At 43.9% G+C, this 43,152-nt stretch carries 44 protein-coding genes and 2 pseudogenes (1 of these 46 running past the window's edge); 22 read left to right on the top strand and 24 right to left on the bottom strand.

Annotated elements, in window-relative coordinates; translation table 11 throughout:
• Positions 1–391: 391 nt before the first annotated feature.
• The 4 genes from F941_RS07020 to ftsY form a co-directional block, all read right to left on the bottom strand.
• Positions 392–1,009 (bottom strand): DUF2057 family protein, encoded by a 618-nt coding sequence (locus tag F941_RS07020; protein ID WP_005009366.1) that lies wholly within the window; start codon positions 1,007–1,009, stop codon positions 392–394.
• Between the two features lie 181 nt (positions 1,010–1,190).
• A complete protein-coding gene (locus F941_RS07015; RefSeq protein ID WP_005009365.1) occupies positions 1,191–1,784 on the bottom strand; it encodes a nitroreductase family protein in 594 nt (197 codons plus the stop codon).
• 201 nt (positions 1,785–1,985) lie between these two features.
• The gene (locus tag F941_RS07010) at positions 1,986–2,669 is read right to left on the bottom strand and encodes a nitroreductase family protein (RefSeq protein ID WP_005009364.1); all 684 of its coding nucleotides are present in this window, start codon (positions 2,667–2,669) and stop codon (positions 1,986–1,988) included.
• 197 nt (positions 2,670–2,866) lie between these two features.
• Positions 2,867–3,973 (bottom strand): signal recognition particle-docking protein FtsY, encoded by a 1,107-nt coding sequence (gene ftsY, locus F941_RS07005; RefSeq protein WP_005009363.1) that lies wholly within the window; start codon positions 3,971–3,973, stop codon positions 2,867–2,869.
• Positions 3,974–4,221: 248 nt separating this feature from the next.
• Here ftsY and F941_RS07000 point away from each other — a divergent pair, with 248 nt between their 5' ends.
• Both F941_RS07000 and F941_RS06995 read left to right on the top strand, forming a co-directional pair.
• On the top strand, positions 4,222–5,532 hold the full coding sequence (locus F941_RS07000; RefSeq protein WP_228128342.1) for a M16 family metallopeptidase: 1,311 nt from the start codon (positions 4,222–4,224) through the stop codon (positions 5,530–5,532).
• An 11-nt stretch (positions 5,533–5,543) separates the two neighbouring features.
• Complete coding sequence (locus F941_RS06995; protein ID WP_005009361.1) at positions 5,544–7,142, top strand: M16 family metallopeptidase; 1,599 nt, start codon at positions 5,544–5,546, stop codon at positions 7,140–7,142.
• A 373-nt stretch (positions 7,143–7,515) separates the two neighbouring features.
• Here the strand turns inward: F941_RS06995 and F941_RS06990 are convergent, their stop codons facing one another.
• A complete protein-coding gene (locus tag F941_RS06990) occupies positions 7,516–7,878 on the bottom strand; it encodes a hypothetical protein (RefSeq protein WP_005009357.1) in 363 nt (120 codons plus the stop codon).
• A gap of 243 nt (positions 7,879–8,121) precedes the next feature.
• Between F941_RS06990 and F941_RS06985 the strand changes: the two genes are divergently transcribed.
• The 3 genes from F941_RS06985 to F941_RS06975 all read left to right on the top strand — a co-directional run bounded on the left by F941_RS06985 (position 8,122) and on the right by F941_RS06975 (position 9,413).
• Entirely contained in the window at positions 8,122–8,355 is a 234-nt protein-coding gene (locus tag F941_RS06985) for an SEL1-like repeat protein (protein ID WP_005009355.1), read from the top strand.
• Between the two features lie 140 nt (positions 8,356–8,495).
• A complete protein-coding gene (locus tag F941_RS06980; RefSeq protein ID WP_005009354.1) occupies positions 8,496–8,873 on the top strand; it encodes a DUF2750 domain-containing protein in 378 nt (125 codons plus the stop codon).
• Positions 8,874–8,981: 108 nt separating this feature from the next.
• Positions 8,982–9,413 carry a CBS domain-containing protein gene (locus F941_RS06975; RefSeq protein WP_005009353.1) on the top strand — a complete coding sequence of 144 codons (432 nt, stop codon included), beginning with the start codon at positions 8,982–8,984 and terminating at the stop codon, positions 9,411–9,413.
• 259 nt (positions 9,414–9,672) lie between these two features.
• Here F941_RS06975 and trpB read toward each other — a convergent pair whose 3' ends face one another.
• The 6 genes and pseudogenes from trpB to F941_RS06945 all read right to left on the bottom strand — a co-directional run bounded on the left by trpB (position 9,673) and on the right by F941_RS06945 (position 14,606).
• Complete coding sequence (gene trpB, locus F941_RS06970) at positions 9,673–10,881, bottom strand: tryptophan synthase subunit beta (protein WP_005009352.1); 1,209 nt, start codon at positions 10,879–10,881, stop codon at positions 9,673–9,675.
• Between the two features lie 123 nt (positions 10,882–11,004).
• Positions 11,005–11,598, bottom strand: a pseudogene (locus tag F941_RS06965) (VWA domain-containing protein); the annotation flags it as partial.
• Positions 11,599–11,600: 2 nt separating this feature from the next.
• Positions 11,601–12,209 (bottom strand): annotated as a pseudogene (locus F941_RS06960) (ribonuclease D); the annotation flags it as partial.
• 178 nt (positions 12,210–12,387) lie between these two features.
• Positions 12,388–12,984 (bottom strand): recombination mediator RecR, encoded by a 597-nt coding sequence (gene recR, locus F941_RS06955; protein ID WP_005009342.1) that lies wholly within the window; start codon positions 12,982–12,984, stop codon positions 12,388–12,390.
• Between the two features lie 13 nt (positions 12,985–12,997).
• On the bottom strand, positions 12,998–13,327 hold the full coding sequence (locus F941_RS06950; protein ID WP_005009340.1) for a YbaB/EbfC family nucleoid-associated protein: 330 nt from the start codon (positions 13,325–13,327) through the stop codon (positions 12,998–13,000).
• 91 nt (positions 13,328–13,418) lie between these two features.
• The gene (locus tag F941_RS06945; protein WP_005009337.1) at positions 13,419–14,606 is read right to left on the bottom strand and encodes an O-succinylhomoserine sulfhydrylase; all 1,188 of its coding nucleotides are present in this window, start codon (positions 14,604–14,606) and stop codon (positions 13,419–13,421) included.
• 141 nt (positions 14,607–14,747) lie between these two features.
• On the opposite strand from F941_RS06945, the gene F941_RS06940 reads away from it, so the two are divergent.
• From F941_RS06940 to F941_RS06895, 10 genes are all read left to right on the top strand, one after another.
• A complete protein-coding gene (locus tag F941_RS06940; RefSeq protein WP_005009335.1) occupies positions 14,748–15,851 on the top strand; it encodes an alpha/beta fold hydrolase in 1,104 nt (367 codons plus the stop codon).
• 9 nt (positions 15,852–15,860) lie between these two features.
• Positions 15,861–16,733, top strand: a complete 873-nt coding sequence (locus F941_RS06935) for an NAD(P)-dependent oxidoreductase (protein WP_005009333.1) — start codon at positions 15,861–15,863, stop codon at positions 16,731–16,733.
• Between the two features lie 85 nt (positions 16,734–16,818).
• A complete protein-coding gene (locus F941_RS06930; protein ID WP_005009332.1) occupies positions 16,819–17,088 on the top strand; it encodes a YARHG domain-containing protein in 270 nt (89 codons plus the stop codon).
• Positions 17,089–17,129: 41 nt separating this feature from the next.
• Positions 17,130–17,552, top strand: a complete 423-nt coding sequence (locus F941_RS06925; protein ID WP_005009329.1) for an HIT family protein — start codon at positions 17,130–17,132, stop codon at positions 17,550–17,552.
• A 341-nt stretch (positions 17,553–17,893) separates the two neighbouring features.
• The gene (locus F941_RS06920) at positions 17,894–18,973 is read left to right on the top strand and encodes a porin (RefSeq protein WP_005009326.1); all 1,080 of its coding nucleotides are present in this window, start codon (positions 17,894–17,896) and stop codon (positions 18,971–18,973) included.
• Between the two features lie 401 nt (positions 18,974–19,374).
• Positions 19,375–19,566 (top strand): cytochrome oxidase putative small subunit CydP, encoded by a 192-nt coding sequence (gene cydP, locus F941_RS06915; RefSeq protein ID WP_005009325.1) that lies wholly within the window; start codon positions 19,375–19,377, stop codon positions 19,564–19,566.
• A complete protein-coding gene (locus F941_RS06910) occupies positions 19,566–21,152 on the top strand; it encodes a cytochrome ubiquinol oxidase subunit I (RefSeq protein WP_005009319.1) in 1,587 nt (528 codons plus the stop codon). Before cydP ends, F941_RS06910 begins: the two co-directional genes overlap by 1 nt.
• Entirely contained in the window at positions 21,149–22,294 is a 1,146-nt protein-coding gene (cydB, locus tag F941_RS06905) for a cytochrome d ubiquinol oxidase subunit II (RefSeq protein WP_005009315.1), read from the top strand. Before F941_RS06910 ends, cydB begins: the two co-directional genes overlap by 4 nt.
• 30 nt (positions 22,295–22,324) lie before the next feature.
• Complete coding sequence (gene cydX, locus F941_RS16195; protein ID WP_002120988.1) at positions 22,325–22,426, top strand: cytochrome bd-I oxidase subunit CydX; 102 nt, start codon at positions 22,325–22,327, stop codon at positions 22,424–22,426.
• A gap of 3 nt (positions 22,427–22,429) precedes the next feature.
• Complete coding sequence (locus tag F941_RS06895) at positions 22,430–22,726, top strand: cyd operon YbgE family protein (RefSeq protein ID WP_005009311.1); 297 nt, start codon at positions 22,430–22,432, stop codon at positions 22,724–22,726.
• A gap of 340 nt (positions 22,727–23,066) precedes the next feature.
• Here the strand turns inward: F941_RS06895 and F941_RS16880 are convergent, their stop codons facing one another.
• The 7 genes from F941_RS16880 to F941_RS06860 all read right to left on the bottom strand — a co-directional run bounded on the left by F941_RS16880 (position 23,067) and on the right by F941_RS06860 (position 29,594).
• Positions 23,067–23,171, bottom strand: a complete 105-nt coding sequence (locus F941_RS16880) for a hypothetical protein (RefSeq protein ID WP_005009310.1) — start codon at positions 23,169–23,171, stop codon at positions 23,067–23,069.
• 220 nt (positions 23,172–23,391) lie between these two features.
• Complete coding sequence (gene rodA / locus F941_RS06885; RefSeq protein WP_005009308.1) at positions 23,392–24,528, bottom strand: rod shape-determining protein RodA; 1,137 nt, start codon at positions 24,526–24,528, stop codon at positions 23,392–23,394.
• A gap of 86 nt (positions 24,529–24,614) precedes the next feature.
• Entirely contained in the window at positions 24,615–25,343 is a 729-nt protein-coding gene (gene ispD / locus F941_RS06880) for a 2-C-methyl-D-erythritol 4-phosphate cytidylyltransferase (protein ID WP_005009306.1), read from the bottom strand.
• Entirely contained in the window at positions 25,309–25,695 is a 387-nt protein-coding gene (locus F941_RS06875) for a septum formation initiator family protein (protein WP_005009304.1), read from the bottom strand. The genes ispD and F941_RS06875 overlap by 35 nt, the downstream gene beginning before the upstream one ends.
• A gap of 15 nt (positions 25,696–25,710) precedes the next feature.
• Positions 25,711–27,000, bottom strand: a complete 1,290-nt coding sequence (gene eno / locus F941_RS06870; protein ID WP_005009302.1) for a phosphopyruvate hydratase — start codon at positions 26,998–27,000, stop codon at positions 25,711–25,713.
• Positions 27,001–27,064: 64 nt separating this feature from the next.
• On the bottom strand, positions 27,065–27,922 hold the full coding sequence (gene kdsA, locus F941_RS06865; protein ID WP_005009300.1) for a 3-deoxy-8-phosphooctulonate synthase: 858 nt from the start codon (positions 27,920–27,922) through the stop codon (positions 27,065–27,067).
• A gap of 31 nt (positions 27,923–27,953) precedes the next feature.
• Positions 27,954–29,594, bottom strand: coding sequence for a CTP synthase (locus F941_RS06860; RefSeq protein ID WP_005009298.1), 1,641 nt, complete (start codon positions 29,592–29,594; stop codon positions 27,954–27,956).
• Between the two features lie 226 nt (positions 29,595–29,820).
• Here F941_RS06860 and F941_RS06855 point away from each other — a divergent pair, with 226 nt between their 5' ends.
• Positions 29,821–30,252 (top strand): hypothetical protein, encoded by a 432-nt coding sequence (locus tag F941_RS06855; protein WP_005009296.1) that lies wholly within the window; start codon positions 29,821–29,823, stop codon positions 30,250–30,252.
• A gap of 82 nt (positions 30,253–30,334) precedes the next feature.
• On the opposite strand, the gene F941_RS06850 is transcribed toward F941_RS06855, so the two are convergent.
• Complete coding sequence (locus F941_RS06850; RefSeq protein WP_005009293.1) at positions 30,335–31,225, bottom strand: LysR family transcriptional regulator; 891 nt, start codon at positions 31,223–31,225, stop codon at positions 30,335–30,337.
• A 114-nt stretch (positions 31,226–31,339) separates the two neighbouring features.
• Here F941_RS06850 and dkgB point away from each other — a divergent pair, with 114 nt between their 5' ends.
• Both dkgB and F941_RS06840 read left to right on the top strand, forming a co-directional pair.
• A complete protein-coding gene (dkgB, locus tag F941_RS06845; RefSeq protein WP_005009291.1) occupies positions 31,340–32,143 on the top strand; it encodes a 2,5-didehydrogluconate reductase DkgB in 804 nt (267 codons plus the stop codon).
• A gap of 7 nt (positions 32,144–32,150) precedes the next feature.
• Positions 32,151–33,335, top strand: coding sequence for an MFS transporter (locus F941_RS06840; protein ID WP_005009290.1), 1,185 nt, complete (start codon positions 32,151–32,153; stop codon positions 33,333–33,335).
• An 84-nt stretch (positions 33,336–33,419) separates the two neighbouring features.
• On the opposite strand, the gene F941_RS06835 is transcribed toward F941_RS06840, so the two are convergent.
• The 3 genes from F941_RS06835 to F941_RS06825 form a co-directional block, all read right to left on the bottom strand.
• Positions 33,420–34,523 (bottom strand): YheT family hydrolase, encoded by a 1,104-nt coding sequence (locus F941_RS06835; RefSeq protein ID WP_005009289.1) that lies wholly within the window; start codon positions 34,521–34,523, stop codon positions 33,420–33,422.
• Between the two features lie 74 nt (positions 34,524–34,597).
• Positions 34,598–35,005 (bottom strand): nuclear transport factor 2 family protein, encoded by a 408-nt coding sequence (locus F941_RS06830; RefSeq protein WP_005009282.1) that lies wholly within the window; start codon positions 35,003–35,005, stop codon positions 34,598–34,600.
• Between the two features lie 98 nt (positions 35,006–35,103).
• Positions 35,104–37,128 carry an NADPH-dependent 2,4-dienoyl-CoA reductase gene (locus F941_RS06825; protein ID WP_005009275.1) on the bottom strand — a complete coding sequence of 675 codons (2,025 nt, stop codon included), beginning with the start codon at positions 37,126–37,128 and terminating at the stop codon, positions 35,104–35,106.
• 170 nt (positions 37,129–37,298) lie between these two features.
• Between F941_RS06825 and F941_RS06820 the strand changes: the two genes are divergently transcribed.
• Positions 37,299–37,853 (top strand): PadR family transcriptional regulator, encoded by a 555-nt coding sequence (locus F941_RS06820; protein WP_005009273.1) that lies wholly within the window; start codon positions 37,299–37,301, stop codon positions 37,851–37,853.
• 25 nt (positions 37,854–37,878) lie between these two features.
• The gene (locus F941_RS06815; protein ID WP_005009270.1) at positions 37,879–38,799 is read left to right on the top strand and encodes an alpha/beta fold hydrolase; all 921 of its coding nucleotides are present in this window, start codon (positions 37,879–37,881) and stop codon (positions 38,797–38,799) included.
• A 44-nt stretch (positions 38,800–38,843) separates the two neighbouring features.
• On the opposite strand, the gene F941_RS06810 is transcribed toward F941_RS06815, so the two are convergent.
• Positions 38,844–39,758, bottom strand: coding sequence for a LysR family transcriptional regulator (locus F941_RS06810; protein WP_005009269.1), 915 nt, complete (start codon positions 39,756–39,758; stop codon positions 38,844–38,846).
• 238 nt (positions 39,759–39,996) lie between these two features.
• Between F941_RS06810 and F941_RS06805 the strand changes: the two genes are divergently transcribed.
• Complete coding sequence (locus F941_RS06805; protein ID WP_005009267.1) at positions 39,997–40,902, top strand: LysR substrate-binding domain-containing protein; 906 nt, start codon at positions 39,997–39,999, stop codon at positions 40,900–40,902.
• Positions 40,903–41,204: 302 nt separating this feature from the next.
• Here the strand turns inward: F941_RS06805 and map are convergent, their stop codons facing one another.
• Complete coding sequence (map, locus tag F941_RS06800) at positions 41,205–41,999, bottom strand: type I methionyl aminopeptidase (RefSeq protein ID WP_005009263.1); 795 nt, start codon at positions 41,997–41,999, stop codon at positions 41,205–41,207.
• 351 nt (positions 42,000–42,350) lie between these two features.
• On the opposite strand from map, the gene brnQ reads away from it, so the two are divergent.
• A protein-coding gene (brnQ, locus tag F941_RS06795; RefSeq protein WP_005009262.1) for a branched-chain amino acid transport system II carrier protein crosses the window boundary here: on the top strand, positions 42,351–43,152 show its 5' portion. Its footprint extends 485 nt past the window's final position; 802 of the gene's 1,287 nt are visible here — the first part of the coding sequence; the start codon lies at positions 42,351–42,353; its stop codon lies off the right edge, out of view.

The raw sequence follows: 43,152 nt of genomic DNA, 5'->3' as shown, positions 1-43,152 counted from the left end.
TACCATCAATCAATGAAAATAATTTCGATCAATCAACCAGTAAAAATCCACACAAGTTGTTCTTCATAATCTCTTAATGATCTTCTTAATACTTCATCAGTATTAAGAATAACACTTGAAAACAGCAACCTTACATCGCGCTTTCCGTGTTGATGGTGGCTATTCTATACATAAAAAAAACTAGCGCAACCCTTTTCCTCATTAATTTTAGAAAAGAACGCTCTAATGTTTATTTTTTATCCTAAAAGAGTATTTTTAGCTTAAAAACATCTATTTTTCTAGTCTTTTTACACTTTCTCACACTTAATTATTACGAACTTTATCTCCCACATGAAAAAAGCCAGCAATAGCTGGCTCATTAAAAGTTTACATTTCCACGTTGACGGTTATGTTAGTTTGACTGTTCTGCGAGCCAAGCCATAAATTTCTGACGTTCAGCCTTAGAAGACTGCTGCCATAAGTGAATCAATGGCTGGCCTTGATTTCCTGAAGCTGATACTGGCTGCACAGCTGCAATTTGATTGACTGCAGCTTTGTCATTGGTCAAATCAACAGATTTATTATTAAAGAGCCCGTCACTGAACCAATTTCTTTGCTCTGATTTGATACCTGCTTGCTGTACAAGCAGCTTATTTTCCTTGTTATAAAGCCCAAAAATAGGCTGATCCTTATATTTTTGCGCTTCATCAAAATCTTGTGGCGCCTGCACCAATGCTAATCGATAGGTTTCGCCATCCACTAAAGCAGGTGTTTTTAATGCAACAATGCCCGATTTAAGAATATCGTGCGAGTTATCAGCATGCTGGAAATACCCAGAATAACGCACATTGATGGTATTTTCTCCAGCTTTAATTTTGTATTGGCTTTTTGCTTGTAATAGGCCGCTGCTGACTTCCTGATTATTGACGGCGACAATTTTAATTTCCTCTGGAACTTTTACTGTAACTGCAGAAAATGCAGTGCTGCTGATCATCAATGCTGAAATTATTGCAGAAACTCTTAAAGGCATAGTAAGCCACTCGTTCATTGCTAAGTTGCATGCATACTGCTATGCATGCATGACATTTTGATGACAGCGGCGGTTTAGAATATTTTTTACCTTTATTCATCATTTTGAATGCCATTCTGACAAAAAAAGAGCGCCCAAGCGCTCTTTTTTAAATCTTTACCGCAATATTAATGCATTCTAATCAGTTAAAACTTTTAAAACGCTCACTGTTTTCCATAAACGTTTTTTCACCCGCTGGCGCTTCAATTGAACCAAATACCAATTGAGCACGCAGCTTCCAGTTTGCTGGAATATCAAAAGCGGCCGCAACCTCATCATCAATAATAGGATTGTAGTGCTGCAAAGATGCGCCAATGTTTTGCTCCGCCAATGCAGTCCAAACTGCAAATTGAGCTATCCCTGTAGAGTGTTCAGACCACACAGGAAAATTATCAGCATACAAAGCAAACTGTTCCTGCAATGCTTTTACCGTATCTTGATCTTCATAAAAAAGAGCGGTTCCAAAACCAGCTTCAAAGCTGTTGATTTTTGCATCGGTATTTGCAAATGCCTCTGCTGGAACAACTTTGCGCAAAGCTTCACGAACCATATTCCAAAATTTTGTGTGCGACGCGCCATATAAAGTGACAACCCGCGATGTTTGCGAGTTGAATGCAGAAGGGCTGTGACGCACAGCATCTTGAATGATTTGTTCTATTGCGCTTTGTTCCTTCGATACATTTTTACCAATTGCATAAATGGTACGGCGCTGTTTTATTTGATCTAGAAATGACATATTTAAATCTCGCTCTTGTTTTCAACTGCTTTCATCTGATGAACTCATCATATGCCAAACTATAGACAATCACATGACTAAAACTATGACATAGTGTCTTATATATAGAACAGCTGGCATAAAAATTACAGCATAATGCCAGAGAAACAAAATACCAAAACGAATGCCCTATCAATTCATTTCAAAAAATTTCATTTATGCTTAAGCATAAACACGGAATTTATCATAATCATCCTGTTCTTCTTTTTCTGCCGCCTTCTCTTCAATTGACCCAAAGACCAGCTGAGCGCGCATCAACCAATGCGGCGCAATACTGTAATGATCAGCAATAGCGCTATCAATTAAGGGATTATAGTGCTGCAACGATGCGCCCATCCCCGAATCCGCCAATGACGTCCACACCGCAAACTGCGCCATGCCAGAGGTTTGCTCTGACCATACTGGAAAATCAGCAGCATTGAATGGCATTTTTTTCTGAAGCTGCTGAATAACTTCCTGATCCTCATAAAACAGCACCGTGCCAAATGCATGCGCGCACTGATCAATTTTCATTTCAACACTTTCAAAAATAGCATTCGGCACATTGCGTTTCTGCGCTTCTTTTGCAATATCCCAAAACTGCTGATGAGACTCCCCAAACAGCACAACAATCCGAGTACTCTGTGCGTTAAAGGCGGATGGGCAGCTTCGTACAGATTCCTGAATAAGTTCTGCAATATATGCTTGGCTGAAATGAACTTTTTTTCCCAGTTTGTAAATACTGCGTCTTTTCTTCAGCTGATCGACAAAAGTGATTTCGGTTGAATCATCCGGCTTTCTTTTAAATTTAAAATCTTTGGTCAAATCCGCAGTCAGCACATGACCTATTTTATTGAATAATTCCATCATGATCCCCCAATATTCAAAATTAATAAACAACTCATTATTTGCTTTATTCTAATAAAATTATCCGTCAGTTAATTCGCTCAACCTCCCCTTATGATGTTTTTTAAATCAACCAGTTATAATTAAAAATAAAAAACTCCGCACTTGGCGGAGTTTATGTGACTTATCACACACTACAGCATTTTAAAGCAATTGCTCTATTTATCCGTTTCGAATAAAGCAGCAACAAAGGATTTGGCCGAGAATGGACGCAAATCGTCAATTTTTTCACCAACACCAATAAAGCGGATCGGCACGTGTGTCCGGCTGGCAATATTGAACAAGACCCCGCCTTTGGCTGTACCGTCTAATTTGGTAATGGTAATCCCGGTTAAACCCACTGCCTCATCGAACATTTCAACCTGATTAATTGCATTTTGACCTGTACCTGCATCTACCACCAGCATGACTTCATGGGGCGCAGTTGCATCAATTTTTTGCATGACGCGTTTTACTTTGGTCAGCTCTTGCATCAGGTGGCTTTTATTGTGTAAACGGCCGGCAGTATCAGCAATTAATACATCAATGCCTTTTGCACGCGCGCTTTCAAAAGCATCAAAAATCACAGAAGCGCTGTCGGCCCCGTGACCTTGCGCAACCACAGCAATATTATTGCGCTCACCCCAAATTTGCAGCTGCTCTGTAGCCGCTGCACGGAATGTATCACCTGCAGCCAGCATGACTTTCTTGCCTTCGCCCTGCAAACGCTTAGCCAATTTGCCAATTGTGGTGGTTTTGCCTACACCGTTTACACCGACAACCAAAATAACATATGGCGTTTTGTTTGGATCGATATGCAAAGGCTTTACACGCGGCGCAAGCAAAGCAACCAACTCTTCCTGAAGCGCTTTATACAGAGAATGTGAATAAATCAAATCACCGCGCGCTGTCCGTTCAGTTAAATTTGCAATAATTGTTTTGGTGGCTTCTACACCAATATCGGCAACCAGAAGCTGCTCTTCAACCTCTTCCAGCAATTCATCATCAATTTCTTTACCGCCGATCAGGATGTTCACCATGCCGTCTGTAAAGTTTTTGCGGGTTTTCGTCAAACCGTCCTTCATGCGGCCAAAGAAACCGCCTTTTGATGGCGCTTCTTCCTGCTGCGGCGCTTCTGATGCTACAGGCTCAGAAACAGCTGCTTGCTCTTTTGGAGTTTCAATAATAGGCACATTGACCGCAGGTAAACTCGGTAATGTGACATCATCATCTCCGATATCAGCATCAATCAAAAAATTATTCTGCCCATTAGATTGCTGTTGCATGCCGAATCCTTGAAAAGCATTGCGTTAAAAAAGCTGATTCTAGCATAAGTTCTTTATTTTTGAGCCTTTCACCGCCGCCCTATCCTCAACACACCAAAAAACAACAACCTGAACTTGCGTTCAAACTGCAGATTCTAAAGAATAGAATAAAATCATGAGCTTTTATTTGGGATTCCATGTCCAAAAATATAATGCGCTGCACACAGTTCAATTTTCAGATTTTATCTGCCGGATTGCTCAGCTTATGCATGCTGAGCGCTAATTTACATGCAGACACCCGCGGCCAGTTAGCTCGAACCACGTTTGAAACTACCTTAAACAATGGATTAAAAGTCATTATTCGAGAAGACCACCGCTCGCCTATGGTGATGACGCAAATTTGGTATAAAGTGGGCAGCAGTGATGAGTCAGGCAATCTTCTGGGCATTTCTCACGCACTTGAGCATATGATGTTCAAAGGCACAAGCAAAGTGCCCAATGATGAATTCACCCGCCTCAGCCGAATTTACGGCGGCAGCATCAATGCAGCCACATTCACCAATTACACCAATTATTACCAGCTCTACCCTAAAACCTATTTTCCGATGGCGCTGGAGCTTGAAGCAGACCGCATGAGCAATCTGCTGCTGCGCCAGCAAGACTTCGAGCCTGAAATAAAAGTCGTCATGGAGGAGCGCCGGCTGCGCACCGATGACAGCCCTCGCGCTTTAGCTTTTGAACGTTTCAAATGGATTGCCTATCCCACCAGCCATTACCGGCAGCCCGTGATTGGGCACATGAAAAACCTCCAAAACCTTCAGCTGGATGATCTAAAAACATGGTACAGAAAATGGTATACGCCGAATAATGCCATATTGGTGATTGTCGGTGACGTTGAATCAGAAGCTGCCCTTCACCAAGTGCAAAAATATTTTGGAGATATTCCTGCCAAGAAAGCGCCGCCCCGCAATGATGTGCTGGAGTTTGAACGGGTGGGCTACCGGCACATGGAAATTGAATCCACTGTGCAAGTGCCGAATTTATATATGGCATGGAATGTCCGCTCATTGGCAACCGCCAAAGACCCTCAAGATGCCTATGCCTTAAACATTATCCGCAGCATTTTAGACAGCGGCATTTCTTCACGCTTTCAGGACCGCTTAGTGCGGGACAAAAAGCTGCTGACCGCTGTCAGCGCGTCTTATGACCCTTACAACCGCGGTGACAGCTTGTTCTCTATCTCAGCTTTGCCGGCAGACGGTGTTTCTCTTCAAGAGGCGCAAAAAGCCATTCAGACGGAAATTGATCTGCTTAAAAATGAACTGGTGGATCCCGCAGAAGTTTCCCGCATCTCCACCCGATTTATTTCCAGCTTAATATACAGTCAGGATGATATTGCAGGTCAAGCCAAGATGATTGGCAATTTAGAGGTTAACGGCTTGAGTTACCGCTTAATGGACGAGCTGCCTAAACATTATGAAAACGTTAGCCCTCAAGATATTCAGCGTGTCGCAAATGCATACTTTATCAAAGATAATTTAAGCACTTTGTATTTGACCCCTGAAAATAAATCAAAATAATGGACAGCCTCATGTTGCATAAAACCGTCATCATTTTTATCGCCATGCTTGCCTGTTCATCTTCAATTTCTGCTGAACAGACAGACAGCTATTTAAATACCGAACCAGATGTTCATGATAATCCAAGCCAGCTGCAGTCGATTCCCATACTGCAAAGCCTGCGCAATTTAAAACAGCTAGAAACACATGCGCCCTATGTTCACGACTTAAAAAACCGCTATAAGGTGCGCACCTTATTTGTCGAATCTCAAGATTTGCCAATGGTTGATATTCAATTGACCTTCAATGCCGGTTCCGCGCGGGATTTGGAAATCGGCAAAGGCCTATATGGTCTCTCTAATATGGCTGCGGGACTAATGGATGAAGGAACTGAAAAATTTACAGCCAGCCAAATCGCCAGTGTTTTTGAACAAAGCGGCGCACAATTCAGCATCCAGTCCTATCGAGACATGTTTATTGTCAAGTTAAGAGTGCTTTCAGATCCGCAGAAGCTTGAACCCGCTTTAGCCATGATGATGGAAATCCTCAGCAATGCCGTTTTCAAAAAAAACAGCATTAATATGACACTGAGCAACTTGCAAACAGGACAAAAACAGCTGCAGGAAAGCCCGGGCCGCTTAATGGGCATTCGATTCTATCGTGAAATTTATGGGCAGCATCCTTATGCGGAACCGGTGACGGGCACCAATGGCAGCCTCAAAAAAATAACAACAGAAAACCTTAAGCAGTTCCGAGATAAATTCATTGTGGCGCAAAATATGAATATTGCCATTACTGGCAAACTGACTGCGAAAGAAGCGCTAAAACTGTCAGAAAGAATAGCGGGCAATATTCAGCAAGGGGAACACGCGCAGGCTTTACCCGATCCGGAAGAAAAAAACACACTGAATATTGTGCATATGCCATACGACTCTGCGCAGGCGCATGTCATGTTTGGACAAATAGGGACAACTAGAAATGACCCTGACCGTTTAGCACTGGAAATAGGCAATAAGCTGTTTGGCGGCGGCGGATTTAACGCGGTGCTTATGCAGGAACTGCGGGTGAAGCGCGGCTATACCTATAGCGCTTACAGCGCATTCAGTTTCAGCCAGTCGCCAGGCATATTCAGCTTCAGCTATTCAACGCGCCAAGATCAGCTGATCGACAGTATCCGCGTTGCTCACAAAGCATTAACTGATTTTGTGCGGCAGCCCATAGACATCAATCAGCTGAATGAAGTGAAAGCCGGCATGCTGCGGGCCTATCCAAACAGCTACAGCAGCAATGCATCCATTAATGCGCAGCTTGGCCTTTTAGGGTTTTACCAGCACTCGGCAGATTACTTAGACCAATATCCTAAACTGCTTGAGAAAATCACGGCGGAAGATGTACAAAACGCGGTCCGCCGGCATTTACACCCTGATCAGCTCACCATCATTGTGGTAAGCAAAACGCTGGACAAAGCTGAATTAAATGGCATTTTACAAAGCAACTTGCAGCCAAATGCAAATACTCCGGTTAATACCACACCTGCCATAGCGCCTTTGCCTTCTAAGGCTGTTCCTCTGCCAGTGCCGGAAGCTGATGAGCCCTTGCAGTCTCAGCTTGATAAGCATGCATCAGCTTAAGATACTGCCCCATAGTCACTTCATGCTGCTGGCTCAAGGCCACGGCTAAATCTTGTGAATCCGGACAGCTTTGCTGTTCAGAGATTATAAGGATATTGTGCATTTTTTGTGTGGAAATAGGCCGATTCAAGGCAAGCAACCCCAAAACCAGGATGAGCGCGATAATAAAACTGACAAATATGTTGTAGACCTGTTCTAGCCCAATTTTTGATTTGAATTGAAGAATTTTTTTTAGGTCAATAGACATACACTACCTCGAATTCAAAGTAGTGTATGACCGCTATTCAATAAGTTCAAGTCAGCCTGTTTATTTCTCATCCAAACCGCCCATTCAATACGGCAGTATTTAAGGCAGGATGCTCTAGCCCGACAATTAACTGCTCAGGATGCGCTGAATAACCGCGAAGTACAAAATCAGCGCAATGATGGCCATGACAATAACGACTGCAAAAATACTAACCCCGCCTTCTGCATATGCCGGATGCAATTCATCATCATCCGCAATCCGCAGCAGCTCGCCATTGTACATCTCGTAAAAATCTTCACGCTGCGCAACATCCAGTTCACGGGTAAAATCATAAACCCGCTTGCGCTGCGCCAAACCAAAATCCCCCAAATGAATTTCCTGATGAAAAATAGCTTCATCCAGTCTTTGCCGATGCAAATGCGCTAAAGCTACAATCTGTTCTGCCGTAGGAGGCATATCAAAATTCAAACCATCCAAAGTTCTAGTCATCATACTTCTCCTTATTGTTAACATCTTCTTATCTAACTATATTAATAAAAATTAAAACTGTTCATTGTTTAATCATGTAAACTAGCAGACATAGAAAATAATTTACATGTTTTGTTGACAATTCAACTTAATTGTAATATTACTTTAATAATACTTAACTATAGTAGTTATTGATAGGTCGAAATAGGCACCTATCTGAAGTAGGCAGATGTAAGCATAATTAGAATAAGGAGTAACTTTAATATGATGCAACAAATCTCTCAACATGACTTAGAGCATGTGTATGCAAATGCAGTAAATACTATTCAATCTCAAATGAACTTTGTAGATGCAGTTGAAGAACTGGAAAGCGCAGCGCGTGCTGGGCATGGTAAAGCGGCATTGTTTCTTGCGGAACTTTATTATCAAGGTTTCCGTGTTGAACGCGATTCACTCAAAGCGCAATACTGGCAGAAGATGGCCACATTGCAAGCGTAAACAAACGTCACCTAGGTGGCGTTTTTTAATGCCTGAAGATTGTTAAGCAAACATATTTGCTTACGATTTTCAGCAAAGCTTACACAGTAATTTCATCTGCTTTTTCTACAATAGATCAAACCGCATCAAACAAAGCACCCATGACAAAAATCAATCAATTGCAGCCTATCTCCAAAGATCTTTTTTTTAAAATCACCATTTTAAAAACCATGATGTATTGCGGTGTTTTATGGGGCTTGTACCATGAAGGCTGGGCCATGAGCAAAGATGGGGATGATTTTATTTTTCCATTTTGGCTAAATGGCCTGCAAGCGCATAAATATGCAAAAAAGCACTGGCCAAACTATCAGCCGAAGAAAATCACATCGGCAGATTTTGAACAGTCATTAATGCCGACACTCACACGGTTAAAAGTGACGCCGGCGCTTTATAACGCATACAATCACAAGAAGCTAAAACTGTCGACACAGCTCATGCGCCATTTCTTTTTCTCAGGAAAAACAGCGCACTTTGCATAATATTCACATTATTTATTGAATTGTCAAAATAATGAACGCTGAAGTATTTGCTTTTTTTTGTATTCGCGTTAAGTTAAAGCAAATAATAACTTTAAGGGATACACGATAATGACCACAGTTGCACAAGTTTTACAAGATAAGCCACAGCACGCCATTCATACCATTGCTCCAGATGAAACGGTTTTAAAAGCGATTTCGCTCATGGCGGATAAAGGGATTGGCGCATTGGTCGTGACCCATGAAGATAAAGTAGTCGGCATTCTTTCAGAACGCGACTATACACGTAAAATAGCACTGATGGAGCGCACCTCATTCAATACTACTGTCAATGAAATTATGACTGCAAAGGTGCTTACAATTACCCGCACAGCAACTGTAGAAGATTGTTTAGAATTAATGACTGACAAGCATTTGCGCCATTTGCCTGTAGTTGAAAATGAACGCTTAATTGGCCTGATTTCCATTGGCGATTTAGTTAAGGCAGCCATGGAAGATCAGAAGAAACTGATTGATCAGCTGCAGCAATATATTTCAGGCTAGACAGTTAAACGGCGATACTATAAATCGTTGATTTTCATTAGACATAAAAATCAGCCAAAACACATTGTCATTACAATAAAATGACAATGTGATACCATCATTCAAACCTAAGCTTCCAGCTGACTCCTTCATATCCAGAGATTTGGCTTAAAACGGTTAATTCCCTTCACTTGTTTAAACCACATTTGGATGACGGCAAAAAATATCCCTATAAAAATAGGGATATTTTTTTGAAATAAATTGTATGATCAGGTCAAACTCAATTTAACCCAAGCTTTGCCGCTACATAATCTGCATCTTTATCACCGCGGCCAGATATATTGACTACGATTTTAATATCTTTGCCAAGTTTAGGCGCTTCACGCAGCGCCCAAGCCACTGCATGCGAACTTTCCAGCGCCGGTACAATGCCTTCTACACGCGACAGCGTCATAAACGCATCCAAACATTCTTGATCCGTTGCCGTGGTATATTCCACCCGCCCTAAATCTTTCAGCAGGCTGTGCTGCGGGCCTACGCCTGGATAATCCAGCCCAGAAGCAATAGAATGCACTGGCAAAGGCTCACCTTGATCATTCTCCAGCACATAACACGCCATACCGTGAATTTGGCTAGGCTTGCCTAATGTCAATGTAGCAGAGTGCATATCTGTATCTAAACCATGCCCTGCAGGCTCAACCCCAACAAGCTTGACATCCGGATCATTTAAAAAGGCCGTAAATGCCCCCAGCGCATTAGAGCCGCCGCCAACACAAGCCACCACATAATCTGGATTTGCGCCAAAACGCGCACTGGTCTGCACTTTAATTTCTTCACCGATAATCGCCTGAAAATCCCGCACCATCATTGGAAATGGATGAGGCCCAACCACAGAGCCAATGGCATAAATATAATTTTTCGGATCTTTTAAGTATTCTTCAAAGGCGCTGTCTACTGCATCTTTCAGCGTTGCTGTACCGCGCGTCACCGAAATTAAGCGGGCACCTAAAATTTTCATTTTCACTACATTCGGATGTTCTTTTTCGATATCCACTTGCCCCATGTGAATTTCACACGGAATCCCCACCAGTGCACAGGCGGTTGCCAAAGCTACGCCATGCTGCCCTGCGCCTGTTTCCGCAATGACTTTGGTTTTGCCCATATATTTAGCTAACAGCGCCTCGCCCAAGCAATGGTTAATTTTATGTGCGCCCGTGTGGTTTAAATCTTCACGCTTTAAATAGATTTCTGCGCCGCCTAGTTGATCGGTTAAACGCTTAGCAAAAAATAATGGGCTTGGGCGGCCGACATAGTTGGCAAACAGGTCTTTAAGTTCATCTTGGAATTCTTCTGTATGGCGGATCTGCTCATAGGCTGCATTAATGTCATCCATCGCCTGTTTTAAGTCTGGCGGAATAAACTGGCCGCCATAAACGCCAAAAAAACCTTCCCGATTTGGCAATGCGATGCCATTAATTTGATGTTCCATATTAGTTCCCCTTGTTTATAAGCGCTTAAGCAAAAGACTGCCCTGATACTAACGAATTTTAATCAAATACAACAAGCCAAATTTCAGCTTCTCAGACAGCAGCCTTTCAGTATATACAAGTGGTTAGCGCGCTAAATACTTGGTCATATCCTCAATACCCTTCAGCGTCATTGGGAACATATGATCTTCAAAAATCTGTTTAATTAAGCCAATGGTCTGCGTGTAATGCCAATAACTTTCTTCTTCCGGATTCAGCCACGCGGTTTTATCAAAATGCTGACGCAGGCGCTGCAGCCATACGTTTCCGGCTTCATCATTCATATATTCGACAGAGCCGCCTACGGATGTGACTTCATACGGCGCCATGCTGGCATCACCCACCACAATCACCCGGTAATCGCGGCCATAGGTATTGAATAAATCCCATGTATTCATACGCGTATTGGAACGGCGCACGTTATCTTTCCACACATAATCATATAGGCAGTTATGGAAGTAAAAATATTCCAGTGTTTTAAATTCTGTCTTAGCCGCACTGAACAGTTTTTCGCACTGGGCAATGTGTGAATCCATTGAGCCGCCCACATCAAACAGCATCAATACTTTAATACGGTTGCGGCGCTCGGGCACCAGCTGCACATCTAAAATGCCCTGCTTGGCGGTTTCACGGATGGTGCTGTCTATATCCAGCTCGTCTGCTGCGCCTTGACGGGCGAACTATTGCCGACATCATGATAAAGCATCGCCATTGGCGTTTCCTGACCAATTTCATGCGTTAAATTCCGGCAGTCTTCCAGCGCGCAATCCAGCAAATGCTTTCCGGACAATTCAGCTTTTACCTTATCTGACAGCTGCATAATGTATTCAACATCATTCGCTGCATACATCAGCTGCTCAGGGCTTAATGGACGCGCCAGCCAGTCTGAACGGGTTTGATCTTTTTCAATATCCACATTCAGCATCGTTTTCAGCGCATTTTGATAACTGACTTGCAAACCATGCCCCAAGAAAGACATGCCCACCTGCGTATCAAAGACATTTTTCAGCGTTTTTTGCTGCGCATAATGGTAGATTAAATCAATATCTTCACTGCAGGCATGGAAAATATTTTGCTGCGCATTAAACAGCTTGTTCCAAAACTCGGATAAGTCTAAAGCTGCGCCGTCAAGCAAATACACTTTTCCACTAATATTTATTTGAAAAACGCCTAATTTGGGCCACAAAGTATCCACCTTGATAAATTCGGTGTCCAGTCCATAAATGGAGCTTTGATCCATAAGGTTGAGTACATTTTGCAGATCTTGCTGCTGATGGATAAATTGATACATAAATGCTTGAGGCTATTGCTAGAGGCTCTTTTCGGCTATATTAACCGATATCTTATAATTATCGATAAAAAATAAAATATATTCACTATATCTTTTCGATTATAGTTGTTTTTCAAAATCAAAATACCATTTAGTCATATAAAAAAGCTATTAATAAATGATATTTTGAGATTCAATCTTACTTCATGCGCATGCGGTTGTGCACTGCTTGGCTTAAAGTATGGCTGTCAACATATTCCAGCTCTCCGCCTTGCGGGACACCTTGCGCAATCCGAGTCATCTGCACGGGCAAATGCTTGGCTGCTTCTACAATATAATGCGCTGTCGCTTGCCCTTCTACGGTTGCATTGGTGGCAAGGATGACTTCTTTGACCTTGCCGTCAGCTAAGCGCTGCAGCAGATACGGAATGCCAATTTCATCGGGGCCAATGCCATCCAGCGGAGACAAGTGCCCGCCAAGTACATGATATTTTCCGCGGAAACTGCCGCTTTGCTCTATGGCCATCACATCTGCTGGAGACTCAACCAAGCAAAGGATTTGCTCATCACGCTCATGTGACAGGCAAATATTGCAGACCTCATTTTCGGTCAGTGAATGGCAAATTGAGCATTCATGAATGTAGCTGGTGGCTTCGTTCAGCGCATACGCTAAACCAATTGCCCCCTCTTTATTCTTCATGATTAAGTGCAGCGCCATGCGCTGAGCCGATTTTGGCCCAACGCTTGGCAAAATGCGCAATGCTTGAACCAGCTGATCAAAACGATCACTAAACATGCACTGCTGTTCCTTAGAATAAGCCGGCAAGGCCTGGCGGCAAGCCCATGCCAGAGTTTGCTGACTTCATGCGCTCTTCTGAAATGGCTTCAGCTTGACGCGCAGCATCATTCATTGCAGCAGCAATCAAATCTTCAATCATGTCTGCATCGTCTTGAAGCAATTCAGGGCTGATTTCAATGCGTTTGACCACATTGCGGCAAGTCATGGTCACTTTAACCAAACCGCCGCCTGCTTCCGCATGCACTTCAGTTTGAGCAAGTTCTTCTTTTGCCTTCTTGGCATTGCTTTCGACTTCTTTCTGCATGCGCTGCGCTTGCTGCATTAACATGTTAATGTTCATAAAATACTCCGAACACAAAATCTTTTATTGCCTGAGTTCAGCTTACTGCAATGAACTCAAGCTGGATCACTTAAAGCTGAATGAATTTGAATTAGATCAAATCTAAACCGCGGGAAATATCGCGAATAATATCATCAATATCTTCTAAACCAACAGATACGCGGATTAAACCTTCAGAAATTCCAGCAGCTTGTTTCGCTTCAGCTGACATTCTGCCGTGTGATGTGGTTGCCGGATGGGTAATTGTTGATTTTACATCGCCTAAATTACTGGTGATTGAAAGGAAGCGGGTATTGTCGATCACTGTCCACGCCCCCTCACGCTCACCTTTTACCACAAAAGAGACTACGCCGCCAAAACCAGACTGCTGTTTTTTCGCCAGCTCATGTCCAGCGTGATTCGGCAGGCCCGCATAGTAAACTTTTTCCACTTTCGGATGCGCATCCAGCCATTCTGCCAATTTCTGCGCGCTGGCGCAGTGCGCTTTCATGCGCAGGCTCAGCGTTTCCAAGCCTTTCAAGAAAATCCAGGCATTGAACGGGCTCAATGAATTGCCGAGTGTACGAATTACACCGGTAATTTCTTCCATCAATTTTGCGCTGCCCACTACTGCGCCGCCCAATGCACGGCCTTGACCATCGATGTATTTTGTAGATGAATACACGATTAAATCCGCGCCAAATTTAAGCGGCTGCTGCAAAACGGGGGTACAAAAAGTATTATCAACCGCAAATAATGCGCCCTGTGCATGCGCAATATCCGCAATAGCTTGGATGTCGCCCACTTGAGCCAAAGGATTAGACGGTGTTTCAATAAACAAAAGGCGTGTATTTGGACGAACCGCTTTTTTCCAGCCATCTAAATCTTCTAAATCAACAAAAGTGACCTCTACGCCAAATTTAATGACATATTTTTCAAAGAGAGAAATGATTGAACCGAATACTGCGCGTGAACACACCACATGGTCACCGGCTTTCAAGTAAGCTAAAGTAATCGCATGCACGCCCGCCATGCCCGAACTGGTCGCTACAGCAGCTTCAGCGCCATCCAATACCGCAAGGCGTTTTTCAAATGCTTGCACAGTTGGATTGGTATAGCGTGAATAAGTATTTCCTTCAATTTGTCCTGAAAACTTAGCAGCCGCATCCGCAGCGCTTTCACAGACAAACGATGACGTTAAGAAAATTGGTTCACTGTGCTCGCCTTCAAAAGTGCGTGTATGGCCGGTACGAATCGCTAAAGTATCAAGCTGGTATTCAATGTCGTCTTGTTGGCTCATCAGCATTACTCAGTCTTATGACTGCCTTTTGTTAATAATTGCCAATATTTTGAGCGTCTAAGCTATTTCAGGTCAAGGCATAATAAGCAAATATCGCTTAGACTTCGATCAAACCTGCAAAGACATAGGTCAATTACAATCATGCATCCATTAAAAAAAAGACTTTTAAACCAGCAAAAAAAGCTGAAACACCTGTCTACACGTGTTTTCAATGCGAAATCGCTGGTGCTGTCACAAAGCAACCCTTACGAAGTAATTGAAGAATATAAATATTGCCGCATCCGCCATTATGCGTCGCCGAATAAAAAATACGCAGAACCGCTGGTCTTTGTTGCGCCGCTGGCTATCAATATGGCGATTTATGACCTGTATCCATACCGCTCTCTGGTTAAGCATTTTCAGCACAGCGGTTTTGATGTGTATTTGCTGGAATGGACTAAGCTGAATTATCAGGACCGCTTTCTGAATTTCCTGTCTTTTATTAATGATGCTATTCCGCATTGCATAGACACGATCAGCCGGCATGCCAACAGCAAATATATTTCCCTGCACGGCTGGAGCATGGCAGGCGTTTTTGTCACGCTCTATACCGCACTGCATCAGCCTGAACATGTCAAAAACCTGATTGTGGTGGGCAGCCCAATTGACAGTTATGCGTCTGGGCGTGTCGGAAAACTTTTTCAGAACGTCAATAAGCTCGTATCGCGAAGCAAATCTGTGCGGGATACCATTTACACTGGGCAAATCCCTAAACGCATGATCCATACCCCCGGCCTGCTGAATGCGCTGGGTTTTAAAATTTTAGATCCCAAAGGCTGGATTGACAGTCAAAGGCAGCTTTTATCCAACTTGTCCGACACCCGCACGGTCTATGAACATGCCACTATGGGCGACTTCCTGAATAATATGATTGACTACCCGGGCGGCATCAATCAGGACATGGTGCTGAATCTTTGGCTGCAAAACCCGTTAAAACAAGGTGTTATTCAATTAAAAGATAAAGTTATCAAATTAAAAAATATCAACTGCTCTTTGTTGATTGGCGCAGGCTCCAGCGATCAGATTGTAACAGCCGAAGCGATTCAGCCCTTAGGTGAATTGACAAGCAGTCAAGATGTCACGTTTACTCTCATCCCAGGCGGGCATTTGGGCTTAATGTCCAGTCAGAAAAGCGCCGCTGAATTTTGGCCAAAACTGACTGCTTGGCTAGTACAAAGATCGACATTATTAGAAACACACAATTAGGGTTTAATCATGATTCAATCAGTTGCATTCATCGGCTTGGGCGCAATGGGCTACCGTATGGCCGCGCATTTGCCTAAATACTTTGACAGCGTTTATGTCTGGAACCGAAATTTCGACAAGGCGAAACAGCATGCAGCTGAGTACGGCACACAGGCTGTAGAGTTAAATCAGGCAGTACAGGCCGATGTTATTTTTTCCTGCCTGCCGACCAGCGCCGATGTAGAAGCGCTGGTCAGCACTTTAAGCATCAAGTCTGGCTCAATTTGGGTGGACTGCACCAGCGGTGTGCCTGAATCGGCTCAGAAGCTGGCATCCGCGCTCAAAGCGCAAAATATTGATTATCTGGATGCACCCGTCAGCGGGCAAACTATTGGCGCTGAAAATGCCACATTAACCGTCATGGCGGGCGGTAATGCCGAAGCCTTTGAAAAGGCCCTGCCTGCCATGCAGGCTGTGGGTAAATTAATTAAGCATGTGGGTGCATCCGGCGCAGGCTTTGCAGTCAAAGCTGTAAACAACATGTTAATGGCTGTAAATCTTTGTGCCGCCGCCGAAGGCGCTTTGACATTGAAAGCCCACGGTGTAAATCTCACAGAAGCATTAGACTGCATCAATGCATCCAGCGGCAAAAGCAATGCCACCGAAACTATTTTGCCGCAGCGCGTGATCAACCGCACATTTCCGCTCACCTTTGCCCTGCCGCTATTAGCCAAAGATACAGGGATTGCTGTAGACTTGGTCCGTCAGGCCAAACTGTCTGCGCCGATCATTGGATTGACGCAAAGCCTAATTCAGGCTGCCAGCGATACCGCTGCGCCAAACAGTGATTTTTCCACTGCTGTAAAAATGTACGAATCATGGAGTAAAATTACAATCGAGTAATAAGCCGCCATTGAATAATCATAATGAAACCTAATATTGTGATGATATGGTCATACATATTGTTACAGGTACAGAGGAAACTCGCATGAACAAATTTACTGTTGCCGCTCTGATCAGTGCAGTAACTTTTATTGGGGCATCTTCAACCGCATTTGCTTCTGAACAGGAATGCCAAAAGCTGAAGAATGACCATGATGTAATTTACGCGTCTAAAGGCTTCTGTTTTAAAGACCCTGAGGCCAAGGCAAAATTTGGCAATGACAATTGCTATACAACCAAGCCTAAATTCTCAGAAAAAGAACAGCAGCGGCTTGACGCCATCAAGGAACGTCAGAAAGAATTGAACTGCAAATAACTGAATACATTTCAATTCACTCACGCTTAAGGAATTTAGCCATGGCTTATGATGACCAAAACATTTTTGCAAGAATTTTACGCGGTGAACTTCCGGCAATTAAAGTCTACGAAGATGACCAAGTGCTTGCATTTATGGACATAATGCCGCAGGCGGAAGGCCATACGCTGGTTATTCCCAAAAATCCGGCTGTCACCTTGCTCGATTTGGCGCCAGAAGCTGCAGCCTACACCATTCAAATTGTGCAAAAAGTTGCGCAAGCCATGGAAACTGCGCTTGGCGTTAAAGGCATTGTACTCATGCAGCTGTCTGGCACTGTCGCAGGCCAAACTGTGCCCCATGTGCATTTTCACTTGATTCCAACCAATGTCCATGAACTTGGCAAGCATGCGGCGACTATGGGCGACCAAGAAAAAATTAAAGCGCAGGCAGAACTCATTAAAGCGGCCTTAGCTGCGGCATGAAATTAAACTGATTTTGCATGCAATTCAAATGGAGCTTCGGCTCCATTTTTTTTGCACTGAGAACTTACAGATCAGACTTAATCTGACATTTTATATAATAATGGCCGCCGCAAGAAACGCTCTGCACGCTTCCTAAGCGCTCGTTTAATAAAAGCTTTTCTTTTAAACATTATGAAACACACTCAATAACCCACTGATTAATTTTAATATTTTTGAAATATTTCCTTAATATAAATGACTTATTTGTAATGAATACTTAGCGCCATTAGATAGCGAAATTATTTTTAGCAAAGCTACTGATAAATCGAATTGATAAAACGCAAGTCTTTATGGAGCTGCAAATGAAAAAAACACTCTGTGCATTAGCAATCGGGGCAACTATCCTTACACCGATAATGGCATCTGCTGCTGATGTCAAAATTTATGGCCGTGCACATGTTTCTTTAGACTATTTAGACGATGGCAAAGACTACAATGAAGTTGGTTTATCATCAAACTCATCACGGCTTGGCTTTAAAGTTGATCAAAAAATTAATGATGACTTAAATGTTTTCGCACAGATTGAACAAGAAATTAACTTTGCCAGCGGCTCTAAAGACAGCAATGGCGTTAACTTTTCAACCCGTGATACCTTTGTTGGCTTGAAGAGCGGCACATATGGCCAGGCGCGTGTAGGCCGTTTTGACAGCCCGTTTAAAGCGGCCCGCGGCCCAGTCAATTTCTTTGGCGACATGGTCGGTGATGTGCGCAATGTCACACGCGTCGGCAACTTGAAGTTTGATGAACGCAATGAAAACACCATTGAATATAAATCACCAAAATTTGGCGGCGGTTTTAACGTATTAGCCGCAATGTCGATGCATTCGGGCACTCAAATTGCTCAGGATGCAAATGGCGAAGGCGTTGACGACAATAAAGCCTACGACTTAGCGCTGACTTATAACGCTGGACCTATCGATGCTGCAGCTGCATATGAAAAATATGATGAAAATGCAGCCAATGCGGCAGGCGGCGCAAGCCGTGATGCCTTCCGCATTGCCGGCGCATATAAATTTACCGATACATTCAATCTGGGCGCCATGTATCAAATCGCAAAACACGATAACGATACAGCCAATCCAGACGCGCAAGTATTTGGCTTAGCGGGTGAATACAAAATCACGCCAAAAACATCGGTACGCGGTGAATATTTCTACCGTGATGTCGATGCGGATGATGCCAATGCCAGCTTAATCGGTGTAGGTGTGGAACACAAGCTAGACAGCACTTTGCGCGTATATGGCAACCTGGCAACAGTGTTGAATGATAAAAACTCTAAGCTTAACCCTTGGAAAGAAGGCCGCAGCTTTGGCAACAGCATCAGCGGTGTTGCAGATGAAAACTCAACAGCCCTTTCTCTAGGCTTGCGTTACGACTTCTAAGCCTAGAAATAAACTCCCCCAACACAAAGGAATATGCGCGCATGTTCCTTTTTTTATTTGCAATACTCCGGTTGTTTTTTAAACTATTTTGTGATTTTATAAAGTATCAATACATTATCAAGAAAGCATTAATACCCAATTAAAATAGTCGGATTAAATATAATTATATCCACACCAACCATTAAACATAAGTAAAATGGTCGGAATTATTTATTATATACAAGCGTTTTAATCAACATTATAAACAGCGTTATTCAGTTTTAATTTTATCAAAAATGCATATTAAATTATTGTTTTAAATCACTTTAATAATATATTTTTATTTTAACTGTTTAACCTATTTATTTTTAGTAAACTTTTGTCAATAATAGGTCATGAGTTTAAAACATAGGCTTATCACTATGAGCTTAGTCCCCAAAGATATTAACCGGCGTTCAGTCATTGAAATCACCGCTATTTTAATCATTAAAGTGGCAATTTTACTCACCATCAAACACATCTGGTTTGATGCGCCGACAATTCCCAAAGATTTTGATAACCAAGTTGCTGAGCATATCGCTGGCAGTCCTTCCCAAATCAAGGAGACACGTTGATGATTTCTGAAAGCGTGGTCGATTTATCACGGTTCCAATTTGCAATGACCGCGATGTATCACTTTATATTTGTACCACTTACTCTAGGTCTGGCTTTTATTCTTGCCATTATGGAAACCACGTATGTGATTTCCGGTAAAGAAATCTATAAAGACATGACCAAATTCTGGGGCAAACTTTTCGGTATTAACTTTGCCTTAGGTGTAACCACTGGTCTGACCATGGAATTCCAGTTCGGTACAAACTGGGCGTACTACTCTCACTATGTGGGTGATATTTTTGGTGCGCCGCTTGCCATTGAAGGATTGATGGCATTCTTTCTAGAATCAACTTTTATTGGTTTATTCTTCTTTGGCTGGGATCGCCTTTCAAAAGTTCAGCATTTAAGCGTGACATGGCTGGTTGCACTGGGTTCAAATCTATCCGCATTATGGATTTTAGTGGCCAATGGCTGGATGCAAAACCCGGTCGGTTCAGAATTTAATTTTGAAACCATGCGTATGGAGCTTGTCGATTTTGGCGCTTTGATTTTTAACCCAGTTGCTCAAGTGAAATTTGTTCACACTGTGTCTGCAGGTTATGTCACTGGGGCAATCTTTGTTTTAGCCATTTCAAGTTATTACTTATTGAAAAAACGTGATTTACCATTTGCGCGCCGCTCTTTTGCCATCGCTGCAATCTTTGGTTTAGCATCTACACTTTCTGTGATCTTACTTGGTGATGAATCTGGTTATGAGCTTGGTGATGTTCAAAAAACCAAACTGGCTGCCATTGAATCTGAATGGGAAACTCACCCAGCGCCTGCACCGTTTACTTTATTTGGTATTCCAAATCAGGAAGAACAACGCACTGACTATGCCATAAAAATCCCATATGCAATGGGTATTATTGCCACACGCTCATTAGATAAAGAAGTCACAGGTCTTAAAGACTTGATGGTTCAACATGAGGCGCGTATCCGTAATGGTATGGTGGCTTATAGTGAACTTGAAAAACTTCGTGCTGGTGACCGTTCTCCAGAACTTATGGCTTCTTTTAAAGAAAACCAAAAAGATTTAGGTTATGGCTTACTTCTTAAAAAATATACTGAAAATGTAACTGATGCGTCTGAAGCGCATATTCAAGCAGCAACAAAAGATACCATTCCAAATGTAACCGCATTGTTCTTCTCTTTCCGTGCAATGGTGGCTTCTGGTTTCTTAATGCTCCTTCTGTTTATCCTTGCAACATTTGCTGTAGCAAAACGTAATGCAGAAAATAAACCATGGTTGCTCAAGTTTGCACTGTTTGCCCTGCCTTTACCTTGGATTGCAGCGCAAACAGGCTGGTATGTCGCTGAAGGCGGCCGTCAGCCATGGACAATTGGTGAAGTGCTGCCTACACACCTTTCTGCATCTAGTTTGAGCACTGGCGATGTATGGGGCTCAATCATCGCATTGGCAGCGTTCTATACTGTGCTGTTGATTATTGAAATGTATTTAATGATCAAATTCTCACGCTTAGGACCAAGTTCTTTACATACTGGAAAATATCACTTCGAGAAACTTGAAGCTCAGCAAGCTCAAGCTGGGGAGAATCAATCATGATCGAATATGAACTTCTCAAAATTATCTGGTGGGTTTTAGTCGGTGTTTTACTGATTGGCTTCGCCCTGACAGATGGTTTCGATATGGGCTCAATGGCATTGATGCCATTTGTAGGTAAAACTGATGACGAACGCCGCGCTGCAATTAACACCATTGCACCGCATTGGGAAGGCAACCAAGTTTGGTTCGTGACTGCTGGTGGCGCACTCTTTGCAGCTTGGCCAATGGTTTATGCAACAGCCTTCTCTGGCATGTACTGGGCACTGTTATTGGTCTTATTTGCACTCTTCCTGAGACCCGTAGGCTTTGACTACCGCTCTAAACTTCAAAATACCCAATGGCGCAACTCTTGGGATTGGGGTTTATGCATTGGCGGCGCTGTACCAGCACTAGTATTCGGTGTTGCCTTTGGCAATATGTTCCTGGGCGTCCCTTTTACATTAGATGAAACTGTACGATCAACGTATACAGGCAGCTTCTTTGCGCTGCTTAATCCATTTGCTTTAGTTTGCGGTCTCGTGAGTTTATCAATGCTTTGCGCACATGGCGGCGCTTGGCTGATGCTTCGCACTGACGGTGTATTACGTCAGCGCTCTGCAAAAGCGACTCAGCTGATGGGTGCAATCTTCTTAGTGTGCTTCTTGGGCGCAGGCGCTTGGTTATATTTTGGCGGCATCGAAGGCTATACTTTGGTACAACCATTTAATACCAATGCCGTTGCAAATCCATTAGCAAAAGAAGTTTTAACCACAGGCAACCATGGTTGGATGAATAACTATTCAATTTACCCAATCACAATGCTTGCGCCTATTTCTGCAATTCTTGGCGCAATCCTGATTATCTTTGGCGCTGGTAAAAACAAAGCGGGTGTGAGCTTTACAGGCTCTACCTTAGCGGTGACTGGTTCCATCTTAACTGCGGGTTTTGCACTGTTCCCATTCTTGATGCCATCAAGCATCAACCCAACTGTAAGCTTGACCATGTGGGATGCGGTTTCGAGTAAGAATACACTGACAGTAATGACTGTGGTGGCTTCTATCTTTGTACCGCTGATTTTAATCTATACCACATGGTGTTATTACAAAATGTGGGGCGTTATTACCAACAAACATGTTCAAGACAACTCACACAGCCTGTACTAAGGCTGTGTCTAAGCAAATAGGAGAATATTTATGTGGTATTTCGCTTGGATTCTTGGGATTTTGATGGCATGTTTTGCAGGTGTACTCAGTGCACTTTATATAGAACATCATCAAGATTTGGATGAGGAATAAGCCATGACTGAGATCGCAATGACAGCAGAAAAAAAGAAGCCGAATAAGTTTGCAATGGCCGTTTCATTTTTGATGGCATTGCCTCTTGCAGCGGTCTTATTGATTCACCCTGGTGCAATGCTGGATGCCAATGGCCACTATAGCCACAGCGCTTTAATGATGATCATGATTGGCATTTCAGGCGGTTTTATTCATGGTGTCGGTTTTCAGCCACATTTCTGGCTTTGGAAATGGCTGTTTAGCCCAATTGTTGCATGGCCACTCATGCTGTGGGGCTACTACACCTGGTTTATTGCCTAATTTGCAACACCAGTCCAGTATATAACAAAGCCCTCAATTGAGGGCTTTGTTATATTTACGATCAATTTCAACCTTTTGTTCAACTGTAATATCCAATTGCATTTGAAAACAGTGCCTGTATTTTTCATTGATAAAATAGATGTATTTCTCTTTAGCCGCATGTCTTAACAGAATTTGGACTGCCATCATAATAAAGCCATTGACCTGCTTGGCAACAACCAAACGTTGATTGACTGCTTAACCAGCTTTTCTTTGAATAAGAGAATTGCAGCCTGAATGCACAATTGAATGTAAATGCTTTAAAACTTTCTACAATCTGTTTTATTTCAGCCACGTTTCCTCATTTATTAATCATGCCTGAAGCTTTTGGAATTTTGACCATTTCTAATAATTCATCTTCGTTTTTAATTTCAAAATTTTGAATTTCATCATTGGACGCAACCATTAACAGCCAATAAGCTCTAACAGTTGCCTCAAAATAAACTCTAAATTTAGCCTTACAATCCCACCCATGAATACCGAGTGGTTCAATTCCGCATTTAACTCACTCAACATATTTGCAGAAGCACAAAAAAAGATCAGCCAAATACCGCTCCTGCTGTTTTCAAACATATCGAATTGACATAAAAAAAACTGGAATCAATCCAGCTTTTCATTACCCCAATTTAACGATGGGTATGTATCGACATTACAATCCCCATGCCTGCCAGCATCGAAATCACTGCGGTACCGCCATAACTCATCAGCGGCAGTGGATCGCCGGTAACCGGCAAAATGCCGCTGACCATGCCTGAATTTAAAAATACGAAGAAAAAGAATGTTAAGCCGGTTGCCCCCGCGTACAAACGGCCAAAATTATGGAAGCTGTTCATTCCTATCATTAAACAACGAATGATTATGGCTGCAAACAAACTAAACAGCAGAAAAACCCCAATAAAGCCAAATTCCTCTGCATACGTCGACATAATAAAGTCCGTATGGTGTTCAGGCAAATATCCCAAATGAGACTGAGTTCCCTCTGTAAACCCCTTGCCCGTCATACCGCCAGAACCAATCGCAATCTTCGACTGAATAATATTCCAGCCTGCGCCTAGTGCATCAGATTCTGGATCAAACAGCGTTAAAATCCTCTTTTTCTGGTATTCCTGCAAAAAAAACATCCAAAGCAGCGGCGCTGCAATAGCAAAAACGCCGATAGCGCCGGCAATTAGGCGCCAAGACATGCCGCTAAGGAAAAGCACAAATATGCCGGGAATGATTAAGCCAATGTTCAAATCGGGCTGCAGCGCGACCAACACAAAAGGCACCATCATAATCATTAAGGCAATAATAATATGGATAAACTTAGGCGGAAAAGCCCGGTTTGAAAAAAACCACGCCATCATCAGCGGCATTGCAAATTTCATCACCTCACTGGGCTGCATGCTGCCGATACCCGGCAAAGTAATCCAGCGCTTGGCGCCCATTCGCGTTTCACCAACCACCAGCACCAGAATCAGCATAAATAAGCCAAAAATATAAAAATATGGGCTGATGGCCTGATAAACTTTTGGCGGCACTTGCGCGCACAAAAACATGATAATAAAGCCTGCGCCAAAACTGATGGCTTGACGCATCACCATCCCTGAATCACCTGCTGTCGCACTGTAAACCACCATCAAGCCTAAAACGGCATTCAGGAGGAGAAAACCAAGCAGCCAGGGATCTAAATGCAATTTAGCCCAGCGTGACGAATCGTGCTTTATACTCAATCCATCGCGTGCGGACTGGCGTAAAAAACGATACTGCTGTGAAGGAATCATTAGCGGCGCATACTTAACAAAAAAGTGGGGAAATTATAAGTTAAAGCCGCAAAGAATAAATCGCAGCGGCTCAAATTATTCCAGATTTATTTCACAGCTGGCGGCTGTGAAGCCAAAATCAGTTTTGCCAGTTCTAAATCATCTGGATATGTAATCTTGATATTGTCTGAACGGCCCTGAACAACCTGAACAGTTTGATTCGCATATTCCAGCGCACTGGCTTCATCCGTAATATTGACCTGCGCCGAAAGCGCTTGCTCAATCGCTTTTTTCAGCACACCCAGCTTCGCCATTTGCGGTGTTTGCGCTTGCCAAAGCTGTGAACGGTCTACGGTGTTTGCAATCTCAGCGCCATGCCCCACCGATTTCAGGGTATCCCTGACGGGTATTGCTAAAATAGCGCTTTGCTGAGATTCGACAGCCGATGACACGAGGCTCTCTAAACTGGCCTTTGTCACACAAGGCCTCGCGGCATCATGCACCAGCACCCAATCATCCTCTGAAGCAAAGCCTGAAAGGTAATTTAAGGCGTTTAAAACAGAATTAACCCGCTCTGCGCCGCCCAAACAGAAATGCGCCTTATGCAAGTCTGAAAATTTCAAAGTTGCAGCAAAGGTGTCCCGCTCACCGATAGCCAGCACATAACCGGACAAAGGCAAGTCATTCAGCCTTTGCACCGTATGCTCTAAGACGGTCTTATTGTAAATAGCTTGGTATTGTTTAAGTTCTGATTTTGAAAAGCGGCTGCCCGACCCAGCTGCAGGTATTACAGCCCACAACTTAAGGTTCTGGGGGAGCTTCAGCGGGTTCTTCATTCGTGCGCAAATCTGCTTGATTAGGATTAACGTAAATTGGTCTGTATTGCGTGTTGACCGTACTCATTTGAACAAAAGTTTCGTGTGGTTTCACCAAACCTAAATCTAAACGCGCATGCTCTTCTATGGCTTCTACACCATTTTTTAAATCATAGACTTCCGCGGCTAAGACGCGGTTGCGTTCTTTTAGTTCTTCATTCAGTTCAATCTGCTGCTGAACTTTCTGTGCCAGTTTCTGATGGTCTTTATGGCCACCTTCACCAAACCAGTATAAATATTGAAACCCTGCGATCAATAAGATCGCAAGGCCCAACAATGCTTTACTCGCTTTGGAGTCAAATACATTTAACATAGATCGCATGTACGCTTAGTTTAAACCTTTAAACTCAGCTTTACCGCGATATGCAGCATTAGTCAATTCTTCAATGCGAAGCAATTGATTATATTTTGCTACACGGTCAGAACGGCAAAGTGAACCTGTCTTGATTTGACCAGCAGCAGTACCTACCGCAAGATCCGCAATCGTTGAATCTTCAGTTTCGCCAGAACGGTGTGAAATCACTGTAGAGTAACCATTTTCTTTCGCAAGATAGATTGCATCCAGAGTTTCAGTCAACGTACCAATTTGGTTGTATTTGATTAAGATAGAGTTGCCTACTTTCTCATTAATACCGCGCTGAAGGATTTTCGGGTTTGTAACGAACAAGTCATCACCCACCAACTGAATCTTGTCGCCAAGGATAGACGTCAAGTAAGACCAGCCTTCCCAATCAGATTCGTCTAGACCATCTTCAATTGAGATAATTGGGTATTGGTTTACAAGACCCGCTAAATAGTCAGAGAACTGGTTGCTTGTGAATGCTTTATTGCCTTCGCCCGCAAGAATGTATTGACCATTTTTATAGAATTCTGAAGATGCACAGTCAAGCGCAAGCATAATGTCAGAACCCGCTTTATAGCCAGTTTGACCAATAGCTTCAAGAATTACTGTGATTGCTTCTTCGTTCGAACGCAGGTTCGGCGCGAAACCGCCTTCATCACCCACTGCAGTGTTTAAACCTTTTTTGTTTAAAACTGATTTTAAAGAATGGAAAATTTCAGCGCCCGCACGAAGTGCTTCAGCAAATGATGTAAAGCCAACTGGCTCAATCATGAATTCTTGAATATCAACGTTGTTGTCTGCATGTGAACCGCCATTGATGATGTTCATCATTGGCACAGGCATCGTCAAGATTTTGTTATTGCGTAAATCTGCAATATATTGGAACAATGGGATTTTTTTCTCATCAGCCGCCGCGCGAGCCGCCGCCAAAGAAACAGCCAAAGTTGCGTTAGCGCCCAATTTTTCTTTGTTTTCAGTACCGTCAAGCGCAATCATTGTATTATCAATGTCTTTTTGCTCGAATACTGATTTACCCAATAAAGCATCACGAATCAGCGTATTAACATTGTTAACTGCTGTACGAACGCCTTTGCCTAAGTAACGCGCTTTATCGCCGTCACGAAGTTCTAAAGCTTCACGAGAACCAGTTGAAGCACCAGAAGGTGCACATGCACGGCCTACAACGCCAGAGGCTAAGATTACGTCAGCTTCAATGGTAGGGTTACCACGAGAGTCCAAAATTTCACGTGCACGAATGTCAACGATTTGACTCATGAACAGTTCCTCAGTTAATTAATAAAGACGATGCGCCTAAAAGACGCATCAATGTAAATCCAATTTAGTGTGTGTCCAGCTTCTGGAAGCTTTTCACCAAAGTATCCAATTCTTTCAGCTGCGCCAAAAATGGTTCAAGCTGAGAAATGCGAAGCGCACACGGCCCGTCACATTTCGCTTTTTCAGGGTCTGGATGCGCTTCTAAGAACAAACCTGCCAGGCCTGTTGCCATACCCGCACGCGCTAAAGTCGTAATTTGGGCACGGCGGCCGCCGGCAGAATCTGCTCGGCCACCAGGTGTTTGCAGTGCATGGGTCACATCAAAGAACACAGGGACATTCATTTCTTTCATGATGTCGAAGCCTAACATGTCTACAACTAAGTTGTTGTAGCCAAATGCTGAACCGCGTTCACAAAGAATCAGCTTGTCATTCCCCGCTTCCAAGCACTTGTTCATGATATGACGCATTTCATGCGGTGCAAGGAATTGCGCTTTCTTAATATTGATGATGGCATCTGTTTTAGCCATCGCTTCAACTAGGTCAGTCTGACGGCTTAAAAATGCAGGAAGCTGAATAATGTCAGCAACTTCCGCCACAGGCGCAGCTTGATACGGCTCATGCACATCGGTAATGATCGGCACATTAAAATGTTTTTTAATGTCTGCTAGCCACTCAATGCCTTTTTCCAAGCCTGGGCCACGAAATGAGTTCAAGCTTGAACGGTTGGCTTTATCAAAGCTTGCTTTAAAAACATAAGGAATATCCAAGCGTTTGCAGATATCCACATAAGTTTCAGCAATTTCAAAAGCGAGGTCTTTTGATTCCAATACGTTCATGCCGCCGAATAGTACAAATGGCAAGTGGTTTGCCATTTGTATATCGCCTAAACGTACAATTTCTTGTGGTTTTAATTGTGACATTTAAACTTCCTAGTTGATTCCGATACCCTGCTTACTTGGCTTTTTGGTGCTGCTTTTTAGCTGCATCAATAAAGCTAGCAAATAATGGGTGTCCATCACGTGGTGAACTTGTAAATTCTGGATGGAATTGTACAGCAATAAACCAAGGATGTTGAGGAATTTCAACTGTTTCTACCAAACGCTGAACTGGAGAATAGCCTGAAATTTTCATGCCTTTTTCTTCAAGAACTGGAATGTAGCGGTTGTTCATCTCATAGCGGTGACGGTGACGTTCAATAATTTCTTCTGAACCGTACACATCACAGGTTTTCGTTCCTGCAACCAATTCAGATTTTTGAGCGCCAAGACGCATGGTGCCGCCAAGATCTGAATCTGCACTGCGCTGCTGCACTTCACCGCGTTCATCCAGCCATTCTGTAATCAAGCCAATAAGCGGTGATTTCGTTGAACGGTTGAACTCAGTAGAGGTTGCATCAGGAATACCCGCAACATTGCGCGCATATTCAATCACAGCCAGCTGCATGCCTAAGCAGATGCCAAGGAATGGAACACCGTTTTCACGCGCAAAACGGATCGCTTTCATTTTGCCTTCTGTACCGCGCTCACCAAAGCCGCCTGGAACCAAAATTGCATCAGCATCTTTCAATACGTCTGCAACGTCTTGGCTTTCAAGTTCTTCAGCATTGACATAGTCAATCTGAACTTTAACACGGTTCTGGATTCCCGCATGAAGCAGCGCTTCGTTTACAGACTTGTAAGCATCTGGAAGCTCTACGTATTTGCCGACCATCGCGACACGCACGGTGTATTCTGGATTCAATAACGCATCAACCACATTATCCCAATCTGTAAGATCGGCTTCTGGAAGATTGTCATAGCCAAAACGTTCACAGATTAAATCATCTACGTTTTGCTCATAGAACGTGCGTGGAATTTGGTAAATGCTGCGCGCATCTTTACAAACAACTACGGCACGCGCTTCTACGTTAGTAAACAGCGCAATTTTACGTGTCGTGTCCGCATCAACATCATGCTCTGTACGGCAAATCAGGATATCTGGCTGAATACCAATTGAAAGCAGCTCTTTAACAGAGTGCTGTGTTGGCTTGGTTTTCAGCTCAGCTGCAGATTTGATATATGGAAGCAGCGTTAAGTGCATAAGCATTGTGCGCTTATGACCGAGTTCTACCATCAACTGACGTACAGATTCCATGAATGGGAGAGATTCAATGTCACCTACTGTGCCGCCAATTTCAACAATCGCAACGTCATAGCCTTCGCCTGCGCGAAGTACACGTTCTTTGATGTTGTCTGTAATGTGTGGAATAACTTGAACAGTTCCGCCAAGATAGTCACCTCGGCGCTCTTTATTTAAAACGTCTTGGTATACACGGCCAGAAGTAAAGTTATTAAGCTTGGTCATTTTCGCACGACGCAAGAAACGTTCGTAATAACCCAAGTCTAAGTCAGTTTCGGCACCATCCTCTGTGACAAAAACTTCACCATGCTGGAATGGGCTCATTGTCCCTGGATCGACATTAATGTATGGATCCATTTTGACCATGGTCACTTTTAAACCACGGGCTTCTAAAAGTGCAGCAACTGAAGCAGCTGAAATACCTTTACCTAGTGATGAAACTACACCACCAGTCACGAAAATAAAATGGGTCATTGGGTTTCTCGTACAATCGAGCCTAAATAGGCCTGCAATGTTGCGCAATTTTACTTTACCTTGCACCAATAAAGCAAAGTCATTCCGCATCAATTCATAGAACAATAAACAATTGGCTATTCTATCAGCATTTCCGATATAAAATTAGCTAAAATTTCGGTGATTTTCATAATCTATTTTATGGTTATAATATGGATATCCGTTTAACGCTTAATTTTGTGCAATTATGAATAAAAAACTTTTAATTTGCGGTGCAATCGCGACAGCCCTACTGATTACTGCCTGTGTTAAAAAAGAAGAGCCAAAGCAAGAAGAGCAAGAACAAGTTGATACTTCTGCTTCTAACGCACAGCCAGCTGAACCGGCAAAATTTGAAAGTTTAGACTCTGCTGACAATCAGCCAATTGAACCGGTACCTGCGCATCAAGACGTCATTCGTGAAGAAACACCGAATACAACCACTGAAATCCGCCGTGAAGTCCGCGATACAAAACCTGCTGAAGAAGCGCCAAAATCTGCTACGCCTAAGGCTGAAGCGCCGAAAGCTGAAGACAAGCCGACACAGGCTGCGCCTAAGCAAAACAGCTCCTCAGCTCAAACTGAAGATGATGCGGTTGCTGCAGCCATTGCAGCCGCAACACCAGCGCTTGATAATTAATTCAAGCACTTAGTCAAAAAAGCTCAGCATCAGGTCTGAGCTTTTTTTCATCTGGCGCTTTTATCTTTGCAATATCAGCTCACTATACATAGTGTTTTAATTTCTCAGCCAAAAATTCAATAAATAAGCGCACCCGCTTTGGCAGATGTTCTTGCAGATAATACACCGCATGAATTTTCTGATAATGCATAATAATTTGATCTTCAAATAATGCAATTAACCGTCCCGCATTCAAATCTTCCTGCACCAAAAAGCGCGACAAACAGGTAATGCCAATGCCTTCCAAAGCCAGCTGCCTCACAGTTTCTCCATTTGATGCCTTAATTTTAGGCTGTGCTGTAAAAGCTTTTTGATTAATATGGATAGGCCACGTATTCAAATGCTGCGTTTGGCTAAAGCCAATCAGCTCATGCGCCAGCAAGTCTGCTGCCTGCTCCGGCTGCCCATGCCGCGCTAAATATTCTGGACTTGCCACTATGTACAGACGGCTTCTGCACAGCAACTTTGCGTGCAAAGTCGAGTCATTCAGCTCACCAAACCGTATTGCAACATCCGTTTGATGTTCCAGCAGATCAATCACCTGATCATGATTATTCAGCTCTATTTCAATATTTGGATACTTTCGCATAAATTCATGCATTAAAGGCACAATCACATGCAGCACAAAGGGCGTCGCCGAATCTACCCGAATTAAGCCCGAAATATCCTCATCTGATTTCAGCAGCGAATCTTCCGCCTCCGCCAGATCATTTAAAATGCGCCTGGCTTTAGTTAAGAACAGCTGCCCTTCTTGCGTCAGTTTAAGTTTGCGGGTTGTTCTTTCCAGCAGCGTCACATTCAGTTTCGACTCCAAACGCTGCAATGCGCGGCTAACGCCTGATGCGGTCTGTTTCAGCCGATCCGCTGCCATCACAATTGAACCGCTGTCCACAATCGCCGTAAAAGCCTGCAATTCTTCAATGGTAGATTTCATGTAAAACCAACTATTCATGATTTTCAATCAATAATATATTGCAAATTACTGCATTTTTCTGCTGTAAATTTTGCTGCACTATAGCGCTGATCTCAAAAAACTGTTGAATAAACCATGATTGTTCCAAAATTTGGAGTCGGCACTTTCCGCCTAAGCGGTCAAACGGTGATCGACTCAGTTAAAAATGCACTTTCCGCTGGCTACCGCGCCATTGATACGGCGCAAATTTACGGCAACGAAGCAGAAGTCGGACAGGCCATTGCTGAAAGCCCCGTTCAGCGTTCAGAACTGTTCCTGACCACTAAAATCTGGGTCGACCATTACGCGCCTGACCGGCTGATTCCCAGCCTAAAAAACAGTTTAAGCCAACTGCGCACTGATGCCGTTGATCTCACGCTTATTCACTGGCCAGCGCCTCAAATGAATGTCGATATTCCTGAATTGATGCAAACACTGCTGGAAGCTAAAAAACAGGGGCTAACACAGCATATCGGCATTTCCAATTTCAATATTGCGCTGACGCAGCAAGCCATCGACAGCATCGGCGCTGAGCATATTGTGGCCAATCAAATTGAACTCAGCCCCTATTTGCAAAATGAAAAACTGGCTGATTTTCTCCAAGCCCAAAACATTGATGTCACTTCATATATGACTTTAGCTTACGGCAAAGTGCTGAATGATCCACTTCTAATGCAAATCGCGCAGCAGCATCATGCATCGGCTGCGCAAATTGCTTTGGCGTGGGCGCTGCAAAAAGGCTATTCCGTGATTCCATCTTCTACAAAAATTGAACATTTAACAGCAAATCTGCGCGCACAGGACATCCAGCTCAGCAGTGAAGACATGCTTGCCATCGCTGGACTTGAACGCAATGGCCGCGAAGTGGATCCTGAGAACTTAGCGCCAGAGTGGGACTAAACTGGAAATGAAAAATACCAGACTGAGTATCAATCTTCCTCTGCTTGCGCTTGCGATCGGCGCTTTTGCCATTGGCACCACAGAATTTTCACCTATGGGCTTTCTGCCGGAAATCGCCCATGATCTGCATATTGCAATCCCCCAAGCAGGCCTGCTGATTAGCGCCTATGCAGTCGGCGTGATGATTGGCGCGCCATTAATGACTTTATGGTTTTCACGCTATTCAAAGCGTAACGCCCTGATCTTATTGATGGCGATCTTTACGGTTGGCAATTTACTGGCTGCGGCAGCGCCAAGCTATCTGAGCTTAATCGGCTCGCGGCTAATAACCAGCCTCAATCATGGCGCATTTTTTGGCATCGGATCGGTCGTGGCCGCCAGTGTCGTGCCTAAAGACAAGCAGGCTTCTGCGGTCGCCATGATGTTTATGGGGCTGACCATTGCCAATATTGGCGGTGTGCCCTTGGCCACCTATATTGGCCAAAACATCGGCTGGCGCATTTCATTTATCGCTATTTCGGGATTAGGCCTGATTACCATGCTGGCACTCTGGAAAGCTTTGCCGCAAGGCGCTGCATTGACCCAACCGAATGTAAAGGCAGAGCTGAAAGCATTGACTCGCCTGCCTGTGGTTTTGGCGCTGCTAACAACTGTCATGAGTTCAGGCGCCATGTTTGCCCTTTATACCTATATTGCGCCAAGCCTAAAAACACTGACCCATGCAGGCCCCGAATTCATTACCTTCATGCTGGTGCTGATTGGTATTGGCTTTTCAATCGGCAACCACTTTGGCGGCAAAGCTGCAGACCGCTCTGTAGAAAAGACGCTTATTGGCTTTTTACTTTTGCTGATGCTGATGATGCTGCTTTTTCCACTTTTGGCGCAAACAGCCATTGGCGCCGCTGTTGCTTTAATCATTTGGGGCGCAGCCGCTTTTGCAGTAGTGCCGCCCTTGCAAATGCGGGTCATGTCGGTCGCGCATGAAGCGCCGGGGCTTGCATCATCTGTCAATATTGGCGCATTTAATTTAGGCAATGCTGTCGGTGCGGCCGCAGGCGCTGCCGTGCTGAATGCCGGATGGAGCTATCAAACCGTATCTTATTCTGGCGCGGTTCTGAGCGCTCTGGCCTTGGCGCTGGTCATGTTGCAAATGAAGGTTTCCATCCCTAAAAATGCAGCGCAGCATGGCTGAAAAACCGAAGATATAATCGAAAGCGCAACTCAAACAGCAAAAGGCCCATCATTTTCGCAAATGACGGGCCTCTGCTTCATCTCATTAAGCCGCTGTTTTTGAAGCGTCCAGCAAAAAGAAATCGGCTGCCAATTTGGCCGCCCAAGAGTGAGTTTCCTTTAAGCCTTCATAAAAACCGCAATGACTGCCTTTTTTGGTCGTCACAACCGCCACACTGCGCATCTGGCTGACCACAGATTTGTAGGGTTCAAAATTGCGGATATGGCAAACAGGATCATCTTCAGCATTCAGCACCAAAAGCGGTATCTCAATCTTTTCAAAAACATAAATAGGATTAGTTGATTGATTATAGCTGTCGTAATCTTGAAACCCCGCCATCTCAAAATAGGCCTGTTCAAAATCCAGCAGCGTTTTTGACTGCATGACTTTAGATAATGACGCTGTGTTTTGCCAAGTCTGCCGATAAGGTTCTACAAACTTTTGGAACAGTTTTTTGGTCATCATTTTGCTGTAAAAAGGATGCACATGCTTAAAGCCCAGTTCTGTGTTATAGCCTGGACATAAGGCAAACGCCGCTTTCAATGGAGTATCAATACCCTGCTCACCCAGATAGCGCACCAGCAAGCCCGTACCGGCAGAAGAGCCCATCCCGTACAGCGGTGATACTGGATACTTTTCCTGAATGTCATCCAGCTGTTCGCGCAAGTCTGCAGTAGAGCCAAACAAATTGATTTTAGCCACAGGCATTGGCAGTCCCGCATGACCGCGGCGTAGGCATAGCGCAATACGCCAGCCGGTGTATTGATGCAGATCTTGCACCAGCTCCCGCATGCTGTCAGGCGTACCTGTAATCGTGTGCATTACTACAATGGTTGGCGTTTCCGGCGGCAAATCCATCCCGAACCACGCAATGCCCGTAATGCCGCCATCCTGCATCGTCAGTTGATCGATTTGGTCATACTTCAAATGAATACTGCGTTTTTTGATCAGGTCAAAATACAGCAAATGCGCATGCGTATTGGACAGCCACGGCGTCGGCCTATATTTGCGGTGAAGCTGAGGAAGCTGGTCAAAAATCGCTTTAAATTCGCCTTGCTGATTAAAATAAAGCTTAGGCTGCTCTGCACCTATCGCCTGATCCAGCAGCGCCAATGCACGGCGGCTGACCTGATTCAACACACTTCTCATAGATCTACCCTTTTACACTTAGACCGAATGATGGACACAACATTCATAACATTAACGATGGCGCTGGCTGCAAATTACTTAGGCAAAAAAGCGGCCATCCGCTGCCCCATTTGCGCAGCCAATGCTTCCAAACCGCTTTTTGGACGAATCATCACTTCAAAATCAATAATCTGTCCTTGCTCATTAAACTGTATCATATCAATGCCTTTCAGCTTTTTCTCACCCACATTCGCTGAAAACTCAAGCACCACACTCTGTCCATCTTCAGTGTAAAACTCACGGTGATATGTAAAGTTTTCAAAAATTTGAATCACATTGGTCAAAATAAAGGTGACTACTTGCTTGCCTGGATACGCGTTATATGCCACAGGTGAACGGAACACCACGTCATCGGCCAGAAGTTCATCTAAGATGCTCATATCACGGCTTTCCAGCATATGATGCCATTTTTGTATTGCTGATTTGGTATTTTCGATACTCATTTTTCTGTCCTTGTTTTTGTTAATAAGCCTCCCTTTAATAAAGGGAGGTTGAGTGGGTTTTTTTGAGATAATCCCCCTTTTTTTAAGGGGGACTTCCATTAAATCACCGCAGCCAATTCAGCGCCTTGACGGATTGCGCGCTTCGCATCCAGCTCGCCCGCTTCTTTTGCGCCGCCAATCAAATGCACATTTTTACCATCGGCTTTTAACTGATCATACATAGCTGTATATTCTTCCTGCCCTGCACAGATAATCACGTGATCCACTTCTAAAACCGCTGGCTGATCATTCACCGTAATGTGCAGGCCTTGATCATCAATTTTGTCGTAATGTGCGCCTGCAATCATTTTTACATCGCGGTGTTTTAGCCCTGTACGGTGAATCCAGCCCGTGGTTTTGCCTAAGCCTGCACCGACCGCCTTCGCTTTACGCTGCAAAAGGTAAATTTCACGGTCTGACTGCTCCAAGACGGGCTGTTTTAAACCGCCCACATGGGCATAGCTGGTATCGATTCCCCATTCATCATAGAATTTTTGCGGGTTTAGACTGCCGCTCTCGCCTTCATGGCTTAAGTATTCTGCCGTATCAAAACCAATACCGCCTGCGCCAATAATCGCAACACGCTTGCCTACAGGCTTACGCTCTTTCAGTACTTCTAAGTAATTCAGCACTTTAGGATGATCAATTCCTTCAATGCTCAGCTTACGCGGAGTCACGCCTGTTGCCACCACGATGTCATCAAAATCTGACTGCGCTAATTCTTCATAGGTTGCAGTATGATCCAGCACCAGCTTAATACGCGGCTGCAGCTCAATTTTGCGCTTAAAATAACGCAGCGTTTCGTAAAACTCTTCTTTGCCGGGAATGGTCTTCGCAATATTAAACTGCCCGCCAATCTGACTGGCTGCATCAAAAACAGTCACCTGATGTCCACGGTCAGCGGCATAAGTCGCAAAACTCAAACCTGCAGGCCCAGCACCAATAACCGCAATATTTTTCTTAGCCGCACTTTCTTTAAAAATCAGTTCAGTTTCATAACATGCACGTGGATTAACTAAACACGTCGCAATTTGCATGGAGAAAATTTGATCTAAACAGGCTTGGTTACAGCCAATACATGTATTGATTTCATCGCTGCGGCCTTGTTCTGCTTTGAGTACAAACTCAGCGTCCGCAAGCATTGGGCGTGCCATCGACACCATATCCGCATCCCCCTGAGCCAAAACATGTTCAGCCATTTCAGGGGTATTAATACGGTTAGACGTCACTAAAGGAATCTGAACCGAACCTTTTAGCTTCTTGGTCACCCATGTAAATGCCGCACGCGGCACTTTGGTGGCAATCGTTGGAATACGCGCTTCATGCCAGCCAATCCCTGTGTTGATAATGGTTGCGCCGGCCTTTTCAATTTCTTGAGCAAGCTGAATCACTTCTTCTAAAGTCGACCCGCCTTCAACCAAATCCAGCATTGAAAGGCGGTAAATAATAATAAAGTTTTCACCAACTTCTGCACGGGTGCGCTTTACGATTTCAATCGGGAAACGGATGCGGTTTTCATAGCTTCCGCCCCATTCATCATCACGATGGTTGGTCCGTGCCGCGATGAATTCATTAATTAAGTAGCCTTCTGAACCCATGATTTCAACGCCATCATAGCCAGCGATTTGCGACAATTTTGCACAATTGGCAAAGTCCGCAATGGTCTGATTCACTTCAGCAGACGTAAGAGCATGCGGTTTTACCGGGTTAATCGGCGCTTGAATTGCAGATGGCGCAACGTTTTCCGCCTGATAAGAATAACGCCCTGTATGCAAAATCTGCAGCGCAATTTTACCGCCCGCATCATGCACCGCTTGTGTGATGGCTTTATGCTTTTCAGCTTCTTCTAAGGTATCTAATTTAGAACCGCCGTGAAAAGTCACGCCATGATCATTCGGTGAAATACCCCCCGTTACGATTAGCCCTACACCGCCAGCAGCACGCTCTGCATAAAATGCCGCCATGCGATCATACCCGCCTTCAACTTCTTCAAGTCCAACGTGCATAGATCCCATCAATACGCGGTTTTTTAATGTGGTAAAGCCTAAATCTAAAGGCGCAAGTAAATGCGGATAATTAGACATGTTTTCTCCTTGGCGTGCTTTCGCTGGCTGTTTGTATGATGGCTGCGCATTGAAATCAAATCTGCGCAGCCATTAATGCAACTTGTTGCATACTTTTATATTCGAGATTTGATTTTTATGCAACATGTTGCATAATAAAACGTGTAAAAAATTAATAAGCAGCCCTATTTATGTCTTTAGCTCATGTCTTACTGACCAGCTTGATTGAAAAACCCAGTACAGGTATTGAGCTTGCACGGCGCTTTGACCGTTCCATGGGCTTTTTCTGGAATGCAACGCATCAGCAGATTTACCGTGAACTCAGCGCCATGCAGCAAAAGGGCTGGATTTCACCGATAGAAGAAGATGATGCGCAAAGCCGCAAAAAAACCTATCAAGTTGAACAATTAGGCCGCAGCGAACTCGCCAGCTGGATGGTCAAGCAAAGTCCGCCTGCGCAGCTGCGGGAGGAACTGATGGTACGGCTGCGCGCAGAAGCGCAAATTGGCGGAAATTCCGTGCTGCCTGAGCTGGAACGCCATTTACAGCTGCATCAAGATAATTTAAAACTCTATCAGGCGATTTACAGCAAAGACTTTGCCAATGCGGATGTGCAAGACCGCACTCTGTTTATTCATAAGCACATTCTGCAACTGGGGATCGATTTAGAAATTGGCTGGATTCAGTGGCTGGAAAAACTGATTCCCGCTTTAAAAGCATTTGATGAGAATCATGAATCACATTGAAACAACATAAATACAAGGAAGCGTGATGCCGCATTACCGCATGTCAGATGGCGAAAATCTTTTTGTCCGCGAATATGGAACAGGCCAGCCTGTACTGGTTTTATCCGGCCTAGGCATGCAAAGCTGGCAGTGGCACCCTTTTTTATACCGCTTCCGCAAAAAATTTCAATTTATTGTTCCAGACTGGCGCGGTTTTGGCGGATCCAGCCAATGTAAAATTCCTGCCTTGGATGCAATTTCCAGTCATTGGCAAGATCTTCATTGCCTCATAAATCAGCTGAACATTCATCAATACCATGTGATTGCTTATTCCATGGGGGCAACAACGGCTATGCATGGCATGCGATACGGTAATTTTGCAGATAAAATCCAAAGCTACTTACATATTGACCAAACACCGAAAATCCGCTCCAACCCAGACTGGCCTTATGGACTATTTGGCACACGCCACCCTGAGTTCATTGATATTTTAGAAAGCATCTCTGAGGTGTTAGCGCGCAACGCCAACGCCCTATCCATCGATCAACTACATAACGCAGACCGCGCAAGTTTATTGCAAAGCTGGCTGGCTTTTATTGAGATGCAAGCCAGCAGTCGAATTGCGCCTTTTTTAATTAAACAGGCATTCAAACACCCAAGCCTGCAGTCTCATATTTTGCCTATCCAGCGCTTAGATTATTTAGCATGGTATATCAGCAATTATCTGCACCACCAGGAGGATTACCGTACTGCCATTGCCCAGCTGGATAAACCCGCCACTTTCTTTATTGGCGAACAATCCAAGCTGTACCCGGCTGACGGGCAGAAAATTATTGCCAATAGCCTGAATGACGCAACAGCGGTCATCTTTAAAAAATCCGGGCATACGCCTTTGCTGAGCGAACCCTTTAAATTCAGTAAAGAAATCGGCAAATTTCTACAGAACTGCGAAGAAACAAAAGCATAGCGCAGGCACAGCGGCTAAAATCTGTTTTTTAAAAAATGAACGAACTAGAAGACACGCCGATCATATTCAATGGCCTCTAAATCATAGACTTGATATACACAGTCGAATAATGGGCGCGTGTATTGCCCCTCATCATCATTGCGGACCATCAGGTAAATTGGGCTTTGCGCGGCGCTATCCGCCAAAGCAAGATAATTCACATGCCTGAACTGCATCATCTTGACCGATTCAGGCACAATGCAAATGCCTTCACCGGCAGCCACCATGCCTAAAGACTGCTGTAGCCCATCCAGTACATGAAAGCGCTTAGGCTCTAAACCAAACTCCAAAAACAAAGATTTAATTTGCGCAGCATAGCCCAAACCTGACTGTGACGGATAAGTGAAAATCTGCTCATCCTTCAGCTGCATCAGAGAAATAGGCTGCTTGCAGTTTGCAAATGCATGGCTGGAATGCACGGCCAATACGAGCCGTTCTTCACGCAGCATCACGCGCTTTACCGCCTGGTCGGAGACTCTCACCCGGCCAAAACAAGCATCGACCCGGCCCTCCTTGAGCGCCTGAATCTGATCCATGCCGTTAAGTTCGACCAGCTTTACATTTAAATGCGGGTGCTGCTGACGGAATAGATAGACAATCCGCGGCAGCAGACCGCACATCAATGAACTGCCGTAACCAATTTGAATCGTCCGTTCAGTCATCCCTGCACGCTGAGTAATCAGTTTGATTTCTTCTGCATTAGACAGCAGCTTCAACGCCTGCTGATAAAAAAAACGGCCGATCGGCGTGGTGCGCAATGGGCGGCTGCCCCGCTCAAATAATTGCGCGCCCAATTCCTGTTCTAAATTTTGGATTTGGCGGCTTAACGGCGGCTGCGCAATAAATAATTTTTCTGCCGCTTTGGTAAAGCTCTGTTCTTCTACGACCGCAACAAAATAGCGTAAATGTCTTAACTCCATGATATATCCTCATGGTTTAGGGCTTGTTGCTCCGCCTATATGCTAGCTGCCACAGCTGATATAGGCGCCGAAATTGGCCCTATGCTACGAATAACATATATTATTTCGAAGCAGACTTTAGTCTTGAAAAAGCGCCTGACACGAAACCCGCCGGTTCAATCTTTTACAAATTGCAATTGACAATTTGCAACGATCGTTTTTAATTCTCCAATATTGTCTCAAATATGGAATACCCATTATGCTTAGCGATTTGGATGACTTTTATTGCTTTGCTCAAGTCGTCGAACACGGCGGTTTCAGCGCTGCTGAACGTGCAACTGACATTCCAAAATCAAAATTAAGCAGACGCGTCTACAATTTAGAAGAACGTTTAGGCGTGCGCCTGATTCAGCGCAGCTCGCGGCATTTTGCGGTTACAGACATTGGCATGAATATTTACCGCCATGCGCAAGTGATGATGAATGCCGCCCAAGCCGCGCATGATTTGGTCGATCATCTCAGCACCAAACCGCGCGGCGTCATTAAAATCAGCCTGCCGGTCTCTATTGCGCAAAATGAAATTGCCAAAATTTTGCCAAAGTTTTTGAAAATGTACCCTGAAATTAGAGTGCAAATGATGGTGACTAACCGCCGTGTCGACATCATCAATGAAGGTTTTGATTTAGCCTTGCGTGTGCGTGACAATTTAGACGATGACCCGAACTTAGTCATCCGCAAATTTTCGTCGATCGAGCAGCATTTATTTGCCAGCCAAGCCTACTTGAATCAATATGGCGATTTAAAACAGCCTGAGGATTTAGCGCAGCATCAGATTCTCAGCATGGCGGATGAACATCTTGATCAGCACATTGTGGTGCATGATGATCAGCAGCATCAAAAGAAAGTCCGTGTAAACCCCGTCATTATGGGGTCCGATTTAAGCATGCTGGCGCAATTGACATGCCAAGACTGCGGCATTGCCTTATTGCCCGATACGATTGTGCAGGATCATTTAGCGTCAGGCGCGTTGGTGCGCGTCTTGCCGAAATGGAAAGCGCCGCATGGCATTTTCCATGCAGTCTATCCATCACGCCGCGGACTGCTGCCGGCTGTGCGCGTTTTTATTGACTATCTTGTAGAACACCTAACGCACTCTAAAATTTAGGCAAAAAAAAAGCCTATCCAATGTGGATAGGCTGAAACTCTTAATACAGAAACTACAGCAGAATCTGATGGAGCAATCATACGCAAAACCAAACGACTCAATAAATAGAAATTAATTCTAACTGAAAATTTCAAATTAACTGAAAGCCTGATAAATAAAGAGCGCATCAAACATGACTTATTGATAAATCATATTTGTATATTTTTTACACCTTCAATACTAGACTAAAGTCGTAAACATATTAACTAATTTAAAGATAGAAAAAACAGCCGCTGTTTCTGACCACTTTCTTGATTCTGAACTTAAATTTCAGCGTAACTGCCCGTACCTTCCGGCCATGGCGACAGCAATTCAAAACCATCATCCGTTACCAGCACCATATGTTCCCATTGCGCAGACAATGACCGGTCAGCAGTCACAACTGTCCAGCCGTCTTTCAGCTCTTTGGTGCGCGCTTTGCCTGCATTAATCATCGGCTCAATGGTGAAGACCATGCCTTTTTTTAATTGCACACCTTGACCTGGCTGGCCATAGTGCAGAACGCTTGGCTGTTCATGATAAACCTTGCCTATGCCATGACCGCAATATTCACGGACAATGGTATAGCCTTCACGGTGCGCTACAGTCTGAATAGCATGCCCCACATCGCCCAGGGTTGCCCCAGGCTTTACCGCATGAATCCCGGCCACCATCGCTTCATAAGTCGTTTCAACCAAGCGTCTCGCTTCTGGCTTAATTGCGCCTACATAGTACATGCGGCTGGTATCGCCAAAGTAGCCGTCTTTAATAATCGCCACATCAATATTGATAATATCGCCATCATTCAATACTGTTTTAGATGATGGGATGCCATGGCACACCACTTCATTCGGTGAAATACAAGTGGTTTTGGTATAGCCGTAATACCCCACATTGGCAGGAATCACTTTTAAGGTATTCACAATAAAATCATTACAGATATCATCCAAATACTCTGTAGTGACACCCGGCTTGACAAACTCCCCAATCATCTCCAAAACTTGCGCAGCTAAACGACCCGAAATTCTCAGCTTTTCGATATCTTGCTCAGTTTTAATTGTGATACTGGAAGCTTTCATTGCAACATCCTCAAATAAGATTCAGCGATTATAGACCTTTTAAATTTTTTTTGTTTTTTATGCGTAAAAACTTGGCAAATATGAGGCTTTACAGCGTCTATACCCGGCCGCTTTATAAACGGATACAGCCTGCGCAGCTTAAATTAAATGAGCAAAGCAAGCGCATATTTTTTAGAATGATTTATATTTTTTAACGATAATCAGTTATATAAATTAAACAAAAATTTATCCAAAGATATATTGAGTTTAAATATTATAAAAAAAATGAATAGTATTTATAAAATAAAACCCAAAAGCCACTGAAATTGCACTAAAATTGCCGGCTTCAACCGTTTCATCTCCCTTTTACTTATGACAAATCTCCGTACTAGAGATATTGTTGCCTTAGGTTTCATGACCTTTGCCCTCTTTATTGGCGCAGGCAATATTATCTTTCCGCCGATTGTTGCTCAGCAAGCCGGTGAACATGTGTGGTTAGCTGCTTTTGGTTTTTTAATCACTGCCGTTGGCTTACCTGTTATTACTATTGTTGCGTTGTCGCGTGTAGAAGGCTCAATTCAGCTATTAAGCTCCCCCCTAGGAAAAGCAGCCAGCATTATGCTGACTGTAGTGTGCTATTTAGCCGTTGGCCCTTTATTCGCAACACCCCGTACTGCAACAGTTTCTTATGAAATTGGATTTTCATCATACTTTGGTGACTCATCCAGCAGCCTGCTCACCTACAGCATCATCTATTTTGCTTTAGTGACAATTATCTCACTGTATCCAAACAAAATTTTAGATACGGTCGGCTACTTCCTGTCGCCATTAAAAATTTTAGGCTTAGCCATTTTAGGCTTGTCTGCATTTTTTATTCCTGCTGGACAAATACAGCCCGCAATCAACAATTATGTCACCAGCCCCGTTTCTGAAGGCATCGTCAATGGCTATCTCACCATGGACACTTTAGGCGCACTGGTCTTTGGCATTGTGATTGTTAAAGCGATTAGCTCCCGCGGCGTAACCGATAAAAAACTCGTCACTAAATATGCTGTTATTGCCAGCATCATTTCAGGCATCGGTTTAACACTGGTATATGTCAGCTTGTTTAAGCTGGGCATGGGCAGCCACGAACTTGCTCCAAATGCAGCGAACGGCGCAGTGATCCTGCACG

This window comes from Acinetobacter bouvetii DSM 14964 = CIP 107468 (genome assembly GCF_000368865.1).
In the GTDB taxonomy this organism is placed as follows: domain Bacteria; phylum Pseudomonadota; class Gammaproteobacteria; order Pseudomonadales; family Moraxellaceae; genus Acinetobacter; species Acinetobacter bouvetii.
This window is presented reverse-complemented; position numbering and strand designations above follow the sequence as displayed.

Coding starts and splice junctions, on each gene's coding strand:
- F941_RS07020 (WP_005009366.1), bottom strand. CDS start 1,009: ATGCCTTTAAGAGTTTCTGCAATAATTTCAGCATTGATGATCAGCAGC.
- F941_RS07015 (WP_005009365.1), bottom strand. CDS start 1,784: ATGTCATTTCTAGATCAAATAAAACAGCGCCGTACCATTTATGCAATT.
- F941_RS07010 (WP_005009364.1), bottom strand. CDS start 2,669: ATGGAATTATTCAATAAAATAGGTCATGTGCTGACTGCGGATTTGACC.
- ftsY (WP_005009363.1), bottom strand. CDS start 3,973: ATGCAACAGCAATCTAATGGGCAGAATAATTTTTTGATTGATGCTGAT.
- F941_RS07000 (WP_228128342.1), top strand. CDS start 4,222: ATGCTGAGCGCTAATTTACATGCAGACACCCGCGGCCAGTTAGCTCGA.
- F941_RS06995 (WP_005009361.1), top strand. CDS start 5,544: ATGTTGCATAAAACCGTCATCATTTTTATCGCCATGCTTGCCTGTTCA.
- F941_RS06990 (WP_005009357.1), bottom strand. CDS start 7,878: ATGACTAGAACTTTGGATGGTTTGAATTTTGATATGCCTCCTACGGCA.
- F941_RS06985 (WP_005009355.1), top strand. CDS start 8,122: ATGATGCAACAAATCTCTCAACATGACTTAGAGCATGTGTATGCAAAT.
- F941_RS06980 (WP_005009354.1), top strand. CDS start 8,496: ATGACAAAAATCAATCAATTGCAGCCTATCTCCAAAGATCTTTTTTTT.
- F941_RS06975 (WP_005009353.1), top strand. CDS start 8,982: ATGACCACAGTTGCACAAGTTTTACAAGATAAGCCACAGCACGCCATT.
- trpB (WP_005009352.1), bottom strand. CDS start 10,881: ATGGAACATCAAATTAATGGCATCGCATTGCCAAATCGGGAAGGTTTT.
- recR (WP_005009342.1), bottom strand. CDS start 12,984: ATGTTTAGTGATCGTTTTGATCAGCTGGTTCAAGCATTGCGCATTTTG.
- F941_RS06950 (WP_005009340.1), bottom strand. CDS start 13,327: ATGAACATTAACATGTTAATGCAGCAAGCGCAGCGCATGCAGAAAGAA.
- F941_RS06945 (WP_005009337.1), bottom strand. CDS start 14,606: ATGAGCCAACAAGACGACATTGAATACCAGCTTGATACTTTAGCGATT.
- F941_RS06940 (WP_005009335.1), top strand. CDS start 14,748: ATGCATCCATTAAAAAAAAGACTTTTAAACCAGCAAAAAAAGCTGAAA.
- F941_RS06935 (WP_005009333.1), top strand. CDS start 15,861: ATGATTCAATCAGTTGCATTCATCGGCTTGGGCGCAATGGGCTACCGT.
- F941_RS06930 (WP_005009332.1), top strand. CDS start 16,819: ATGAACAAATTTACTGTTGCCGCTCTGATCAGTGCAGTAACTTTTATT.
- F941_RS06925 (WP_005009329.1), top strand. CDS start 17,130: ATGGCTTATGATGACCAAAACATTTTTGCAAGAATTTTACGCGGTGAA.
- F941_RS06920 (WP_005009326.1), top strand. CDS start 17,894: ATGAAAAAAACACTCTGTGCATTAGCAATCGGGGCAACTATCCTTACA.
- cydP (WP_005009325.1), top strand. CDS start 19,375: ATGAGCTTAGTCCCCAAAGATATTAACCGGCGTTCAGTCATTGAAATC.
- F941_RS06910 (WP_005009319.1), top strand. CDS start 19,566: ATGATTTCTGAAAGCGTGGTCGATTTATCACGGTTCCAATTTGCAATG.
- cydB (WP_005009315.1), top strand. CDS start 21,149: ATGATCGAATATGAACTTCTCAAAATTATCTGGTGGGTTTTAGTCGGT.
- cydX (WP_002120988.1), top strand. CDS start 22,325: ATGTGGTATTTCGCTTGGATTCTTGGGATTTTGATGGCATGTTTTGCA.
- F941_RS06895 (WP_005009311.1), top strand. CDS start 22,430: ATGACTGAGATCGCAATGACAGCAGAAAAAAAGAAGCCGAATAAGTTT.
- F941_RS16880 (WP_005009310.1), bottom strand. CDS start 23,171: ATGGTTGCGTCCAATGATGAAATTCAAAATTTTGAAATTAAAAACGAA.
- rodA (WP_005009308.1), bottom strand. CDS start 24,528: ATGATTCCTTCACAGCAGTATCGTTTTTTACGCCAGTCCGCACGCGAT.
- ispD (WP_005009306.1), bottom strand. CDS start 25,343: ATGAAGAACCCGCTGAAGCTCCCCCAGAACCTTAAGTTGTGGGCTGTA.
- F941_RS06875 (WP_005009304.1), bottom strand. CDS start 25,695: ATGTTAAATGTATTTGACTCCAAAGCGAGTAAAGCATTGTTGGGCCTT.
- eno (WP_005009302.1), bottom strand. CDS start 27,000: ATGAGTCAAATCGTTGACATTCGTGCACGTGAAATTTTGGACTCTCGT.
- kdsA (WP_005009300.1), bottom strand. CDS start 27,922: ATGTCACAATTAAAACCACAAGAAATTGTACGTTTAGGCGATATACAA.
- F941_RS06860 (WP_005009298.1), bottom strand. CDS start 29,594: ATGACCCATTTTATTTTCGTGACTGGTGGTGTAGTTTCATCACTAGGT.
- F941_RS06855 (WP_005009296.1), top strand. CDS start 29,821: ATGAATAAAAAACTTTTAATTTGCGGTGCAATCGCGACAGCCCTACTG.
- F941_RS06850 (WP_005009293.1), bottom strand. CDS start 31,225: ATGAAATCTACCATTGAAGAATTGCAGGCTTTTACGGCGATTGTGGAC.
- dkgB (WP_005009291.1), top strand. CDS start 31,340: ATGATTGTTCCAAAATTTGGAGTCGGCACTTTCCGCCTAAGCGGTCAA.
- F941_RS06840 (WP_005009290.1), top strand. CDS start 32,151: ATGAAAAATACCAGACTGAGTATCAATCTTCCTCTGCTTGCGCTTGCG.
- F941_RS06835 (WP_005009289.1), bottom strand. CDS start 34,523: ATGAGAAGTGTGTTGAATCAGGTCAGCCGCCGTGCATTGGCGCTGCTG.
- F941_RS06830 (WP_005009282.1), bottom strand. CDS start 35,005: ATGAGTATCGAAAATACCAAATCAGCAATACAAAAATGGCATCATATG.
- F941_RS06825 (WP_005009275.1), bottom strand. CDS start 37,128: ATGTCTAATTATCCGCATTTACTTGCGCCTTTAGATTTAGGCTTTACC.
- F941_RS06820 (WP_005009273.1), top strand. CDS start 37,299: ATGTCTTTAGCTCATGTCTTACTGACCAGCTTGATTGAAAAACCCAGT.
- F941_RS06815 (WP_005009270.1), top strand. CDS start 37,879: ATGCCGCATTACCGCATGTCAGATGGCGAAAATCTTTTTGTCCGCGAA.
- F941_RS06810 (WP_005009269.1), bottom strand. CDS start 39,758: ATGGAGTTAAGACATTTACGCTATTTTGTTGCGGTCGTAGAAGAACAG.
- F941_RS06805 (WP_005009267.1), top strand. CDS start 39,997: ATGCTTAGCGATTTGGATGACTTTTATTGCTTTGCTCAAGTCGTCGAA.
- map (WP_005009263.1), bottom strand. CDS start 41,999: ATGAAAGCTTCCAGTATCACAATTAAAACTGAGCAAGATATCGAAAAG.